Below are 54,137 nucleotides of genomic sequence, written 5' to 3'. Positions count from 1 at the left end.
AGACCTCGGCACCTCCCTGGTCAGCGGACGGCCCGTCTCCGGCTACCTGACCGGCGGCCTCGGCCCGACGGTGACACTCGCCTGCGCCACTCTCCTCGTACTGCTGCCGCTCTCGGTCGCACTGGGCGTGCTGTGCGCCCGTCGCGAGGGAGGCCCGCTGGACCGCACCCTCAGCGCACTGACCCTGGCCGTGCACTCCGTACCCGAATTCGCACTCGGTGTCCTGCTGGCCACCCTGTTCGGCGCATGGCTGAACTGGCTGCCGCCCACCGCCGTGGGCGCCGACCCGCTCGCCCAGCCGGCCGTACTGGCCCTGCCCGTCCTCGTACTCGTCTCACGCCCCGTCTGCACCATCAGCCGCCTGGTCCGCGCCGGGATGATCGACGCCATGGCCTCGCCGTACGTCGCCCAGGCCCTTCGCTACGGCATCGGCGCCGCCCGCGTCCGCTGGACGCACGCCCTGCCGGGCGCCCTCGCTCCGGCCGCGCAGCAGCTGGCCCGCACCTGCGACTGGCTGCTGAGCGGAGTGATCGTCGTCGAAGCCCTCTTCGTCGTCCCCGGCCTGGGAACCGTGCTCGTCGACGCCGTCGCCTCCAGGGACGTGCCCGTCGTCCAGGGCATGGCGGTCGTCTTCGGGGTGGTCACCGTCCTGGCCAACCTCGGGGCCGACCTCCTCGCCCGCCGGTTCGCCCCCCGAGCGGAGGTGGCCGCGTGAAGCACCCCGCGTCCAGGTACGCCCTCGCAGCGGGACTCATCGCCGTACCCCTGCTGTCGGCCGCCCTCGGACCGCTGTTCGCCGGACCGCCCGGACCCCGATCGGTGTCGTTCGCGTCGGGTGCCGGGCACTGGCTGGGGACCGACTTCTCCGGTCGCGACGTCTGGCGGCAAGTCCTGCTCGGCGGCCGCTCCGTCGTCCTCGTCGCAATCGCGGCCACCGGCCTGGCCTACCTGGTCGCGGTCCCGCTCGGACTGACCGCGGCGCTCACCCGCCGCACCTGGCTGGAGGAGGCCCTGATGCGGCCCCTGGACGTCCTGATCGCCGTCCCGTCGCTCCTGCTGGTGCTGCTGGTGGCCGCGACCCTCACCCCGGGTCCGGCCGGACTGGCCGCCCTGGTCGGACTGGCCGCCGTACCCGACGCCGCGCGCGTGGTGCACGCGGCGGCGGCCGGGATCTGCGCCCGGCCCGCCGTCGAGGCACTGCGCATGCAGGGCGAGTCCTGGCCGCGCACCGCGCTCGGCTACGTGGCCCGCTCCATGCGCCGCACCCTCGCCGCCGACGCGGGCATCAGGCTGACCGGTGCCCTCTATCTGGTGGCCACGGCCGCGTTCCTCGGCGTCGGCGTCGAACCCGACGCCGCCGATTGGGCGGTCATGGTCGACCGCAACCGCACGGGCCTGTTCCTACAGCCATGGGCCGTCGTGGTACCCGCCCTGCTCATCGCCGCCCTGTCGATGGGCACCAACCTGCTCTTCGACGCGGTCCTGCACACACCGGCTGCCAAGGCCACGAGGAAAGGAGACCGGGCATGAACCCGGTGGCGGAAGTGGAAGACCTCCGAGTGGAGGTCGCCGGCCGCGTGCTCGTCGACGGGGTGAGCCTGACGGCCCGCGCCGGACGGATCACGGCCCTCGTCGGGCCGTCGGGCAGCGGAAAGAGCACCACCGGACGGGCCCTCCTCGGCGAGTTCCCGGCGGGTTCCGTGGTCCACGGACGGATCAGGACCCCCGGACCGGGCTCCGTCGGTTACGTACCCCAGCACCCCGCCGCCGTCCTCAACCCCGCCCGCCGCGCCGGAGCACTCCTCCGCGACATCGCCGCCCGCCACGGCGGAACCCGCCGCGAGATCCTGGGCCGCGTCGAGCACGCGCTGCGCCGGGCGCAGCTGCCCGACCCCGAGATGGTGCTGCGCCGCTACCCCCACCAGCTCTCCGGCGGCCAGCAGCAGCGGGTCGTCATCGCGCAGGCCCTGCTCCTGGGGGCCGAGGTGATCGTCGCCGACGAACCCACCACCGGCCAGGACCCGGCCACCAAGCAGGGCATCGTCGAGGCGCTCGCCGACGTGGCCGGACAGGGCATCGCCCTCGTCCTGCTGAGCCACGACCGGGATGTCGTACGACAGTTGGCCGACGACGCGGTCGTACTGCGCGCCGGCCGGGTCGTGGACCGGGGCCCCGCGGACCTGGTACTGCCGGCCCCCCGGCGGCCCGCGCGCCCCGCCCGGAGGGGGGCCGCCCGCCCGGCGGGCACCAGGGTCGCGCTACGGGAACTGGCCGCACGGCACCGGACCGCCCACGGCACCGTGCCGGTGCTGCACGGCATCACCCTGTCCGTCGCGCCGGGGGAGTGCCTGGCGGTCACGGGTCGCTCCGGCAGCGGCAAGACCACCCTGGGCCGGTGCCTGGCCGGCCTGCACTCCGCGTACGACGGGGCGGTCCTGCTCGACGGGGCCCCGCTGCCGCGCAGCCTGCGCTCCCGCAGCCGTACCGAACTGGCCGCCGTTCAGTACGTGTTCCAGGACCCCAAGGCGGCCTTCGACGAGCACCGGCCGGTCCTCGACCAGGTCGCCCGCACGGCGGTCCGCCTGCGCGGCGCCGACCGGGACACCGCACGCCGGACGGCCGTACGGACCCTCGGGGAGCTGGGCCTGACCGAGGAGCTGACCCTGCGCCGACCCGGGGCGCTGTCCGGCGGCGAACTCCAACGGGCGGCCCTGGCCAGAGCCTTGCTGGCCGAGCCCGAAGTCCTGGTGTGCGACGAGATCACCGCCGGGCTCGACGCGGTCACCCGAGACGCCATCCTCACCCACCTGGCCGCACTGCAGGAACGGCGGGCTCTCAGCCTGGTGCTCATCACCCACGACGGGATGGCTGCCGAAGCCCTGGCCCACCGGACCGCGGTGCTCGACTCCGGCCGACTGGTCACATGCCGGTAGCCAAGCGGCGGTGCTGTGTCTCGGCCCGGACCTGCCCAAGAGCTGCGGAACCGGTTTCCACCGCCGGAGTCTGCCCGGCGGATTCATCCACACGGCGACGAATTACGTGGGCAGCACCTCGGAGGACAAGAGAATGACGGCCGTGTTCTTCCGGATGGCCCGGCGACCTCGCGGTATTCACCGGCCTTTCGGTCGATCCGCCGGGAATCGCGGTCCGTCCGGATGTTGAGAACAGGGGCGGCTCGGACAGTTCCAGGACCGTGTCGCCTGCTCCGAGGGGGTATTGTCGTCCGGTCACGGACGGCAATCGGATCGTCTGTTCAACCCGAGGGAAACGACATGACCGATCTGAAATCGCTGCGGGCAAGCTTCGCGTCGGGTGAGCACGAGTTCGCCGACACCTTGGCCTTCGTCGCCGCGCATTACGATTACCAGCCCCAGGCGTTCCGCAACGGGGAAGTGGAAAATGCCGCGGGCGAGAACGAGGGTTCCTGCAAGACGCTGGGACTGGCCGTGTTGGAAGGGCTGAGCGACGAGGAAGCGCTGCTGGCATTCGGTGAGCACTACCGCAGTGTGCTCGCGACGCCGGACGGCACCGACCACGCCAACATCCGCAACCTCATGGCCCACGGTCTGGCCGGCGTGAGCTTCGCGGGGCAGCCGTTGGCCCGCAAGAGCTGAACGGCGAGGCCACCGGCAGCGGGGTGGGTCCTGCCTTCTCGGCGCGCGGGCCACGGCGAGTACGTCCGACGACCGAGCCGCCGGCCGCCCGGGCGGAGGCCGGCACGGTGTGTGCGTAGGGTGGCGTCGTGACGGAAACCAAGGCCACGGGCTACGACTGTCTATCGTCTCGTCTCGTTTCGGCGAGCGAGTTGCGGGCGTTCATCTTGGACTGTTTCGAGATTTCCGAATGCCGGTTGTTCGTGGGCCACGAGGACCGCGTCGCAGAGGACCTGCGGGACATCCCGGAGGACGTGGTGTTCTCCGCGTTCTGCACGTACCGGGAGGTCTTCGGCCACTTCGAAATGAGCTTCGGCGTCGGAATCGAGGGCCGGCTGGCCGACCGGGTCGGTCGCCGGGAGTTCGCCGAACGGTTCGCCGCCCACTTCGATGCGTACGTGCTGTACGGCGGCACCGAGCCACCGGGACTGTGGACGGTGATCCTGGCGGATGGTGCGCGCCTTCGCGGGGCGATGGACGAGGAAGACGACCGGTTCGTGCTGTACGCGGCCACGGCACCGGTGCCGGGTCTGCCCGACATCCGGGTGGACGAGAGCCTGTGGGAGCTCAGGTAGGTCGGCGTACCGCTGTTCGGGCCGGCGATCTCCGGTACGAGTTCGGGACGTTGTCGTCACGATCCTGGGCTGGACCTCGCGGCCGGGAGCCGGCTGAGTATGAGAGACATCCCGGCACGTGACCGCAGGAGGGTTCGGCGTCATGAGCGATGGTAGAGGTGGGCCGGACGTGCCTCGTCCGGAGGACATGGAGGCGCCCGGGACGGGCGCACCCCACGGGACCGCCCCGGGCGTGGGCGGGGGTTTCACCGATCCGACCCCGGGCCAGGACGGCATCATCGTCCAGGGGGGTCGTACGGCGTCCGGCTTCCACGACTCGACCCGGGCGATCGGTCCGAAGCAGGACGACCCTCGTGCCATCGGTCCGAAGCAGGACGACCCTCGTGCCATCGGCCCGAAGCAGGACGACCCTCGTGCCATCGGCCCGAAGCAGGACGACCCCCGAGCCGTCCAGCACGGCATCATCGTCCAGGGTGGACGCACCGGGCATCCGGGGTCGAAGGCGCGTCAGAAGCGGGCCAAGAAGACGAAGACCATGGCCCTGATCATCGGCGGTGTCCTGGTCGCCGCCGTCGGCGGGGCGGTCGTGGGCCGGCAGTTGGGCCACGATCCGGCCACCACCCTGCCCCAGGCGGGCGCGACGCCCACCGGTGTCGTGTCGGCCGGCGCGCCCGTCCCCGTGCCCTCCTCCTCCGCCACCGGCCCGGCACCCGATCCCAGCGGTAGCGCCCCGGCCGCGGGTGCGCAGTCACCGACACCCGTCGTCTCCACCCCGCCCACCCGTAGCGCCTCTCCCGGCCGGTCGACCCCGACCGCGCAGCCGAAGCAGTCGGGCACGCCCGCTCCGGCCGCCGTGCCCGTACTGGCGCTGCGTCCGAGCAGCGTCCAGGAGTACTGCGCGAACGGCGAGTGGCCGAACACCCTGGTGGTCCGCAACAGCGGGAGCGGCAAGCTGAACTGGTCCGTCGGCAAACTGCCCCAAGGGGTCACCGTCAGCCAGGGCGAGGGCTCGCTCGGGCCGGACGGCTCACAGGTCATCACGCTCGGTGGCAGGGCCGAACAGCAGCCCGCCAACGGCAGGTTCACGATCGCCTTCTCGAGCAACGGCGGCAGCGGCCAGGTGACCGTCACCTGCGCCTGAGAAGGTGCGGTCCGCGGGATGGCGGAGCGGCCGGCGACGGTCGGCCCGCGATCTGCCCGGGTCCGGGTCACGGCCAGGGTTCGTACTCCAGGATCCGGCCGTCGACGGTGCCGATGAGCAAGTGCCCTTGCGGCGCTACAGCGAGGGACAGCGCGGTGGTCGGTGCTCCGTTGACCTCGAGGTCGGTGTGCCGGCGCACCGAGCCGTCGTCGGCGTCGAGTGCTGTCAGGGCCCCGGAGTTGTAGGCGACGTAGACGGTGTCCCCGTCGGAGTCGAGGGCGGTGGCGGGGTGATCGGTGCGGTGCTGCCACCGCACCACACCGTCGAGGGACCGCCGTACGACGTAGGCGCCACCGGATTGGAGCCCGTGCCCGTGGTGGACGGTGCCGGCGTAGACCAGGCACTGCCCGACTTCGACCGCGGGACCTCCGAAATGATGCTCCGTCGGGATCCAGGAGTGGGGGAAGAGCCGCCGCAGCGTCCCGTTGGCGCCGAGGGCGGTGACCCACTTGTTCCTGTGCGGCTTGTCCGGATCGGTGCCGACCAGGAGGCCCTCCCAGGGTGGCGGCACGTCAACGACCGCCGTTCCGGGCACGGCACGGCGGCAGCTCGTGATCCCGTCGGGCCGCGGGGTGCACCAATGGATTTCAGCCGCTGCCCGGGACGACGCCACCACTCCGCGCCGGCGAGCACGAGCTCAATCGGACGACGTGGCCGAGGAGGACCACATGCCGAACCACTGCTCGGCGCCGTAGGCCTCGAACCGCTCCACTTCGACGAAACCCAGCTTCGCCGCGAGGCGCATGGCGCGGATGTTGGCGGTCTGGGTGGCGAGCACCACCGGTTCGTCGGGAAGCGCGCCGGCGAACCAGTCGAGTGCGGCCGCGCACGCCTCGGCGGCGTACCCGTGTCCCCACACCCGCGGCAGGAACAGGTAGCCGAGCTCGACCTTTCCGGCGGCCTGACGAAGGTGCCCGGTGTCCTTGGTGAGCGTGATCTGGCCGATCATCGCTCCGTCGAGATCGACCGTGAAACGCCCGGGGCGCCGAGTGGGCGCCCCGGGCATCGCGTGTTCGATCTCCTCGCGCGGTTGAGCGCCACCGAGGTAGGTGCCCACCTCCGGCGAGGCCAGCAGTTCGATGACCGCGGCACGGTCCCGGGCCTCGGGCTCACGGAGCACGAGCCTCTCGGTCTCGATCGGGGCGGGCGGCCAGGGGATGGTTCCGAGCTCGGTCATGCCGGCCAGCCAATCAGCAGACGCGGCGGCGATCAAGATCCGCGGGAGGATCGCCGGTTTCACGGCTACGAAGCCGCCTCACCACAACCACTTGTCCAGGAACGGGATTTGCCCGGTATTCGTCCGGGAACTGACGAAGCCTCACGCGACCACGCGCACGTGCCCCCGGGTACCGGCCGGCCGCCGTGGGCACGGAACGGCGTTGTCAGTGGTCCCGCCTAGCGTTCCCGACATGACGCGAACCGCACACACCTTCGCCTACGCGGGCCCATCCGCGCTGACCACCGCGCCCGGCGCGGGACGGATGCTCGGACTGGAGACCGCGGGCGGGCTGACACCGGCCGGGGCCGAGGCCCACCCCCATTTCTTCGCCGGGTTCCTGAACAGTCCTCAGGCCGCGGCCCGCGCGCTGCTCGCCGTCGCCGACGTGGCCGCCGCCCGGTACCACCGGCGCACCCTGCGGGCCTCCCTCGACCCGGTCGTCACGGGCAACGGTGACCGGCTGCGCTTCGAGTCCTTCTCCGGGTGCTGCGGGGTGTACGCCCGCCTCGACGTGCTGCCCGAGGGACTGGGCGGCGCCGACACCGGTCACGGCACCACCAACGTCGACGTCAACAACCCGCTGCGCGAGGCACTGTCCCGGCTGACCGGAGACGACCCGCTGCACCTGCGCGTCGGCCCCGACGAACTGACCGTCACCACCCTCGACGGCCCGGTCGTCGAGAAGAAGGTGCCGCTGCCCGACCGCTGGCTCCGCGGCTTCGCCGAATCCCAGGCCATCACCACCGGCTTCGAATTGCGCGCCGAACTCACCGCCACCGAAGCCGTGCGCTTCCTGCGCTCGCTCCCGCGCACCCCCGCGGGCGGGAGCACCGCGAGCGCCGCCCAGTGGGTGGTGCCCGCGGGCCGCACGCTGCGCCCCACCACGCGCCCCGTACCCGGCGCGGTGTGCCTGCCGGGACCGGACCGGCTCGCCGCGCTCCAACGGGTCCTGCGCAATGCGACCGGCCTGCGCGTGTACGGGCCTTTGGCCGACGGTGCCGGACCCACCGCCTCCGCATGGGAGGTCGGCCTGCCCGGCATGCGGCTCACCCTCACCCTCTCCCCGGAGCCCGACCGCGGGTTCTCCGGCGAGGGCGGTGTCCTGGAGGCCCTCGCCACCGACACGGCGGCCGAGGACGCCGACCTGATCTCCGTGCTGCTGGCCTGGGAACCGCGCATCGACCCGGCCGACCTCGCCGACCAGTCCGGGCTCCCCGTGGAGCGCGTACGGGCCGCGCTCACGCACCTCGGTACGGCCGGCCGGGTCGGCTACGACCTCGCCGAAGCCGCCTACTTCCACCGCGAACTGCCCTACGACGCCCGTCGCGCGGAACGCCACAATCCACGCCTGGTCGCCGCCCGCGCGCTGCTGGCGGAGGGCGCGGTCACCCTGGACCACGGTGCCGGCTCCGCCGTCGTCGCCTCCGGGCAGCGCCGCTACCAGGTGCGGGGCACCGGCGGTGCCCTCAGCTGCACCTGCCAGTGGTGGGCCGACTACCGGGGTCGTCGAGGCCCCTGCAAGCACGCCCTCGCCACCCGCATGGCCCGACGGGCCGCCGCCTCGCACACCGACTCCCACGCCGGTACCACGAACACCACCACCCCCGCCGGAGCCGCACGATGAACGCCACCGCCCGGGAGACCACCGCTTCCGCCCCGCAGCCCGACGTCCCCGCACAGGGGATCCTCACCGCGGTGCGGGCCGGCCGCACCGCCCACCTGCCGGAACTGCTGAAGGCCCTGAACCGGGCGCAGCGCCGGGAGGTGCTCGCCGAACTGAAGGTGCTGCGAGTCGACCTGCGCTCCCAAGGCTGGGAGAACTGGCGGGAGCGGGACCTGATGAACCCGTCCCTGGTCGTCGCCGCCGCAGGATGCGCCGGCGGCGCCGCGGCCGCGGCCTCCTGGATCGCCGCCCGCGACCTGCGCCGCTGGCAGGCACTCCCGACCGGCATCCTGCTCGACGTCCTGTCCGACCGCGAGCCGATCTGGCTCGGAGACCTCGCCCACCGGCTCGCCGCGCGGGCAGCGACCGCCGAGCAGGACTACCCGCTGATCCGCGCGCTCGTCGACCTCGCCGGATGCGCGATGCCCACCACCGACGGCTGCCTCGAAGGCTGGGCCTCGTCCCTGCTCATCTCCCACGTCCCCCTCGTCGACGCCTTGCGCCGAGACCCGTACACCGCCGAACTCGTCCCGCGTCTCTTCGAGACCGCCGAGCCGTCCTCCTCGTTCGGCCGGCTGGGCGAGCCCACCGGCCCGTACCACTGGCCGACCGCGCTCGCCACCCTCGCGGAGGAGGGCCTCATCGACCGCACCGTCCTCCTCGACGCGTGCACGGCCCGTCTGCTGCGCGGCGGCACGGCCCCCCAGCTCAAGCCCTACCTCGCGTTCCTTCAGGCCCTGCGCCCGACCGCGGAGGAGGAGCGCGAGCGCGCCGCCGACTGGATCGCGCTGACCTCCGACGCCCCGTCCGCCGTCGCCGGGCACGCCCAGCAGGCCCTGATCCGGCTCGCCGCATCCGGCGACCTCACCCCCCGCCTGGTCGCCGACATGTCCCTGACCGTCCTGTTCCGCCCCGAGAAGAAGCTGGTGCGCGCCCAACTGGCGCTACTCGGAAGGGAGCTGGTCCGCGTCCCGGCCGCCGCCCCCGAGCTGCTGCCCGTACTGGGCGAGGCCTTCGGACACGGCGACACCGACATCCAGGAACGGGCCCTCAAGCTCGCCGCCGCACATCTGGTCGAGGACCCGGACGTACGCGCGGAACTCGCCGAGCGCGCACACCTGTTGAGCCCCCTGCACCGGGCGCGCGCCGTGGAGGTACTCGGCCCGGACGCCGCCGCCCCCGCCGACCACGCCCCCTACCGGGAGATCCTGCCGCCACCCCCGGCGCAGCTCCGGCTCGAACCCGCGCCGCAGAGCGTGGAGGAGACCGCGGAACTCGTCGCCGCCGTCGTCAACTCCCGCTTCGCGAACGTCGAGGAGTACGAACGCGCCCTGGACGGTCTCGTCCGGCACGCCCACCAGGACCGGGAGGCCCTCGCGGCGGCGCTGCGTCCCGCCCTGGCCGGATGCTGGTGGCTCGACCCCGTGCAGTCCCGCCACTACACCCACGACCTCCCCGGCATCGAACACGTCGCCTCCGCCGTCCTGGACGCAGGTCCGACGCACCCGCCCGTGCCCGCGCTCACCGCCTGGCGCAGCGACTGCCACCATCCCGCGTTCGGCGCCGTCGCCCACGCCCGCGTGGCAGAGGCGGCACGGCACATCACGGACCGCCCGTTGCCCTTCCTGCTCGCCTTCCCCACCCACACGGGCGGCTCCCTGGACCCGCGCACGCTGATCGAGCGCCTCGGCGCCTACGCACGGCTCGGCGAGACCCCCGGCCCGGCCGACTTCGCACAGGCCCTGCTGCGGACCCGCCGCGACCCCACCGCCATCCCCGAGGCTGCCGCCCTGGGCACACCCGAAGGGGACCGCCTCGCGGCCTGGCTCGGCGAGCACGGCCTGCCCGCCGCCGTCACCCGCCGCACCGCACCACCGCAGACGGCCCGCCACTACGACGCGTGGCCCGAGCACCTCACGATGGACACCGGGGAACGCCCCACCGTCCTGGACGGGTTCCCCGAGCCGTTCCGGGAGCTGGGGCAGGCCCGCACGGCGACCGGCCGCTGCTGGGACGGCGGCGACGACGCCAGCCTGGTCGCCACCCTCCCCGAGGACGGCGAGACGCTGGCCGCCTGGTCGCTTCCGGCCATCACGTCCTGCGCCCTCCACGAAGGCCGGGGCGGGACCGCCGTGCTGCCACTGCTCGCGTCCGCCGGAGGCGCGGCCGGACCGGCGCTCCACCTCGCCATCGCCACCGGACTCGGCGCCCGCTACCCCGAGGACCGGCTGAGGGCGGTCGACGCGCTCCTGACCCTCGCCGCCAGGGGCGAACTGGACGCCGTACGCCTTGGTTTCGACCTGGGGGAGCAGCTGGCCCTGGGTACGGTCAAGCCGGGCCGGCTCGCCGATTCCCTGCGCACCGTCGCGGCGACCGGCGCCTGCGCGACGACCTGGTCCGTCCTGGCGGCAACCCTGCCCGCCATGCTCACCGGCACTGCCGACCCGCGCGGCACCGGCGACCTCCTCGAGATCGCCGCCGACTGCGTGGAACGGTCCGAAGCGGCCTCCCCGCACCCGGCCGGCCTCGCGGCCGTCGCGGCCCGCGGCGGCCGCTCCCGCCTGGTCACGCAGGCCGCCCGCCTGGCCGAAGCCCTCGATCGCAACCAGCCGGCGGAGGCGGCCTGACCAGCCGCCCCCAGGCCGTGCCGGCTCAGTCCTGCCAGTAGAACAGCAGGGTGTGGACGTCGAGGGGCTCGCGTCCACCGAAGTGGTAGACGCACAGACCGGTGACCCGGATGCCGCCGGTGGCCCCTTCGATCCAGCGGAAACCGGCCTCCTCCAGGGGCCGCCGGGCGGGGTGGCGGTCGTCGTGGCCCGTGACGAAGCGCCCGAGGACGCTGATGTACACGTCCTCGTCGCCGCACGAGATCACGTGATAGGTGCCCTCACCCTGCTGGTGGTGGTCCCCGGCGGAGACCGGCGGGTCCGGGGCCAGACCCGCCGTGGTCAACGCGGCGATCGCCCGCGCGAGTTGGCCGTCCGGGTCCGGGCGGTCGGGCGGTTCGGTGCACAGGGCTTCCAGGAGCCACCGGGGGTCGCTCTGCCGCTCGCACCAGGGGGCGTACTCGTGGACGATCGCCCGCCGCAGTTCCTCGTCCAGCCCGTCGACCTCGGTCCGCGGGCTGCCTATCCGCTCGTCGATCCGGCGGATCTCCGCGGTGTCCTCGGTGAGCCGATGGAGGGCGCAGGCGGCCCGCACGGCGGCCTCGGGGGCGGGCGCCTCGTCCAGAAGGGCACGCAGCCGGGCCGGGTCCGCGACGAGCGACTGGGCCAAGTACGCGATGCCGCGGTCGGGGTCGGCCAGGTAGGGCGTCACGTCCCGCTCCGCGTGGTGCCACGTCCGGAGCGCGAAGCGGCGGTCCTCGGGACGGTCCTCGCCGAGTTCGGCCAGGATCGCGTCGGCGCCGTGGTGCTCCACCAGCCCGTCGAGGCCGGCTTCCCCGACCTCCCGCCAGTGCTGCCAGGGCGAGGCCGCGAGGGTGGACAGTGCGGGTGCGGCGGTGCGGTCGCCGAGCAGGCCACGGGCCTTCAGGGCAGCCTCGGCGACACCGTACGAACCGTCCCCCCGCCGTTCCTCGTCGCGCAGCCACGGCAGGAGCTCCGTCCGGCCCGCGAGGAGGTCGAGGAGCGCGATGCGCACCTCGGCCGTCTCCTCCTCGTCCTGAATCCGGTCGACGAGGCCGCGGACCCGGGCCTCGGGCACCCGGCCCGCGAGCGCCGGCGCGCAGATCCGGCGGCGCCACCAGGCGTTGCCGGTGTCCAGGACGTAGCGGGCGAGTGTGTCGGGGGTGTGGGCGTGCAGGGCAACGCGGTCCGGCTGCCCCCATTCCGGTATCAGCTTGTCGATCTTCCGCATCGGTCGATGTTACGGCGTCCGCCGCGGGTGTTCGCCGAACGCCTCAAACCCTCGCCGCGGCGTGCTCGCGCACCGCGATCCGAGCCAGCTTCGTCAGCATCATGCCGTTGCGGACCGCGACGAAGTAGTCCACGGGCAGGCCGTGCATCCGGGTGCCGGGGCCCCGGAGGGGGTGCCAATCGAGGGTGAAGAGGGTGTGCTCGCCCCAGGGGATCAACGTCATGGCGATGCGAGCCGCACCGAAAGGCCCTGCCTTCGCTTCCAGTTGCAGGCGGTGTAGTGGTTCGGAGATGCGGACGACACAGGTGTCGTCAAGGGTGAGAGGTCCGGCGCCGACACGGACCCTCAGCCGGGCGCCGACGTCCGGCCAATGCGGGTCCACGGTGAGGACTTGCCGGGTTCCCGTCACCCACTCCCCGTAGCGGTGGCCTTCGGACAACAGGCGCCAGACTTCGGACGGCGAGCTGAGGATGAGACGGCGGTTCCGGGCCATAATCACGCTCCTGGAGGATGGGCGGCATGGAGGTACCCCGGTCATGACTTCCAGCGTCATGCCGTGCGCACCGTTTGCACACCCCGAGAGATCCAGACGGGTGACGAGTCGACGGCCGGTGCCGGGCCCATCGGTGCCGTTCAGGTACCGGTGGCGCGGACCGAGCGGGCTTGGGCGCGCAAGGCAGGCAGCCGGGCGCAGTCGTCCGCCCCGGCCAGGCTTTCGCCCAGAGTCAGGAGCGAGAGGAGTCGCACCGGGCGGCCGGCGGTGGCAGCGGCCTCCAGTTTGTGGTGGCCGTCGAGGAGGAAGTGGGTCAGGCCCCAGTGCGCGGAGGGGTCATCCGCCAAGTCGAGGGAGGGTTGGCACACGTCCAGCGTGGAGATCGCCACCGCCGTGGGGACCGTTCCCCGCTCCATGAGCGCGAGGTACTCCTCGACACGTTCCCTCTCGTTCCACGTCGGCGGCACCATCGGAACGACGAACTCGTAGAGATGGGCGTCCGCGTCGACGGCGGTCTCGAAGGTCCGGTAGTACGGGGTGTGCGGGTGCTCCGGGAGGCCCCAGAACTGATCGATCCCCCACGTGGTGACCTGTTCGCCGCTGAAGTAGTCGCCTTCCCGCCCGGGGACGACCAGTCGGGGTTCCACACTCAGGAGCAGCGGAAGGTACTCGCCTTCCGGCAGCAACCCACCGAACACATCGATCACGCCGCCGTCGTCCGGATCGTCCAGCGCACCGGTGAGACGTTCCTGCATGCTCTCCAAGGACAGCTTCTGCGTCGCGGTCCTCAACCGGCGGAACAGGAGCGGGCACGTTCCGCAGTAGAAGCTGAGTTCGAAGGCGGGTTCGTCGTCGACCATGAGCAAGCGGCGCCTCGGCGCGCCGCCGATCTCCTGCAGTTCCGTGTCGAAGTGCAACCTCGCTTCGGCGGCAGGGACGCCGAGGCTGCGCGGGTCGCCCGATCTGATCATCACGTCTCGTCCACGCCCTCTCGGGGCGCCCCGAATCGCGCAAGGTAGTGCCACACCTTCTTGACCGCCTGCGGGTCATGGAGACCGGCCTGCGCGGCATCGCCGATCACGCGCGGATCGAGTTCGCGGTCGACGGCGATCTCCGTGCCCAAGTCGACGTACTCCTGACCGCGGTAGCCGGGGTGACGACTCAGTTCTTCGACTCCCAGTCGGAAACCGGGGTGCCACTCCACGGGGCAGCCGAGACGCAGGGCCGCGGCCTCGACCGCCGTGCCTCGGTAGCAGGGATCCAGGACCAGCGCCTCCACATGGCGGTGCAGCAGGACCGGTCCGTGCACTTGGGCCTCGATGTAGTCGTCAAGGTCGTCCTGGCGGTCGGCGAGGGCGATTTCGACGAGCCCCAGGCGGTCCGCGACACCGAAATCCGCCGGTTCCAGGACGCTGTCCGGGTAGCAGAACGTGGTCCGCGCCAGGGTCTGTGCCGTCAGCCGGAAGTGGGCGGAACCGAACCGAGGCGCCGCGCCGACCGGCTTGCGGCGGAAGTTCAACCCCCCGTAGACGGGCCGCTCGTGAGGAGGTGCTTCGTCGTAGGCCCCATCGAAGATCCGACTCTCCCAACGCCACCGGTCGCCGCCGGGATACGCGGTGAGTCCGCCGTTGCCGGTCCCGGTGACGAACTGCGAGCGGTAGACGCCCTCCTCGGCCATGGCGTCCAGGATCGGTCTGCCGCGCAGCAGACGGTCCGGGTGGAAATTGAGGGTCACCCGCAGCGCCGGGTCGATCGGAGGGCCCGACGCCAGTTCCGCGACATGGCGAAGGGCTCGTTCCTGCGAAGTCAGGGCGGCTGCGGCGCTCATCCGCACAGTGTTGCCCACCGTGATCGATCAGCGCACTTGGTTTGTCCACCGCAGCGCGCTCGGAGGGGCCGCCACGGTGGCCGGGCCGCCTGTTACCGTCCGCCTCAGGAGTCCGGGAGCACGGGTCGGCCATCGCGCGTTGATCATTGCAGAGGGACGACGGAGCGGCGCGCACCGCACGAGTGGAGACGAGGAGGCTTCGATGGGCGCGGCTGATGAGGGACGGCAGTGGCCGGACGAGGTCAGTACGGACAACGCGAAGACGACGCTGGTGCAGCTCCTGGCGCGGGCGGGAGTCCGCCCGGGTGACGCTTGGGAACTGATCGGGCTGGTCGAGGCGGGTGCGCTGGCCCTTGCCCACACGGAACTGAGCGGCGGCGCCCGCAGCGCGCCGGGGGACGGCGGGGGCGCGTACGGGTCGGGCTGGCTCGACGCCACGGAGGAGATCCTGAAGGACCTGGGTGCCGTTGCCGAGCGGTCCTTGGTCCGGGCCATGGAGGCGGCCGGGGATCCGGGCCCGGCCGGGGCGCGTCAGCGGGTCGGCCGCATGGAGGTGGAGAGGGCCCGGGTGGCGCTCACGCCGTTGTACCTCTCGTTCACCGAGGTCTCCGAGCTGGACCCGGAGGTGACCGAGGAGGTACTCGTCGCAGTCCTCGCCACGATGAGCCCGCGGGAGCGGGCCGGCTACCCCGGACGGTTGACGGAGTTCGCCGCGGTCCACGTCAACCGGCTGAAGCGGCTGTTCGCCGCGTTCGGACCGGGCAGCGCCATCACCGTGCACGGCCGCTATTCGCTTCTCCACTCACCCACGAGCATCGCCGTGCTGGAGCGGCTCGTCGCCACGCCGCAGGCGCTGCGGGAGAAGTGGAACGCGGCGGAGCTGCCGCCCGCGTGGCTGGACGGCCTGACGACCGCATGGGACACCCCGGCCTGACGGGCGTCTCCGCGGCACGCACCACCCCCTCCGCTTGATCGGGGGGCCGCGCGGCGGGCCGGCCCCCCGACACCGGGCAGGAGAGGCAGGGCGGTCAGGTCAGCAGTCGCAGTGAAGTCGCCGCGATGCCCAGTCGTACGCTCTGGCCCCAGGTCAGCTGCAGGGCATCGGCCTCCATGCCGTCGCCGAAGACCACGATCCGGTCAGACTCCACGGTCAGTCGTAGTCCCTGCTGCTGTTCCAGATGGCCGGAGACCCTTGAGGTTCCGGTCGCCGGCGACGGCCAGGCCTCTCGGACGAACCACAGGAGCCGGCGGTCGCAAGGAGCGGGCAGCTGTGCGGTGCTGCCGCGTTCCAGCCACAGGGAGCGCAGCCAGCCGGTGGCGCCGGTGCCGGTGCCGACGAGTACGCCGGAGGACGCCTGGGCCTCGCCCGGGTCCTTCTCGCTGTCGGGGCCCAGGCGGTAGCGGGCCGTCTGGTGGCCGGGCGGGCCCAGGTAGATCTCGTTCAGCGCGAGAAGGCGCTGGGTGTCGTCGGCGACGGCCTCGACCATGGTCAGGTCGTCCGTCCGTCCCCCGGCGGTCGCGGCACGCAGCAGGGCGGCCGTGTCCGCGCAGCGGTGACGGACCAGGATTCCGGGGTTGCGTCCCGGGTCGCCGTCGATGCCGATCACCGGCTGCCCGGAGAGGTACTTCGCGGTGTTGGCGACCAGGCCGTCCTGCCCGACCACGACCACCACGTCCTCCGGCGCGAACAGGAACCGGTCCAGGTCCGCCCGTTCCACCTGGGAGCTGCGCCAGGTGAGCGGCACCGCCGCCGTCACCTCCCGCAGCGCCTGCCGGGTCCGGTGGTGGCGGTCGACCACCTCGTCGATCGAGCGGCCCCGACTGGAGAGGAAGAACGCGGCCTGCCCGTGCGTCCCGTGCCGGTCGAGCAGTTCCTCGTACTCGGTCCTGCGGTGCACGAGCACCGCCCGAGGGGCCAGGCTCACGCGCCCGCTCCGGGGTCCGGACGCCCGAGCTTGGCGAGGAGGCCGGTGAGGACGTCGGGTGTGAGCGTGATGCTCTCGACCCGCGGCAGGTTCTCCGCCAGCCGGGTCGCCGCCAGGGCGTACAGCGTTCCCGGGCCGGTCTCGCCGTGCACCTGGAGCCAGGCGGACTGGGCCTCGGCTCGTGCAGCGCCCGTTTCGCGCGCCGCCGCGGCGTCCGCCCGGGCCAGCCGGACCTTGCGGGCCGCCTCGGCCTCGGTCCGTACGCTGTCGGCCGCCGCCTTCTCCTCCGCCTCGCGACGGGAGTTGATGCCCCGCTGCTCGACCAGCTGCTCCTCGCGCCGGGCCAGTTCGATCTGACTGGCCAGCTCGTTCTCGGCGATCGTGCGCTCGCGCTCGACGGCGACGGCCCGCCGTTCGTAAGTGGCCCGGTCCGCCTCCTGCTGGATCTGCTCGCGGGCCGGTGTGCGCAGGGCGCGCTCCACCTCGGCTTCCGGCCGGATCGCGACGACGCGCACGGCCACCACCTCGATGCCGGTGGCCGGGAGCCTGGGCTCGGCGCCGAGGCCGGCGGCGACGCTCTGCCGTACGGAGGCGACGCCGTTCACCAGGGCGTCGGCCAGCGGGGTCCGGGCCAGCACGTCCAGCGTGTGCTGCTGTGCGGTCTCGGTGAGGAGGGTGGCGATCTGCTCCAGGGGCGCGCCGCGCCAGCTGCCGGTGTCCGGGTCGACGGAGAAGTCGAGCCGGTCCGCGGCGTCGGCCGGGTTGCTGATCCGGTAGGTGACGGTGGCCTGCACGGTCACGTCCTGGAAGTCGGCCGTACGGGCGTGGAACGCCATGGCCAGCTCCCGGTCGTCGACGGGGACTTCGGACAGCGCCGCGGACAGCGACCGGTACCAGAAGCTGAGCCCCCGGCCGTCATGCACGAGCCGGCCGCGCCTGTGGTGGCGGATGTGGGTGGTGGGCGCGGATCGCAGATGACGCCAGCCGAAGCGCCGGGTGATGTCGGCCATGGAGAACCCCCTTGATTTCGTCACCATGACGATAACTGGGGGGGTTGATATCGTCAAGGGGACGAAAAGGGCGGTTCAGCTCGCGCAGCGGGCCCCGGCCGGGTCCGTGGATCCGTCGGCCGCCCGGCGGACGGAGGGCTGCGGTTCGCCGGGTGCGACGGATGGATCCGGGGCCTGCCGTCCACCGGTGCGGGTCGCGCCCATGCCGGCGATCACGACGCAGGCGATGCCCGCGGCGGGCGCCGGGCCGGGGCTCTGGCCGAGGACCAGGAGCCCGATCACGGTGGCGAAGGCGGGCTCCAGGCTCATCAGGGTGCCGAAGGCGGAGGTGGTGAGGCGCCGCAGGGCGAGGAACTCCAGGGCGAAGGGCAGGACCGGGCTCAGCAGTGCCAGGGCCAGCATGATCCACAGTGCCGACCAGGTCAGGTGGGCCGTGAGGGTGGGAGTGGCGACCAGCATCCCGAGCACGCCCGCGACCGGCATGGACACGGCCAGGCCCCCCAGCCCGGTGACGCTGTCGCCGACCCGCTGGGTCAGCAGGATGTACGCGGCCCAGCAAGCCGCGGCCGCCAGTGCGTATCCGATGCCGAGCGCGTCCAGGGACCCGTGCCAGGGCTCGGTCAGCAGTACGACGCCGAGCGCCGCGGCGGCCGTCCACACCCGGCGCCCGCGCCCGGGCCCGTACAAGGAGACCGCGAGCGGGCCGAGGAACTCCAGCGCGCTCGCGGTGCCCAGCGGCAGGCGGCTGAGGGCGAGCATGAAGAAGAGCATCATCCCCGCGGTCGCCACGCCCAGGGCGAGACAGGCCCGCAGGTCCCCGCGCCCGAAGTCGCGGCGCCGGGGACGTACGAACAAGAACAGCAACAGGCCGGCCCAGCCCAGCCGCAACCCGGCCGCGCCCTGCGCACCCAGCTGGTCGAACAGCGGCACGGTCAGGGCCGATCCGAGCTGCACGGCGGACATGGCGGCCACGGCCATGAGCACGCCGCTGTGGGCGGGGTTCGGCCGGGGCCGGAGCCGAGACGCGGGCGTCCGGGGCGATGCGGGGGTCACGGGATGCATGGGCCCAGTAGATGCTCCAGGTATCGTTCACGTCCACGTGCCAATCACGGACGATTCGTTCGGGAAAGCCGGATAATCGCAGCATGGAGACCCGACGGCTGAGCCTGCTCGTGGAACTGTCCCGCCTGGGCTCGATGCGGGCGGTCGCCGACGCGACGGGCGCCACCACCTCGACGGTTTCGCAGCAGCTCGCCGTCCTCGCGAAGGAGATGGGCGCCGCGCTGATCGAACCGGACGGGCGACGCGTGCGGCTCACCCCGGCGGGCCGCCGGCTGGCCGAGCACGCCGTGACGATCCTCGCCGCGGTGGAGACCGCCCGGCTCGACCTCGCCCCGGGGGCCGAGCCCAACGGCACCCTGCGGGTGGCCGGGTTCTCCACGGCCATCCGCGTCCACCTGCTGCCCCTGATCGCCGAGCTCGCCCGGACGGTGCCCCGCCTGCGGATCCTGGTACGCGAGCACGAGCCCGCCGAGGCCCTGCGGCTGCTGGCCGCCGACGAGACCGACCTGGCCCTGACCTACGACTACGACCTGGCGCCGGCCGATCACGATCCCGCCGTACACGCCACCGCTCTGTGGACGGCGCCCTGGGGCCTCGGCGTCCCGGCCCACGCCGAGGTGCCCGAGCGGGCCGACACCCTGGAGGTGTTCGCCCGCTTCGCCCCGCACGACTGGATCGTCAACTCCCGCAACACCGCCGACGAGACGGTGATCCGCACCCTGGCCTCGATGGCGGGGTTCACCCCCCGCATCACCCACCAGGCCGACAGCCTCGACCTGGTCCAGGGCATGATCACCGCCGGGCTCGGCGTGGGCCTGCTGCCGCTGGGCACCCGGACCTTCCCCGAGGTGCGCCTCGTGCCGCTGTCCGGCCCACCCGTCACCCTGCGAGCCCACGCCCTGGCCCACCCTGGCCGCCTCGACTGGCCCCCACTGGCCCTGGTCACAGGCTTGCTGGCCGGGCGTGCGCAAGATCCGGAAGAGACGGTCTAGCCACCCCGACCGGTGAACGGGACCTCGGGGCCCTTCCTTCCGGGCTACCTCGGGCCGACGGTGACCCGGTACGTGGTTCCGGTTCTTCCACGGGTGTTCACGGTGACGGTCTGGCCGTGGCCGTTCCACGTGGCGCCGCCACCCTGGACCGTGACGCGGTAGCCGGTCGGGTAGGTGTCCTCGGGCACGGTGATCCGGGTGGGTCCCTCGGCGCTGTCCCGGGTGCGGAACGTGAGGGAGTAGGTGCGTGTGGCCGGGTCGTAGGCGAAGCCGAGCGGGTCTCCCGCGACGGCCCGCGCGTAGGGCTGCATGAGCAACCTGGCGTTGGGCTTCGCCGCGCCCGTCTGGTCGAGGAAGCAGTAGCCGCCGCCCCGGCACCACTGCCACCACGTCCAGCCGCTGGAGAAACGGTCCATGGAGGCCGTCATGTCGGTGACGAACCGGCTCGCGTGCGCCACGTAGGGGTTGCCGCCCCACTCCCCGACGATCACCGGCATGCGGTTGCGGGTCGGATAGTCGCTGATCGCGGCTTCGTAGGCGGGGACGAAGGTGCCGTTGGGGTCGTAGTCGGCGCCGGTTTCCATCGCGGTCTCGTAGAAGTGCGGCGCGTACCCGGCGTGCGGGTCGTCGATGTGCCCGAGCCGGGTGGGGACGCCGAGACCGACGATCACGGTGGGTTCGACGAACACCCACGACTTCCGGTCGACCAGGCGTACCGCCCGCGCGAGGCGGTTCCACATCTCGGTGAGCTCGCCGGCCTCGAAGCGGGCCGCGGCGGCGGGGAGGTCTTCGCCTTCGAGGAACTTCGCGAACGGCTCGTTCATCAGGTCGTAGCCGAGCAGCGCCGGGTGCCGGCCCAGGGCGGAGGCGACCGTCATCCACATGCGGGCGTGCGCGGTGCGGAGGTCGGAGTCCTTGTACAGGTGGTCGAAGGCGGCCTGCACGGACGGCTCGAAGTACTGGGAGAACCAGTCGTCGGGTATCGGCGTGAACGGCAGTCCGTCGTCTCGGGTCGCCCAGTCGGGGATGCCACGGGCGCCGAAGTGGGGTCCGTACACGTCCTGATGGGCGTCGAGGATCACCTTGACGTGGTAGCGGTCGGCCCAGTCGAGGATGCGGCGCATCTTGGCGAGGTAACCGCGGTCGTAGTGACCGGGGGTGGGTTCGAGGTCGTCCCAGAAGAAGGCCAGGCGCGCAAGGTTGAAGCCCCGGGCGGCCATGTCCCTGAGGTCGCTCTCGTGGATGTCGGCGAACGCGTCGGCGCCCCGGCTGCTCTTGTCGGCGAGGTTGAAGCCGCGCCACTGCAGCGCGCGGCCTTGGTCGTCGGCGATGAAGGTACGGTCCCCGACCGTGACGCGGTCGGGGACCCGGTCAGGGGAGCGGGCGGGGTGGGCCTGGGCCTGCGCGGGAAGGACGCCGAGCAGGAGGGCTGCCACGGCGAGGGCGACGGGGGCGAAGCGGGAGGTCCGGCGCATGCAGGAGACCCTTTCGAGGGTGGCTTCTCGGGAGGCGTGCTACTGGCCGGTCGGATGTTACTGATGAGTGACTGAACTTCCCATCACTTCGCAGGAGTTGGTGGGACTTCCTCGTTCGGGGCCTTCTCCGACGCAGAGTTCAGGGGGCCCGCCAGACGTTGGCGAAGGCCGCGTTCTCGATGGACCTGCGCTGACGCACCGCCTCCAGCTCCATCACGGCGTCGTTGACGGCGGCCAGCACGGTCGTCACCGCATCGCCGTCCGGACCGGGAGCGTCCTCCTTCGGTCCGGGGCGGATACCGATGGCCACGGCGAGGGCCCGGAGGACGGGTTCGTCCACCTCCCGGCGCTCTTGTGCCCGCCTCCGGGCCGGTGTGTCGACGAGTTCCATCCGCTCGGCTCCGAAGGACAGGCGGCCCCGCCGCGCACGGGTCAGCAGCCCGTCTTCCTCGAACACACGCTGGTAGGAAGCGGACAGGTCCCGGCCCCTGCGCCACAGCCAGTCCTCGACGCGTTCGTACGGACCCTGCCGGACGAGCGCCGACGCCGCCGCTCCGAGCAGCGGGTCGTCCAGAGCCGGCTGCGAGCCCGGCAGGATGAGATCGTCGTTCAGCGTGACGGTCTCCGCCGCGATGAGATCGATCAGTTCGGCACCGGCGAGGGCCAGAGAGAGGTCACCCTGTCCCACGGGGCGCTCCGGCTGGGATTCCAGGGCAATGACGAACAGGTCTCGCGCCGTGTTCATGAAGGGCTCCCTCGTGATGGGCCGAACCAGCCTCGCGCCGCCTGCGCGGGTGCGGGTCAAGTATTGCCTCTGGGCACGTCGAGTGGCTTGCGCGCGCGGCGGCTGAGGCCGGGGGAGGAGGGCGGCTCGTGGCCGAAGCGCCGTACGGCTTCTCTCGGCCTCAGGAGACGGTGATGACGACCTTTCCCCGGATGTGCTTGCCGGCGAAGTCGGCTACGGCCCGCACGGCGTCGCCGAACGCGTAGCGGGCACCGATCTCGACGCGCAGACCGCCGTCCGCGGCCCGGTTCGCGAGATCTTCCAGATCGCCCGGTTCCGGGGCGAAGGAGCCGATGTAGACCGGGGTCACGCCGCGGTCCAGCTCACCGGGGCCGAACAGGGGGGACACCAGCCTGCCACCGGGCCTGGCCGCCCGTGCGCTGCCGGCCAGGCCCTCACCGCGGTTGACCAGGTCGACGACCACGTCGACTCCGCCCGGAACCAGCTTCAGCGCCTCTTCCACCGCGTCGGCCTCCCGGTACTCGACGGTCTCGGCGGCACCGAGCTCGCGGATGTAGTCCGCGTCCTGAGCGGTGGCCGTGGCGATCACGCGGGCCCCGAGCGTGTGCGCGAGCTGCACGGCGTACAGGCCGATTCCGCCGGTGGCCCCCATCACCAGCACGCTCTCAGCCCGGTTCAGGCCGACCGCCCGCAGCAGGCACACCGCGGTCATGCCGGACTCGGGGATGGCCGCCGCGTGCACGGCGTCCAGGTTCCGCGGCCGATGGGTCAGCAGGGGACCCGGCGTGGCCACGGTGTACTCCGCCACGGAACCCGCCTGGCCGACGAACCCCAGCACCGGATCGCCCGGCGCGTATCCGCTGACTCCGGCGCCGACCTGCGCCACGGTTCCCGCCATGTCCATCCCGACGATCAACGGGTGCCCGGTCGGGTAGACGTCCTTCGCGGCCCCGGTGACCAGCATGAGATCGAGCGGGTTGAGTGCGGCCGCTTCGACCTTCACCACGACCTCACCCGGTCCCGGGTCGGGCTTGGGCAGATCGGCGATGGTCAGGCGGTCAAGCGGTTGGTAGTCGGTGGCGACGAGGGCCTTCACGGGCGATTCCCTGAGCTGAGGCCGTACCGGAGCCAGAACGACGACGTCGAACGGCGCGGCCCGGAGGCGGTCACTGTCTGCCGGCGCCTCGGGGCCGGGGGCCTGGAGGCGGGAGTCCGATCCGTTTCTACGTCACCAGGCCCCTTCGAAGGGTGAGGCCGTCCGTATCGCCGCCCTGCTCGACACGTTCGGCTCAGTCCTGCGCCCGTCGCCCCGGTGGATGCCGACCCTCCACCCGCAGCACCCCCACGGGTCAGCCGCGGGTGCGGTAGCCGGGGTGGACTCCGGGAGTCAGCTCCTGTTCCGCCGCGACGCGTTCGAGCAGGCCGAGCAGGTGGGTGCGCTGCTCCGGGTCGAGGGCGGCGAGCAGGGCGTCCTCGTGTGCCGCGGCCGCGCGGGAGACCGCGCCGAGGGTGCGTCTGCCCTCCGCCGTGAGGTGGAGTTCGTAGTTGCGGCGGTCCTCGGCGCTGCGCCGCCGTTCGACGAGGTCCTTGCCCTCCAGGCCGTCGATCAGCGCGACGACACGGCTCGGTACGACGCCCAGGTCCTCGGCGAGGGCCCGCTGGCTGCGCCCCGGCTGTCCGGCGACCATGCGCAGCAGCCCGACGTCCGCAGGGGTCAGTCCCAGGTGGCCGACGCGTTCGGCGAAGCGTCCGGCGGCGTGCGCGCCGATCTGGGCGAGGAGGAACGCGGCTCCGCGCGGCCCGGGGGTCGGGGCGGAGCCCGTCGTATGCGCTTGCCGAGGGCTGTTCATCGGCCTATCGTAAGCCACGCGAAATGATTCTCCTCGGTGAACGATTAACTTGAGAGAACGGATTCTGTCGTGACCGCCATCCCAGAGACCGCTGCCCCGGAGACCGCTGCCCGTGAGACCGCCTCCAGTGGGGCAGCCGCCAGTGAGACACACCGCCGCCGCGACCCACAGGCCGGCCCGCCGCCGGGCGTCCTCGCCGTGGTCTTCACCGCGCTCTTCCTCGCCGGGCTCGTGCTCAGCACCGTCCTGGCCGGCGGGGACCCCTTTCCCTCGCCCTTCGGCTCCACCGACTCGGTGACCGCCTACTTCCGCGACCACACCGGTGCGGTCCGCGTCTCCGGGGCCCTGCAGTTCGCGTCCTCGGTGCCGCTCGCGATCTACGCCGCGACGGTCTCGGCGCGCCTGCACAAGCTCGGCGTCCGTGCCCCCGGCGCCACCATCGCCCTCGCCGGAGGTGTCCTCGCCTCGGCCTTCCTCGCCTGCTCCGGACTGGTCACCTGGGTGCTGTCCCGGCCCGAGGTCGCGGGGCACGGCGAAGTCGTACGGGCCCTGCAGTACCTGGCCTTCGGGCTCGGCGGGCCAGGCCACGTCGTCCTGCTGGGGCTGCTGGTCGCCGGGATCGCCGTACCGGGACTGCTCGCAGGCCTGCTGCCGCGCGCCCTCGCCGTGGCGGGTCTGGCCGTCGCGGCGGTCGCCGAACTGTCCACGCTGGTCCTGCTGGCCGACGGCGCCGCCCTGCTGCTGCCGGTCGCCCGGTTCACCGGTCTGCTGTGGCTGATCGCCGCCGGGTTCATGCTGCCGCGGCGCCGTGTGCGCAAGGAGGGCTGACCGTCATGACGAGCGCCACCACCGCCCCCACCCCCGCCCACGACCCGGCCGAACGGATGCTCCGCTTCCACCAACCCGAGAAGGTCCTGCGCCACCTCGGCCCCGCCCCCGACGAGGCCGCGCTCGGGGCCCTGTTCGGGCTCGCCCCGGCCGACTACCGGACGTACCTGGACCGGTTCGAGGCCCGGAACCGGGCGGCCGCCGCCGCTCTCGCGGCCGCGCCGGGGGCGGCCGCGAGCCTGGCCGGCTTGCCGTTCCGTCCGGGCGAGCACGTCGTGGCCGTCGGGGAGAGCACCACCGCCGACCGGCTGTCCTGGTTCGAGATCCTGCGGCACCTGCTTCCGGAAGGCGTGCGCTGCACCAACCTGGCCGTCTCCGGCAGTACGACGACCCAGACCCTGGCGAACCTCCCGCTGCTCGCGTTCCAACGGCCCGACTGGGTGCTGTGCATGCTGGGGGCGAACGACGTCCAGCGGCTGGACGGAGTCCCGCTGATCGCCGCCGCCGAGACCCGGCGTGCCCTGGGCGCCCTGCGGGACCTGACGGTCCGGCGGACCGGGGCCCGGTGGGTCTGGCTCACCCCGACCGGCGTCGATCCCGGGCGGGTCGCGGAGTACGTGCACTTCCGGCGGGCCGGACTCGCCTGGGCCGGGGCGGACCTCGACGCCGTCGCGGAGTTCCTGCTCGCCGAGCCCGAGACCTCGGTCGACACCCGGGCCGCCGCGCACGGCCACTGGGAGGAGGACGGCGTCCACCTCACCCCGGCCGGTCAACAGCACGTCGCGGCGGCCGTGTTGGACGCGATCGGGTCAGGGTCAGGGTCGGGGTCGGGGTCGGTGTCGTGACCGCGCTGCCAACCCCGGCCGCACGGTGTCATCGCTGACGGAACGCCCTTACGCCGGCCCCACCGCGACCGTGCGCGTGGTGGGGCCGGCGTATCCGACGTGTCAGCCCCGCAGAGTGGCGATGGCCTTCTCGATACGCCGTTGGCGCGTCTCGGGCTTCTTCGCGCTCTCGATGGCGCGCACGTGCTCGCGCTTGTGGCTGTACGCGAGGTTGTCATAGGCGGCGCGGGCGACCGGGTCGTCGTCCAGAGCCTGGGCGAAGTCCGCGGGCTCGACGACGACGCGCGGCTCGGTATCGAGCTCCAGCTCGACCTCGACCTCGTCGCCGATCGCAACACCCGCGGCCTCGCGGTTGGCATTGCTGAGGCCGAGCAAGTGGCGGCCGCGCAGGAGGGCGACCCGGCTCTGCCAGGAATGCCCGTTGACGGTGATCGTCACCGGTGGCCGCGCGCCCCCACCGAGCGCTGCCACCACCTCGGACGGAACTTCCAGGCCCCGCATGGGCTCGGGTGGCTCGACGTGGGTCCGAAACTTCATGATCCTCTCCTGTTCGTGCTGCCGGTTCACCGCGGATCCCACCGGCCCGGATCCGATGGCCGCTCCGGCTCCCGCTTCCGCTGCCCGCGCCCGGGTCGGGGTCGTCCGGGACGGCAGCGGCACGCGCCCCGCCGTCCCGGACGGCTGTGAGGGAAAGATCGCGGTTACTCCGCGTAGGGCTGGTCGGTCCCCTGGGCGCTGTAGCCGAGGCTCCAGATGTAGCCGTCCGGGTCGGCGAAGGTGCCGCCGTACCCGCCCCACGGCAGAGTGCCGGCGGGCTTGAGGATCCTGGCACCGGCCTTCTCGGCCTCCGCCATGACCTCGTCGACCCGCGTCTCGCTGCGGACGACATAGGTCAGAACCAGTCCGCTGAAGCCGCTGCCCTCGTGGTCCGTGCCCACCTGGTCGGCCAGGCCTTCGCGGCTGTAGAAGCCGACGGGGGAGGCGCCGTCCGACGCGAAGAACACCGAGATGCCGAAGTCACTCTGGATCTTCCAGCCGAGCCCCTCGGCGTAGAACCGCTTGGCGGCCTCCATGTCCCGGACGCCAAGAAGGATCGAGCTGACGTGTGCCTTCATGTCCTACTCCTTGTGCATGGGTGGTTATGTGCCCGGCCGGGCATTCGGGCAGGACTTCCGGGTATCGCACGGGCGTCGAGATCAACAGGATCCGGCCGTATGATCTTTTCTGATGCACGGTCAATCCCCCCTCGTGGCACGGCGATCCAGGCGCCCGCCCGGCCCGCGGCGGCACGGATCCATATTGCCAGGCGTGCTGAACGTGTTCAATTCATTCGGTACCGGCGAACGCGGAAAGATCAGGCCGTGGCCGGTGCGGTGCACGCCGCGGCGAGGACGGTGACGTCGTCACGGCTCCAGTCGACACCGAAGGCCTCCGCTGCGTGGTAGAGGGCCGCCACGGCGGTCACGGGCTCGGCCGGAAGGGTGGCGGCGAGGGTCGTGGCGACCCGCTGCTCTCCGAACTCCGCGGCGGTCTGAGGGTGTCGGCCCTCGGTGAGTCCGTCGGTGCACAGAACGAGGAGGTCTCCGGGCCGGAAGGGAGTGCAGCGTGTCGTCCAGGCGTCGGCTTCCGGTTCGAGGAGGGGGTGGATGAGAGGGCCGGTGGGCTGGAGGCGTTCGACACCGCCGTCGGCGCGTACGAGGAAGGGCTGCTCCTGACCGGCGTTGAGCCAGGTCAGCGTGGCGTTGCGGGGGTCGGCGACGGCGATCAGCAGTGTCGAGAACCGTTCGTCCGCGTGGGCGAGGGCCCGCCACGCGGCATGCGCCGCCACCACGGGGCCGAGCCCGGTCCGCAGGGCGGTCTGCACGGCGCATTTGAGCTGCACGGCGAGCAGTCCGGCGGGGACACCGTGCCCGGTGACGTCGCCCAGCACCAGCGCGGTGGACCCGTCGGGCAGGGCCAGGGAGTCCAGGTAGTCCCCGGCCAGGAGGCCTTCCGCGGGGATGAGGGCACCGTGCACGTCGATGCCGGGGCCCGGCCCGTTCTGAGCGGTGAGGATGCGGTGCAGGCCCGTCGCGCAGGGGCCGTTCTGCGTCAGAGCCTCGTGACTGCACCGGGCCTGCCACCGTGACTGGCTCAGGCCGGCGCGGACGCGGTCGGCTTCGTGGGCGAGGCGAGACAGCCAGCCCTGCGGGCGCGGGGCGAGCGGGTCGTCCACCGTACCCGTCGCCGCGCGCCGCAGATCGGCTTCGATGCGGGCGGCGGGCGCGAGGACGCGGGTGACGCTCAGGCGCGGGAACAGCACGATGGCGGCGGCGGTCAGCGCACACCAGGCGAGCAGGTAGAGGAGGAGGGACGTGTCGCCCGAGCCGGCTTGGCGCTCGGCGGCGGCGACGGCCCTGTCCAGGTGCCTGGAGAGCGTGTCGGCGGCCGAGTCGACAGCCGTGTAGTGGTCGGAAGGGGCGAGGAACACCGCACCGGCGGCCGCCTCCGCGCCCTGGGGGTCCCCCTCCGCCTCGCGCGGGGCCCTCGCCCCGGTCAGCCCGGCTGCGGTGCCCCCGAGCGTGGCGGCGGACCACTGGTGCGCGGCGGTCTCCAGTGCGGCGGCCGCGGTGCCCGCTTCCCCGGTGCCCCGTACGGAGGAGCGGAGCCGGAACACCGCCTCCGACAGCCGGCCATGGGCCTCGAGGCTCTGCCAGGCCGCGGCGGGGCCGCCGGTGAGGCCGGCCGCGCGAGCGTCCTGGGCGGCATGCCGGACCTCGGTCAGTTCCGCCTGGGCGGGACGCCACCGCTCCTTGATCTGGGAGACGATCCGCTCGTGCTTGTTGTGGACGAGCCAGGCGCCCGCCGAGATGCCGCCGGCCAGCGGGGCCGCCACGAGCACCGCCGCGAGGGGAATCGCACGCAAGGTGAGGGGCAGACTCCGGGAAAGCACCGGGTGCTCCTTTCTTCCCGCCCCAAGGGGACCGCCCGGGGATTCGGGCCGGTGGAGCCCCCCATCCATCGCACCACGAGGCGTACCCCCGCACATGGGGCGAAGGTCCCGGACCTCGAAGCACGGCGGGAGGTGGGGTTCGCCGGGTGCGTCCCGAGCGGATGGCGGCGCCCGGGAACCGGATCAGCCGACGGGGAACGGGAGCCGACCGGCCAGGTCGCCGAGCCGGGCCCGCTCCTCGGCCGTAGGGGGTCGGCGACCCGTGCCGATCAACAGGGCGTCGGTGTCGGAGAGCGCCGGGGGGAACGGGATGGCGGCGATCCGTTTCAGCATCTCGCGGGAGCGCGCCAGGGCCTCGGCGGGCGGCCCGGCCGCCTCGGGGACGCCGGCGGCGAGGTCGAGGTGGTGGAGGGTCCACTCCAGGACGTACGCCCCGAGGTAGTCGCGCACGGTGAGCACCTGTCCGCGGGTACCCACCCAGGCGTCGGGGTCGGCGAGCGCCGCGGCGCGCCCGGCGGCGGAGCCGACGTCGTCGAGGTGGAACCTGAGCAGCGCCGGGTCCTGGTACGCGGCGGCGAGCCGGACGGTGAGCGCGTCGAGCGGGTCGGTGCCGGTCGGCGGCTCGACGACCTCCCAGTACGTCACCGCGTCCCTGGTCGGTCTCGTGCCGGCCGGGGTCGCGAGGGTGATGAGGACGTCCTGCGCGTCGATGACCAGGTGGCAGACCAGGTCGCGGACGAGCCATCCGGCACAACCGGACGGCCGCTCGAAGTCCCGGTCCGCGAGCCCGTCGACCGCCGTGCGCAATGCCGACCACGAGAGCGAGAAGAGGTCCATCGCGGCACGCTAGCAGCGTTCGGAGCCCCGCCGGAGAACCAAGGCCGTACCCCGCCCAGTTCGACTCGGGGCTTCGGGTTCTCACGCGGGCGTGGGCCGGGAGGGCGCCGACGGGGACGTGGAGCAGGAGCCTGCCGAATGGGCCGGGCCGGGCACGGTGCCGCCCATCGCCCGGGGTGGTCGCGGGGTGATCGCCCCGGGCTCACCGCCGTACACCGCCACACTCCGCACGGAGTTGTAGGCTCGCCGGAATGGAAGCCCGTATCGCGTCCGTCCTCCTCCTGCCCGCGCCCCGTACCTCCACGGCCGAACTCATCGCCCGGGCAGCGGCCTGGCGCGGGTACGAGGTGACCGACCGGGTGGCGAGTGCCGAAGGGCGCAGGGTGCACTGGTACGGCGGTCCTCGTGCGGCCGCTCGCCTCGCCGGCCCGCTGGGCCTCGGGTTGCTCGAGCCGGCCGACGACTGGCTGACACGCGTTCCGGGCCCCCTCCTGCGCCGCCGCGTGCGGCTCACCACCCTTTCCGAGGCCCGTGCGTTGCGGGAACGGGCCTTCGTGAAGCCGCCCTCGGCCAAGATCGACCTGCTGCCCGCCGCCGTCCACGAGGACGGGACCAGCCTGCCCGGCGGGCTCGACGGCTCCACGCCGGTCCTGGTGAGCGGCGTGGTGGAGTTCGCCGCGGAGTACCGGCTGTTCGTCCTCGACGGCGAAGTCGTCACCGGCAGCCGCTACTCCGTATACGGGCGCCTCGACCCGGCGCCGTTGGACGCCGACAGCCGTGCCTTCGCCCGTACGGTCCTCGACGCCACGGCCGCCGGTCTGCCCAGCGCGGTGTGCCTGGACGTCGGCCGGCTCGCCGACGGCGGCTGGGCGGTGGTCGAGGCGAACATGGCGTGGTTCGCGAACTGTTACGCCGCCGAGCCGGAACGCGTCCTCGACACGGTGCTCCGTGCCGCCGGCCCGATCACCGCGGTCGCCGGCCGGGACCGGCCGCACCTGAGAGGGCCGGCACCCGGCCCGCACGGAACCCCTCCGCGCTCGGGACCGTGATGAGTGTCGTCCCCGCCCCGTGCCATGACCGGCGGTCCCGTCACCGGCCGGCCCCCTGGACGGTGTCCCGGGATTTCGGTTGGTCCGGATCACCGGCCGGGGCGGCGGCACGCAGCGCCGCCTCGACCCGGCGGTTGCCGGTCATGGTCGACGTGACGGCGGTCATGGCGAGGAGGAGGCCCGCGGCGGTGTAGAGCGGGGTGCGCACGTCGTAGGCGGTGGCCAGCCAGCCGCCGAGGAAGGCGCCGAACGGGGCGGCGCACATGCCGAGCATCCGGGAGGTGGAGGCGACCCGGCCCATCAGGTGGGCGGGGACGATCGCCTGGCGCAGGGAGGGGGCGAGCACCATCGTCGCGCCCATGCCCGCTCCGCAGACGGCGAGCGCGAGGCCGGCGACGTACGGGTTCGGGGTGGCGGCAAGGCCCAGGACGGCGAGTCCCTCGACCGCGGCCGTGAAGGTGAGCGCGGCGCCGGTGCCGAGTCGTCGGCCGAGGAAGGAGGCGATGCCCGCGCCGAGCAGGCCGCCGGTGGCCTCCGCCGTGAGGAGCAGGCCGAAGCCGAAGGTGTCGATGCCGAGGCGATCGTGTGCGAAGAGGGCGAGTACGGTCTCCACGGCGAGGAAGGCGATGTTCCCGACCGCAGGACGCAGTGCGAGTCCGAGCAGCAACTGATCCCGGAACACGTACGAGGCGCCGGCCAGCGCCTGCCGCAGCAGCGACTCACGGGCCTGCGGTACGGGACGCGGCGTGGCGGGCAATGACCGTACGAGCAGCGCGGAGAGCGTGAACGAAACCGCGTCGGCGAGCAGTGGAACCGCCCGCCCCAGCGCGAGCAGGGCACTGCCCGCAGGCGGCCCCGCGAAGCCGGACGCGGCGGTCTGGGCGCCGCGCAGGCGGGAGTTGGCGCGTTCCAGGAGCGCGGGGTCGCGGCCGAGCAGATCCGGCAGGTAGGCCGTGGCGGCCGTGTCGAAGAAGAGCCCGCCGACAGCGAGCAGGAACGCGACGGCCGCGAGCAGCGGAATGCTCAGCACGTCGAGCGCGGCCGCTGCCGCCGGTATCGCGAGCAGCGCCGCACGCGCCGCGTCCGCGATCCACATCGTGCGCCGACGGTCCCAGCGGTCCACCAGCGCACCGCCGAGCACCCCGAAGAGCAGCCACGGCACCGTTCCGGCGGCCGTGACGACGGCGAGCGCCATCGGGTCCCGCGTCAACGTCAACGCGAGCAGCGGCAGCGCCGCATGAGTCACCCCGTCACCGAGCGAGGACACCGTCTGGGCGGTCCACAGCCGTCCGAATCCGGTCGGCAACTTCTCTGCGTCTGAAGTCACTTGGCATCTCCTTCGGCCTGCTCGCGCCGCGCTGTCGGGTGGAACAGCGCGAAGACGAGTGACGCGTCCGGCAGCGACGGATCGGACAGCGCGCGGTACTCGTCCGCCAGGGCCTCCAGCCGCGCCCCCAGTTGTGCGAACTGCTCCTCGGTGAGCCGCAGATGCGCCATCCGCACGTGCCGCTCACCATCCGCCGGCGCGGCCTCCAGGTCCGCCACCGCGTGCCGCATCAGCAGATCCGGCCCTCCCTCGCCCGGATCCGGCAGCACGATCGACCGCGCGGCCATCGCGTAGTACCGCTCGTTGACCCCCCGCACCTTCCGCGTTCGTACCACCTTCACCAGGCCGGCCCGTTCGAGCAGCCGTACGTGGTAGCTGGAACTCCCCTTCGCGAGGCCCACCCGCTCGGCGATCTGCGTGATGGTCGCGGGCTCGAAGCGGAGCACGGCCATGATGCGGTGGCGCGTGAGGTTGGAGACGGCGCGCAGCTGCTCGTCAGTGGTGACGTGGAACGTCTCGGGAAGATCGTCGGTAGGCATGCGAGTAATGGTCAACGTTTCTTGACCATTGGGCAAGGGGATTTCGTCAGAGCTTCCGGAATCCTCTGTTCAGGTGGTCGGCGAGGGCTTCGTGGGTCAGGTGGAGTCCGGCTCGCAGCACCGCGTCGTGCCGGCCGGGGTGGGCCCTGCGGTGGGCGAGGTCGAGGGTGCGGGCCCGGTCGAGGAGTTCGGCGAAGTCGCTGCCGAACAACGCGGCGTCCAGGGCGTTGGCGGTGACCCGGAGCAGGGGTGCGAGGGCGCGCAGGGCGGGGTCGTGCGCACCGTCCGCGGCGGGTTCCGTGGGCACGGCGGAGCCGCCGCGGCGCGTCCGCTCGTACAACTCCTGGGTGAAGTACTGGAGGGTCAGCGCCGTACGGGCGGCCAGGACCAGGCGTCCGTCGAGTCCTTCCGGCGGGCGGCCGGCGCGGAGGCGCGGCAGGGACCGGCCGGCCGCCGCGCGGTCGAAGGCGTCCCGGCAGGCCTGCGGGCGCAGCCACAGGCGCGCCCGCTCCGGCAGGGCGGCCGGTGCCAGGGTCCCCACCGCCTCCGGGGCCGCGGCGCCCCGCTCCAGTCCGCCGGCGATCCCGGTCAGGAGTTCGCCCACGGCGGTCCGGTAGCCGTCCAGTCCCTCGGTCGCGGACCGGTAGGGGTCGGGGGGCCACAGCAGCGGCCCGAGGAGGACGACCACGGCGATGCCGACGAGGCTCTCCTCCAGCCGCGCCAGCGGGTACCCGGGGACCGCGGTCGCGTAGACCATGAGCGCGGTGATGAGCACCTGCTGGTTGGGCGAACCCGGCCGCCCCAGCAGGTACATCCCGGCGCAGCCGCAGAGGAGCACGAGCGGGAAGGACCACGCGGGGTCCGTCACCCAGTGGAGCAGGAGGGTGCTCAGCACCACGCCCACGACCACCCCGGCGAGGCGCTCCCACCCGAGCCGCGGCCAGGCGTAGACGTCCTCGCGAAGGATCAGCACCGCCGGCAGCGCGGCGGGGACGGGGGCCGTGCTCGTGCCCCACCACAGGCAGAGGTACCAGGACACGGCCGCGCAGAGGACCAGCCGTGCGGCGGACCGCAGCCGGCCGCCGGGGGTGGACACGTACGGAACGGCGACAAGACCGGACATGCCGGACATCCTAGTGAGGGGCTGTCCGGGAAACGGCATGACCGGTTCGGTCCCTGCCGTCGGATGCGGTCGCGCCGGTGACCTTCCGGCTTCCCGGACCGCTTCACCGGCGAGGCCGCCACCGCTGGGTGGCCATCGCTCATGACGAGCTTGAACGGGGCGGGCGCCGACAGCCAGTCACCTGACCGACTCCGTCGCGCCGAACCAGGCTGCACGACCTGCCGTGCCCACCCTCTACCGCGCCCAGCCGCACTCCCGCCGCCGGGAGTCCGCCGACCGGCAGGCCGCCCTCGCCGGGGTGCACGGCACCGTACGCAGCACCCTGTCGCCGCAACGCCCGGCCGCGGCGAGGCCTCCAGCGGCCTGGCCTTCGACCACCTGATCCCGAGCCCGAACCCCACCCCTCCGCCCCCGTCCTAGCGGCACACGCGGAGACCTGCTCAACGGGTCCGGCGGATCTCGTGGTCACTACGATGCAACGATGGAACGCTTGACCGATGTACCCGAGCACCGCGCCCGGTCCGCGGACCCGGCCCGGGTGAATGACTACGACGGTTTCGCCGAGGCGTACTCGGCGGAGACCGAGCGCAGCCTCGTGAACGCGCACTACGCGCGGCCCGCGATGCTGGACCTCGCCGGGGACGTGGCCGGCCGCCGGGTCCTGGACGCCGGTTGCGGCTCCGGCGCCCTGTCCGCAGCACTTCGCGACCGCGGCGCCGTCGTCACCGGCATCGACACCAGCGCCGAGATGCTGTCACTGGCCAGGCGACGGCTCGGCGACGACGCGGTCCTGCACCATGGCGACCTCCGTGACCACCTGCCGTTCGACGACGACGCGTTCGACGTGGTGGTCTCTTCGCTGGTCCTGCACTATCTGGAGGACTGGGGGCCGACGCTGGCCGAGTTGCGGCGCGTGCTCAGGCCCGGCGGGCGGCTCATCGCGTCGGTGGACCACCCGTTCGTGGCCTACACGATCCAGGAACCTCGGCCCGACTACTTCGCGACCACCAGCTATAGCTTCGACTGGACGTTCGGCGGGCGGGCCGTCCCGATGAAGTTCTGGCGCAAGCCGTTGCACGCGATGACCGATGCCTTCACCACTGCCGGGTTCCGCCTTTCCACCATCAGCGAGCCCCAGCCCGACCCGGCCGCCCGTGAACTCTTCCCCGACGGCTTCCACGACCTTTCGGTCAAACCCTGCTTCCTGTTCTTCGTCGTCGAAGTGCCGCCTTCGACCACCGCCTCGGGCAATCAGCCTGTTCCTTGACCTCCTGAACCTCCTGCTGTTCCGGAACAGCAGGAGGTTGCGGCGCGAAAGCCCACGACGTGACCCGCTTCGACCCGGGCCACCTACCGCGAGGCCCGCAACGCCGCCGCGATATGAACGACATCCAGGTCGACGACGACCTCCTCGCCGTCCCACAGCCCATGCGAGGAAATCGCCAGGCCGATGAAGGCCAGCTCGGCGGCGTCATCACGCAGTTCGTACTCTTCACGGCTCTCCTCGCCGACCCCACCCGTTTCCTCTCGATCCCAGGCGGCGACCGCTGCCTCGGCCACGGACCGAGGCAGCCGCACCTTGATCCGACCGATCTGGGAATCGAGGTGAGCCCCGACCGCCGCCAGCACGGTCCGGTCCTGCCGATACCTCACATACTGCTCGCGATCTTCCACGAGCCGAGAGTACTCAGGCCGGCCGGCCCCCTCGGCAGCAGGAACGGAAACCGGCTCAGCGTGGCTCATCGATGAAGTGCGGTGCAGCCCCTAGATTTGCCCCGCCCTTCCGATCTGCCTCGGCCACCGGTCGCAGTGGGCTGTTCTGATGGCAGGAGGGCTCCCACACCCGTAGATTCGGACGCACACCTCTGGGAGAGGCCATGACGACAACTCCTGGCAAGGAACCCGTACCTCCCGTCGCTCACGACCCGGCCAGCCGTCGCAGCTTCCTGAAGTACTCGGCACTGGCAGCGTCGGTACCCGCGCTGCAGTCCGTACTCGCAGATCCCGCCGCGGCCGCTGCCGCACCGGGCGCGTACGCGCCCGTTCCGCCCACCGCGATCGGCCCGCAGATCCCCGCGAAGGGCTATCTGGTCCAGGAAGTCGGCGAGCGGCTGTACTGGCTGACGGACGGCTTCTACCAGGTCATGTTCCTGGTGACGAAACGTCACCACCACAAGAACCGGCGTGTCATCGTCGTGGACGCACCCCCGACGCTGGGCGGCAACATCCTCCGCGCGATCGAGGAGGTGGCACCGGGTGCCCGTATCAGCCACCTGGTGTACACCCACTACCACGCGGACCACATCGGTGCGGCGGACAAGCTCCGCGACGCGGCCCTCCCGAAGCCGGTGATCATCGCCCACGAGCAGACCTCCCACCTGCTGAAGCAGGTACCCGAATCCAGCCGGCCGCCGCTGCCGAACCGCTCCGTCTCCAGCAGCTACCGCCTGGAGGTGGACGACCAGGTCCTGGAGCTGCACTACAAGGGCCCCAACCACACCCCGGACAACCTGTTCATCCACGCGCCGCGGCAGAGGGTCCTGCACGTCGTGGACATCGTCTACCCCGGCTGGGTTCCGTTCAGGAACCTCGTCGTGTCCACCAACATCCCGGGCTGGATCAACGCGCACGACCAGATCCTGGAGTTCGACTTCGAGACCTACATCGGCGGGCACCTGACCCGTCTGGGTACCCGGCAGGACATCGTGATCCAGCAGGAGTACCTGCGCGACCTGGAGCACCACGGCAGGAAGGCCATCACCGAGTTCGTCAACGTGGGACCCCTCTTCGCCAAGTACCCGGGCAACCCCTGGGCCGTGTTCAAGGAGTACCTCGACATCCTCACCCAGACCACGGCCGACGCCGTCACCCCGGCCTGGACCGGCCGGCTCGGCGGCGCCGACGTCTTCACCTTCGACAACGCCTGGACCATGGTCGAATCCCTGCGGCTCGACCACAAGGTCCTCGGCCCCTTCAGCACCCTCCCGTGAGCCCGAATCGGCCTTGGCCAGTGCGCTTCCGTGGGCCGGCACCTCGACGATCGCCCCGATCACCTGCGGCGGGAGCGGACCAGGGCCAGCCGGCCGAGTGCCGCGGCGATGAGCCCCAGCACCACGGCCACGGCGCCGATGACCACGCCGGTCAGCGCCACCAGCGCGGCCGTGGTGCCTACGAGCCGCCCGGAGGTCAGCTCGTAGGCATCGGCGGCGATCGGCTGGACGGACGCGTGCGCTGCCGCCGGTACGGCGAGCACGGAACGGACGGACAGGGGGTGCTCCTTCTCCTCGTACGACTTCTGTTGATCGATGTCGCCCGATCCTGACCTCCGGACCCACCGCCGGTCGTCCCGCAGGCGGACGCACTTCGCGCCGCCGCCGATGGGGTAGGCGGCGACCACGGACGCCGCAGGAGCCGCGCAGGTACCGCAGGCGCGGTAGGAGGCCGTTCCTCCGTGAGAGGGACTCGCCCGCGAAACCGTCTGGCCAACCTGCGGACATGGGCAAACGAAGGCCGCCACCGGACTGTGCGCCGTCGGCTATCAGACGGCCGGGTTCCACGTGCTGTCCGTCGCGTACCTGGTCGCGGTGCACGGAGCGGTGCGGGCCGGGCACCGCGCCCTCGCGGTGACGGCCTCCGTGACTCTGCGGCTCAACGGCGCCGGCCCTCCGCGACGGGCCCGCGGCCGAGGCCAGAGCGCACCCGCGAGGAGACGGCACGGCGCCGCGCCGACGAGTAAGCACGACGTGCCGACCGCGGTGAGCCGGACCGCCTACCGCATCGTCCAGGAATCGCTGACCAACATCGTCCGGCACTCCGCCGCCATCACGGCATCGGTCCGGATCGACTACCGGCCCGACGCCCTCACGCTGCCATCGACGATGACGGCAGGGCCACCCCGGACGCGGCCCCGGTGCCCGGCGTCGGGCTGCTCGGGAGGCGCGAACGGGTCACCGCCCTCGGCGGCAGGCTGCGGACCGAACCGCGCCGCGGGGGCGGCTTCACCGTACTGGCCGAACTGCCCGTGGAGAGAGCGTCGTGATCCGCGTCCTGCTGGTCGACGACCAGCCGCTCACCCGCAGCGGCTTCCGCGCGCTTCTCGACCTCGAAGACGACATCGAGGTGGTCGCCGAGGCCGCCGACAGCGGCGGGCGTGGAGCCGGCCCGGGCCCAACTGCCCGACATCGCCCTCGTCGACATCCAGATGCCGGTCGTCGACGGCATCGAGGCGACCAGGCGCATCGCCGCGGACCCTGCGCCGGCCGGTGTGCACGTCGTCATCCTGACCAACTACGGCCTGGACGGGTACGTCTTCGACGCGCTGCGCGCCGGCGCGGCCGGGTTCCTGGTCAAGGACATCGTGCCGGAGGACTTCCTGCACGCCGTACGCGTCGCGGCGCGCGGCGACGCCCTGCTAGCCCCCTCGATCACCGCAAGCTGATCGAAGACCGTCGCCCGGGTCGCGCGGGGCCTGTCCCCAACGATCGGATCGCCGACCTCATGGTGATCAGCCCGATGACCGTGAAAACCCACATCAACCGGGCCGTGACCAAACTCCACGCCCGTGACCGCGCCCAACTCGTCGTCCTGGCCTACGAATCCGGCCTGGTCACCCCGCGCAGCTCCTGAACCCACGTGTGATGGGCGTCGGTTGACATCGGAGTCCCGTCCGGGGCGAACGCGTGGTGGAAGGTGAAGGCGTGCGGCGCGGAGCCGTGGTCGTGGAGGTGCTCCAGCCTGGAAACCCCGTCCCGCCAGGTGGGTATCACGCCGTCGGAGACCCACCAGAACACGTAATTCGGGTGCCCTGTCCTCTCGAACCAGTCGTAACGCCTGTTCAGCGCCGCACGGTGCACACCGGTGTAGACGGCGTCGAAGGCGGGCCGCAGGTCGGTCCAGAGTGAGAGGGTCGTGGCCAGGGCGGTGGTTTCCGGCGTGCGGCCCTTGTCGTACCAGGTCGGTACGGCGAACTGTCCCCACGCGCCCCAGTCCGCCTCGAAGAGCACGCCCCGGTCACCGTCCGCCGCTTCAGCGCGAGCGAGGTATCCGGGGTGCTGACTGATGGTCCGGTAGACGGCCTCACCGATGTCGTAGAACTCGCGGGTGCGAGGTCCGGGATCGGCGAGGGGTGACTTCAGGACGCCGAATGTGTACAGAGCAAGATGGGGCATGCGTCTCTCCCTGGTTGGGGGTGCCTGACGTGGAGCCGGTTCGGTGGCCTATGCACGGGGGCGCGGGTTCGCGCGGCGTGACCGGCGCATCGCGTCGCGGCCGGACCGGTGTGGAGAAGCCCCTGTCCGACCGCGGGCGATCACAGAAGACCAGGTGAAGGTAGCTGCCTCTGAGAGCTGTGTCGAAGTTGCGTTTTCCCTGTCCACGTGGCCTCTTGCACAGGTCCTTGCGAGAACCTGGACGGTGGCGCTGCCTGCCCCTGTGAAAGTCCGCGTCAGTCGGGCAGATGCCGAGAAGCAGCATCGACGACCCCGCTCGAACCGGTGTGCCGGGGCGATGCCGGCGGAGATTTCGGCGCCGCGGAGGTTGGTGACGGAGCGACTGGATTCACCGTCGGCTGTCCCCGGCGAGGACGGTGGCGGGGTTGCGCGCGTCGGGCTCTTCGCCATCGGTGGTTCGGCCGGAGGGCGGGCGGGGCGTCGTCGAGAGCGTGATCCCGGGCCGCCTGAACGGCCCCGGTGAGGCGCGCCGACCCAGCGTTGAGGCGGCTCGGTACACCGCGGTACTGAGGCTGCCGATCGAGGAGTTCTCGATGAAGGTCCGGCGTTTCCGCCAGGGCCGCTGACGGGACCGCGAACCGATCGCCGATCGCCGATCGTCGTACCGCGCGCCTCGCGCGAGGAGGCGAAGCCGGTCACGCCGCGAGCCCGCCGGTTCCCCGGCCGTCATGACGACGGCCGGGTCGGCTACCGCATCCCCGATGGCGTCAGGCCAGGACCACCGGAAGGTCGAACACGTCGTTCTGGGTGACCACCGGCTTGTTGCGGATCTCCTCGCGGGAGACCGCGAGGCGCAGCCCCGGGAAGCGCGCGTACAGCGCCGGCAGGGCCACGCCCGCCTCCAGCCGCGACAGGGCCGCGCCCGGGCAGACGTGCGGGCCGTGCCCGAAGGAGATGTGCCGGTTCGGGGTCCGGGTGACGTCGAACGCGTCGGCGTTCTCACCGAACTGCTCCTCGTCCCGGCCGATCGCGCCGAAGGACACGATCAGGCCCTCGCCCTTGGGCAGCACCCGGTCCCCGACCTCGATGTCCTCGGTGGCGAACCGGATCAGCACGTGCGAGGTGGGCGTCGACCAGCGCAGCGTCTCCTCGATCACGTTCTCCCACGGCACCTCGCCCTTGAGGACCAGGGCCCGCTGCTCGGGGTGGGTCTCCAGGGCGACCACCGCGTTGACGATCAGGCTGATGGTGGTCTCGTGACCGGCCGCGACCATCAGCTGCAGGGTGTTCTGGATCTCCTCGGCGGTCAGCCGGTCGCCGTTCTCGGCGGCGGCCAGCAGCGCGCTGGTCAGGTCGTCGCCGGGCTCGGCGCGCCGCTGCTCGATGATGCGGCCGAACAGGACGCCGAGGTCTCCCAGTACCTGCAGAACCTCCTGGGGCGGCGTCTGCGTGGAGAAGAACTTGTCGAACAGGGCCTTCATCTGCGGTAGGTCGGCCGCGTCGACGCCCATCAGCCCGGCGATCACGTTCATCGGCAGCGGGTACGCGAACTCCGCCTTGAGGTCGACCGTGCCGCCCGCCGGGAGTTCGGCCAGCCGGTCCAGCATCCCCTCCGTCAGCGCCTCGATGTCCGACCGCAGCCGTTCCACCCGGCGGGCGGTCAGCGCCTGCGCGACCAGGGTGCGCAGGCGGCGGTGGTCCTCGCCGTCGACGGTCAGCATGGACCGGCCCGGGTTGGCCAGGCCGATCAGCGGCCAGTCGAGGGGTATCTCGCCACGCTGCCAGGCGCCCCAGACGTCGATGTCCTTGACCAGCCGGGGGTCGGTCAGCAAATTGCGGGCCTCGGCCTGCCGGGTGACGGCGTAGCAGGCGACGCCGCCGGGCAGCACCACACGGGCGAGCGGGCCGGCGGCGCGCAGCCGGGCGCTCTCGCCGTCGAGGTCGGTGACGAAGGGGTCGAGCACGATCGCCGCGTCGGCGTCGGCGTCGGTGGCGGTGTGGTCGAAGGGGCACGTCATCGGGTGGCTCCAAGGGCAGGTGTCGGGGTGTAGGTCACGGGCAGGGCGGTGAGACCGCGCAGCCACGGGGACGGGCGACGGGCGAGGTCCTGCGCGGGCACCGCGAGGTCCATGTCGGGCAGCCGGTCGAGGAGGACCTCGATCCCGGTGCGGGCGATGGTCTCGGCGATCTCCTGGGCCGGGAAGGGGCAGCGGTGCTCGCCGTGGCCGAAGGAGAAGAAGGCGTTGTTGCCGCCGGTGAGGGCGCCGCCGTCGGTCCGTACGTGCGGGTCGGCGTTGGCGGCGGCCAGGCCCAGCAGCACCAGGTCCCCGGCGGCGATGCCGCGCCCGCCGAGCCGGGTGTCGCGGGAGGTCCAGCGGCCGGCCACGTTCTGGGTCGGGGTGTCCTCCCACAGCACCTCGTTCATGGCCTCGGCGACGCTGTGCCGGCCGCCCGCCAGGGAGGCCGCGAACCGGTCGTCGGTGAGCATCAGACGCAGCGAGTTGCCGATCCAGTCGGCGGTGGGCTGGTGGCCCGCGGCCAGCATCACCATCAGGTCCTGGGCGACCTCGACGGGGGTGAAGCCCGACCGGTTGGCGAGCATCCGGGAAACCACGTCGTCACCGGGGGCCGCCGACTTGGCGGCGAGCAGCGCGCCCATGGCGGCGCCGATGTGGGCCTGCCCCTCCAGGGCCCGTTCCTGACCGTTGATCATGTCGTTCATGGCGGTGACCAGGCCAGGGCCCTGCTCGTCGGGGAAGCCGAAGATGCTGGCGAGTACCCGCAGCGGCAGGAGCATCGCGTACTCGGCGACGATGTCGCAGGAGCCCTTGCCGCACAGCCCGTCGATGAGCTCGTCGGCGAAGCGCTCGGTACGGGCCTTGAGGCCGAAGGGGTCCATGGCCTCCAGCGCGCCGGATACCACCGCGGCGCGCTGCCCGTGGCGTTCGCCGACGGTGTAGAGGATCGACGGCTGGTCGCGGCCGATCATGGGCAGCAGGGGCCAGTCCGCGGGGATGTTGTCCCACTGGTTCCAGAGTCCGGAGTCGCGGGAGAACAGCGCCGGGTCGCTGGTGACCTGGTGCAGTTCCCGGTAGCCGAGGACCAGCCAGGCCGGTATGCCGCCGTCCAGGACGACGGGGGCGACCGGGCCGTGGTCGCGGCGCATCTGCCGGTACAGGTCCTGGGGGTCGTTCTGGAACCGGGGGCCGCTCAGCGGAACGGGCTGCGGCTCGGGGGTGGTCACGGGGCGGGCTCCGGGGTCTTCTGCTGGATCGGCTGCGGGGGTCGGGCGGCGACGGTCCGCAGGTGTTCGACGAGGGAGATCAGGACCTGCTTGCTGGACTCCCTGGAGCGGGCGTCGCAGAACACCAGAGGTACGTCCTCGGCGAGGTCGAGGGCGTCGCGGACCTCTTCCGGGGTGTGCGCCGGGCCGCCGAAGTCGTTGCAGGCGACCAGGAAGGGCGTGCCGTGGTGCTCCAGGCGGTCGATGGCGTACCAGGAGTCGGCGAGCCGGCGGGTGTCGACGAGGACGACGGCGCCGAGGGTGCCGGCGAACAGCCGGTCCCACAGGAACCAGAACCGCTCCTGGCCGGGTGCTCCGAACAGGTAGAGGACGTTGTGCGCGTCGAGTGAGATCCGGCCGAAGTCGAAGGCGACGGTGGTGGTGGACTTCCCGGCGATGCCCTCGGTGCGGTCGACGGCCCGGCCGGCCTGGGTCATGGTCTCCTCGGTGTTCAGCGGGCGGATCTCGCTGACCGAGCGGACCATCGTGGTCTTGCCGACTCCGAACCCGCCCACGATGACGATCTTCAGACCGTTGTCGGCGGTGCTGTGCAGGGTCAGGCGCTGTGCGGGCTGTTCAGAGGTTGCGGAGTCCAACGAGCACCTGCTCCAGGATGTCGGGGTCGAGAAGGCTGTGGGCGGTGGCACGCGGGTGCCGGGCGCTGATCCGCCCGGTGGCGTGCAGGTCGGCGAGCAGGATCCGGACGATGGACACGGGCAGCCCGAGTTCCGCGGCGACCTCCACCACGGCCGTCGGGAAACGGCACAGGCGCAGGATCGCGGCGTGCTCGGACTGCATGCCGGGCACCGGATCGCACTCGGCGATCACCAGCGTGACCAGGTCGAACGCGTCCGAACCGGCGCTGCTGCGGCCGCCGGTGAGGGTGTAGAGCCGGTCCGGGGAGTCGTCCCGGCCCGGCCTGCCGCGGCTCATCCCCGGGGCCTCGCGACCAGGTGCTCGCCCAACTGCTCCACCAGCTCGGCCATGTTGTGGCCGACCAGTCCGGCGTCGGCCTCCTCGTCGGCGACGAGCGCGACGTGGGCGCCCTCACCGGCCTCCACGATGAAGAGGATGCCGCCGTAGAACTCGGCCATCGCGGAGCGGACGCCGCCGGTGCCGTCGCCGAACTCGACCGAGGCGCCGTGCGAGAGGCTCTGGATGCCCGCGGCGATGGCGGCGAGCTGGTCGGCCTGGTCGACCGACAGCCCCGAGGTCCGGCACAGCTTGAGCCCGTCCCGGGACAGGACCAGGGCGTGCCGGGCTCCGGGGGTGCGCTCCAGGAGGTTCTCCAGGAGCCAGCTGAGCGTCTCGTCGGTGGTGGTGCCGGTCATCGGGGATTGCCTTCCGGGTGGGGGGAGTTGGGGGACGCTGGCTCGCGCGGGGATACGGGCGGCTCGGAGCCGGGGGCTTCGGGTGCGGTCTGGCCGGTGCCGCGGACCGCCTGGCGGAAGCTGCCGAAGCGGGCCACGGATCCTGCGGCCGCCCCCGACCTCGGGGTCTCCGTGCGGGCCCGGGCGGTGGCCTCGGGCCCGTCGGGGTGGGCCGCGGCCATGGTGCGGCCCCGCTTGCGCCGGGGCAGGGCTCCGTCGCCGGGCATGCGGTCGCCTTCGCCGGGCCCGTCGTGCACGGCCTCCGGCTCGCCGCCGGACCCCGGGGCGGTCCGGGCGGCCGGGACGCGTGCGAGGGCGTGGTCGCCCGTACGGGAGGGCAGTTGACCGGGAGCCTCACCCGGCGCCGGGACCGCGCGGGCGGGCGCGGGCGGCAGGGCCACCGTGGGAGCCGCCGGCGTCACGGCCGGGGTACGGCTGATCAGGTCCTGCGGGATCAGCATCAGCGCGCCGGTACCGCCGCGGGCGGACGGCCGGAAGGACACCGTCAGGCCGTACTTGCGCGCCAGGCGGCCCACCACGGCCAGTCCGAGCCTGGTCCCGGACAGGCCGGCCAAGTCCTGCGGGTCCGAGCCGACGGCGGCCTCGGCGCGGCGCAGTTGCACGTCGCTCATCACCAGACCGCTGTCCTCCACGGTGATGATGACCCCGGCCGGGACCTCCTCCACGTACACGTGGACCTCGGCGGTCGGCGGGGAGAAGTTCGCGGCGTTGTCCATGAGTTCGGCCAGCGCGTGCATCACGCCCTCGGCGGCGTGCCCCGCGACGGCTGCCTCGCTGGTGGAGTGCAGCCGCACCCGCTGGTAGCCGCCGATCCGGCCCATCGCCCCGCGCAGCACCGACTCCATCACGATGGGCCGGGCCCACCGGCGCCCGGACCGCGCGCCGGACAGCACGGCCACGGAGTCGGCCAGCCGGCCGGCCTGGGCGGTGCGGTGGTCCAGGTGCAGCAGGTCGGCGAGGACGTCCTCGTCGGCGTGCCGGTGTTCCATGTCGCGCAGGTCGGCGAGCATGCTCGTGGCCAGCGCCTGCATGCGACCGGCGGCGTTCGCGGCCGCCGCCAGGGCGGCGGCCCGGCCCGACTCGGCGCGGCGCAGGTCGGCCTCCAGCCGAGCCGCTGAGGCCTTGCCGGAGCCGACCAGCTCGGCGGTCCGCTCCGCGTGTTCCCGCGTGAGCCGTTCGACCACCTCGGTACGGGCGGCCTCCAGCGCGGCGGTCTCGGCCGCGTGCTGCTGCTGCCGGGCGCCGGCTTCACGGCCCGCCTCGTGGGTGACGTGGGCGAGGTACGCGTCGCGGGAAGCGAGCTCCCGCGCCAGTGCCTCGGCCCGCGACCGGTGCTTGCGCGCGGTGCGGCCGTACCAGGAGACCGCGAACGCGGCGGCGGCCAGCAGCAGTACACCGAAACCGGCGAACCAGCCGAGGGGTGCCTGGACTCCGGGGGGCGCCGCGGCCACCGCCGCCGTGGCGAGCGTGCCGCCGCCGACTGCCGTCAGCAGCATGGCGATCGCGGAAGGGCGGAAGGGGGTGGGTGACGCCGGCATCAACCAGACTCTCAGTACGGGCGCAAAGGGAAGGGCACGTTCCAGCCGTTAACGAGAGGTCACTATAAGTGAGTTGTAGATCAATTAGGAATACTCTTGATCAAATGGATATCCGCGGATGCTCGTTCGGCTGCTCGGTGTGGTGAACGGCTTCTGACGGTCGAGCGGTTGCGGACCGAGACCGTTGGGCCTCATCCGGCCGCGTCTCTGGTGAGGCCGTCGAACTCGCCGAGGAGGGCACCGACCCTCGGAGTGGGCAGCACATGGACCGGCCGCTTCGATCACCGCGCCGTGGACGTGGCCGAGTGGACGGACTCCACGCGGCACCGGTGCTCAATCCCGGATGAGGACGACGATGAATCCCGCGACGACGCCCAGCGCCACCGCGAGCACGGAGTACCGGGGCCGCGACTCGCGCAGTACGGGAAGGAAGTGGTCGACGGAGAAGCGGCCCGGCCCGGTGAGCGTGACGGTGAGCGCACCGGCGAGCAGCAGCACTTCGAGTTCGACGCCCTTCGGTGGGAAGAACGCGTTGAGCCCTCGCACGTCGAGGACGTTGATGAAGACGCCGATCAGGGCCGCGCCGGCGAGCGGGGTGAGCAGGCCGAGGGCGAGACCGAGGCCGCCCAGGCACTCGGAGACACCGGCGATGACGGCCATGGCGTCGCCGGCGGGGTAGCCGGCCAGTGTGAAGCCCTTGCCGGTCGCGGAGAGCCCGGGTCCGCCGAACCATCCGAAGAGCTTCTGGGTGCCGTGGCCGACCATGGCGAGGCCGACGACGATGCGGAGGACCAGCAGGCCGACGTCGTGGGTCACGGTGGTGCGTGGGGTCGTCGCGGTGGTGAACATTGCGCGGTCCCAACGTTCTTGCACCATGGACGTCCCGTTCTTCCGGTACCGGCGAGTGCGGCCACCCTATGGTGTGCGTCCGCGATGACGTGGCCACGACGGCGGCGGATCGTGTCGACGACCCGTTCGGCCGCAGATCCACGGCGCGAAGGCTCACGGGCGGGACCGGTCTCGCGTCCCGGAGGGCGGGCATCCACGAGAGCGATTGCCGGGCCGGTCCTGCCGTCGGAGGCTCGTGTCGTGGGGCCCGGTCGTCGTGGCCGCCGGCGCTCAGGCGGACAGGGCGTCGGCCAGGCCGGCGCCGAGCAACCGGAAGGCCCGGTCGGCGGCGGCGACGGCCTCGGGGTACGCGTCGTCGGCCGGCCGGCCCGCCTGCATCTGGGCGCTGTTGCGGTCGGCGAGGGCGCGCAGGACCGTGACGATCTGCACCGCGGCGAGCCGCGCGGTGAGCTCGTCGACGCCGGTCTCCTCCAGTGCCTCGGTGAGGGCCGAGATGCTGCGCCCCGCGTACCCGAGCAGCCGCTCGCTGAGGCTCGCCGTCGTACTCAGCAGCCGGGCGAAGGCGACGGCGTCCGGGTCGGACGTGAGTCCGGTGACCGGATCCCGCCGTGCCAGTGCGTCGAGCTCGTGCGCGTGCAGGGCGGCCAAGGGGCTCATGCCGGCCGGGCGGGCACGGACGACGCGGGCGGATTCGTCCTCGTGGTCGGCGAACACGTGCAGGACCAGGTCTTCCTTGGTCGGGAAGTAGGTGAACAGCGTGCGCTTGGAGACCTCGGCCGCATCGGCGATCTCCACGATCGACACGTCGTCGAAGCCGCGGCTCAGGAAGAGCCGCAGTGCCGCTTCGAAGATCGTCTGCCGGGTGCGCTGCTTCTTGCGTTCGCGCAGTCCAAGTTGCTCAGCCATGCGCTCACGATAGCAATGCGGTACCGAGGGGAAACTTGCACCTGGTATAGTTTTCCACCAGGTGAAGGAATCTTCCTGGGAGGCTCCATGAACACGCAGGTCACCGGTGTCATCGTCGTAGGGGCCGGCGGCGCCGGACTCACGCTCGCCACCGAGCTCGCCCTCGCCGGCGTCCCCGCCGTCGTGCTCGACCGGCTGCCCGGTCGCAACCTCCAGTCCCGTGCCGGGGCGATCCAGCCCCGGACCGCCGAGATGCTCGCGCTGCGCGGCCTGCTGGAGGACGCCCTCGGACGGTCGATCGACTACCAGCTCGTCGGCGGCCACTTCGCGGGACTGCCCGTTCCGCTGGACTACACGGCGTGGGACACCCGCTACCCGCACCCCGTTCTGCTCCCGCAGGACCAGCTCGAGGCCGTGCTCGAGGACCGGCTCGCCAAGCTCGGCGGCCAGGTGCTCAGGGAGCACCGGCTGACGGGCCTCCAGCAGGATGCCGAGGGCGTCACGATCACCGTGACCACTCCGGACGGCGACCGGTCGCTGCGGGGCCGCTACCTCGTCGCGTGCGACGGCGCACACAGCAGCGTGCGCAAGCTCATCGGAGCCGATTTCCCCGGCCAGGCCGCCACCATCCGCATGGCCACGGCCGACCTGCTGCTCACCGGCGACCTCGACGACAGCCCCGGCGGACACATCAGCTCGCGGATCCACACATCACCCCAGGGCCACTTCGCCATGATCACGCCCCTGGCGAACGGCCTCCACAAGCTCATCTTCAGCGGCCCGCGGACCATGGAGGCCGAACGTGACGCCCCCGTGACCACGGAGGAGGTCCGCGAGGTGTTGCGCGCCACCCACGGCGGAGTGCTCGACGTCGCCGAGATCCGCTACTCCTCCCGGTTCAGCAACGCCAGCAGGCAGCTGGAGCACTACCGCCACGGTCAGGTGTTCTTCGCCGGAGACTCCGCCCACATCCACTCGCCGGCCGGCGGCCAGGGACTCAACCTCGGCGTGCAGGACGCGTTCAACCTCGGCTGGAAGCTCGCGGCCGTCCTGCGTGGCGAGGTGGGCGAGCGGTTGCTGGACACCTATCAGACCGAGCGGCACCCCGTCGCCGCGCGGGTGCTCGCCCTGACCCGGGCCCAGGGAGTGGTCATGGGGCCGCAGCGCGACGGCGGGCTGGGCGAGCTGCGTGACGTGCTCACCGACCTGCTCCGCCTGCCCGACGCCAACCGGTACATGGCCGGAGTGATGGCCGGGCTCGACCTCTGCCTCGCGTCCCCCGACGCCGCGGCCCATCCGTTGTTGGGCCTGCGGATGCCGGACCTGGACCTCGTCGTCGGTGCCGGGGAGCGGATCCGGTTCAGCGACCTGACGCGCACCGGACGCGGTGTCCTGCTCAACCTCACCGACGCCCCCCTCGCCGCCGCGGCCCCCTGGCACGACCGGGTCACCCACGTGCAGGCCCAGGCGGAACCCGGCGCGACCGACGCAGAGGCCATACTCGTCCGCCCGGACGGATACGTCTGCTGGGCCGGAGGCCCCGGTCTCACCGAAACGCTCACCCGCTGGTTCGGCCCGGCCGAGCTCGTGGGGGAGTCCGGGGAAGGGGCTTGACCGCTCGCGGAGCGCCGCAGGCGGCGCCTTCCGCATGGAAGAGGACAGGGTCCCGGCGCACGATCTCGATCCCGGGCCGCCCGGACAACCGCCACGCCGATGCCCCTGGTCGGCAGGAGGTCCATGGGGCGGCGAGTCTCGATCCGCCCCCCACCGACCGGATTCGTCCATCGTCCACACCGACCCGAGTGCGGCGGCAGTCTCGCGAGCTTCAGCGACGTCGCCTTGCTTCCATCAGATCATCCCACCCCATGCCTGCCTCCGCTTCCAGCCTGGTCATCACGGAAGCGCTGTCCACCTGGGTTCGTCCGCGGTGAGCGAGGCCCGGCGGTCCGGCGGTCCGGCCGGGATGGGGAGTTCAGGAGGCCGGGTGTTGTGGGGCGCTTGACCATCCGGTTTCCCTGCCGCTGAGTTCGGCGTCCAGAGTTTCCTGCGCGATGCGCATGGCCTGTGCGTATTTCGGCTGCGACAGTCGTTGCCAGGCCTGGTCGGGTGCGATGTCCTCGTTCCGACTCATCACCCACCAGATGTTGCCGAACGGGTCTCGTACCCTGCCTCCCCGGTCGCCCCACGCGCTGTCGGTGACCTCGGTGACGACCGTGGCCCCGTGCGCGACGGCGGCGGCCATGGCGGTGTCGGCGTCAGGAACGTAAATGCGCAGGAGCGCGGGCATCGTGGGCCAGCCTGGCCGGCGGTCGAAGGCCAGGACGACCGTGTCACCGACACGGATCTCGCCGTGTCCGATGCTGCCGTCCGCGACGGGCACCCGGGCGAGCTCCTCGCCCTCGAACGCCGCCGTGATGAAGTCGAGCAGCGCGCCGGTGTCGTCGGTGACGACCCACGGTGCGACGCTGGTGTAGCCCTCGGGCGCGGTGTGTTCCATGGCTACGTCCTGTCTGCCGGTTCCTGGTGACGTGCCGACACTACGACCGAACCAGGTCAGCTCTTGTCCTAGTTCCCGTGTGTCGGTCCACCGGTTCGCCACGTGCTCACAGACGGCGCGCAGCGCCCGGCCCTGCTGACGGAAGCGGTCAACGCCGCGGAGGCCCTGACGGTGTTCGCCCGTGGCGCAAGCTGATACGCGCCGCCTCCTACCGGGCAGGGGAAACCGCATGGATCATCTCACCAGGCTCGGCGTTTTCCGGGGCGAGGCGGAGGCCTTCGGCACGGCTGTACGGCGGGCGGCCGACGGGGGCCGCGAAGCTCCGCCGGTGCCGTCGTGCCCCGGGTGGTCGGTCGCCGACCTCGTCGGTCACCTCGGCAGCGTCCAGCGCTACCTCACGCACATCCTCCGGGAACGGCACACGGAGCCGCCGGACCCCACGGACCCCGCCCTCTACGCGCTCCCCGAGGACCCGGCGGTACGGGCCGCCTGGCCCCGGCACGACGCGACACCGCACCGCGGTCCCGTCCCCGAGGAGCTCTTCGACTGGTCGGCCGCCGCTGCCCGGGACCTGGCGGAGGCGTTGCGCGAGCTCGGACCGGACGTACCGGTGTGGAGCTGGTCGGCGGAGCGGACCAGCGGCTTCTGGCTGCGCGTGCAGACCATCGAACAGGCCGTCCACCGCTGGGACGCGGAATCCGTCACCGGCGACCCGGCCCCCTTCGACCCCGCCTTCGCCACGGACGCGGTCGCCCAGACCTTCGAGGTCATGGTACCCGCCCGGCGCGGCTGGAAGCCGGCACCGGCCGGGGCGGGGGAGCGCTACCGCTTCCGCCGCACCGACGGCCCCGAGTCCTGGACGCTGGAGTTCACCGACGCCGGAGTACGGCTGGACAGGGACGGCACCGGTCCGGTGAGCGTGGAGGCCGCGGGCACAGCCTCCGACCTGACACTGTTCCTCTGGCAACGGCTCCCCGCCACCAGCCTGGACGTCACCGGTGACAGGGCACTCCTAGAGCACTGGTTCACCCTGGTTCCGCCCGCCTGAAGCCTGCCGCGATCACGGGCGCGAACTCTTGGCCGACCGAAGCAGCTCACGGGCGAACCCCTTGGCCGGGTGCGGGTCGTACGCCTCGGGCTGGAAGCCGGTTTCAGAGGCGGATCACCCTCGGGGTCACTCACTCCCCAGACGGCTCAGCGCCTGCATGGCCTCGTGTTCCACACGTGCGAGGTCCGTGAGGACCGAGCCGGCCTGTTCGAGGTACTGGGCATCGCCCGATTCGCCGGCCTTCTTGATCAGTCCTGCTGCTTCGGTCCAGAGCGTGGCAGCCTCGGTGTACAGCGCGTGGCCGGTGCGCAGGCGGCCGTTGTCGAGCAGATCCGTGCATTCGGCGAGGAAGTCGCGGTAGAGGTTGCGGAACAGAGCGCCGCCGGTTCCGGCCTCCTCCATCAGCAGGGCGGCCTGTGGCAGGTCCCGCTCTGGGTTCTCGGTGCGCCGGAGCCACGTGCGCACCAGCTTGCCGGCCTTCTCGATCCCGCGGTGACCGAGGTTCGCGATGGGCGGATCGAGGAACGCGTGGGCGCAGGCGGTGATGGCGGGGACGATCCGCCCGTGCGGGGCGGGGAGGTTCTCCGGAACGGCGAGGGTGAAGGAGCGGTGCTTGGCGGTCATCGGTCCTCGCGCGGCCCTGGCCTCGGCGAGGCTGGTCAGGCTGGTGGAGACCGCTCCGCCTTGCCGGCTGGTGTCCACCAGGTAGGCGTTGTGGTCGTCGTAGCCGTACAGGGCGACGAGGTGGCCGCCGAAATGGATCTTCGAGCCGAAGTAGTCCAGGTAATGGCTGTCGAGTTGGAGACCGACGGGCCGGCCCGCGTCGATGGAGGCCGCCACGCTGTCCCATGCCTTGCGCGGGGAGGTGGTCTCCTGCACCAGGAGCTCCAGCCCGAGCCTGCCGGCCAGGTTCCTCGTGAGGTCGAACGGCTTGACCCGTCCCCCGAGGAAGGGGAAGCCCATGTTCTTGCCGTCCCAGTAGACGAAGGAGAGACCGGCGCCGAGGCCGAACAACATGGGCTCGGACAAGTCGAGTCCGCGGTGCCGCAGGAGCACCCCCAGGGCTGACGTCTCGCAGTGCTGCGTGCCGTGGGCATCGATGTCCACTACGGTGCTCATGCCGTGTTCTCCTGAACGGGGATGATCAGTCGGGTCATCAGTTCTTCTTGCGGAGCTTCCTCCGGGCCGACGAGGTACGCCTCGCGTACGGGTGCGCTCGCGGGGCGCAGCCCGCGCTCGTGGATGGCGGCGAAGAGCGCGTTGTAGGCCAACGGCAGCTGCGTGTAGGGCCCGACGTGCGTGGTCTCGGCGACGAGTCCACACGGCAGCACCTCGCATTCCAGACCGGGCACGTCGCCCCCCTGCCCGGTCTGCGCCCCGACGGCGACCTCCATCCGCTCTTCCAGGTCCAGCGGGTACAGCCCCCACAACGGCGGCCGCCATGGGACCCCCGTCTCGGCGAGCACGGGCAGCAGCCGACCCACACACTCCGCGACCTTGGTCCCGAGCTCCGCGGGAGTGCAGACCGCTCGCACCACCGTCAGCCGTCGCTCCGGCTCCCTGCCCAGCGTCACCTCATAGCCGGGCAGACCGCCCTCTGCCAGCCGCTCCAGCATCTCCAGCCGGACCTGGTCCCTGCTGATCCGCTCGGCCAGCCGATCCCGCTCGGCGCGCAGGATCCCCGCCCTCCGCTCAGGCCCGGCAGCCAGTGCCTGGGCGATGACGGCCAGGGGAAGATCCATCTCGCGCAGCAGGGCGATGGTCAGGGCGTCACGCGCTTGTTCGGGTGCGTAATAGCGGTAGCCGGAGCCGATGCCCACGCGGATGGGAGTCAGCAGCCCCATGTCGTCGTAGTGGCGTAGCTGCTTCACGCTGAGCCGGCACAGGCGGGCGAAGCGCCCGATGGTGAGAAGTTCGTCGTGCACGCCATCATGGTGGACTCTCCCACGGTGGGAGAGTCCAGAGTCGGGGCCCTGATCCGATGGACAGGCTCAAGGACACCCTGCTCGCCGCCGTCACCCTTGCCCGCGGCGGCGGCCCGAGAGGGATCGCGGGAGTCGAACGGTACGGGCCTGGTGAGCGCGGTCCGGCACACGACGTAGTCCCGTGCGGGCACGGGGCGGGGACGGCCGTGCCGACGGCTGGTAGGTCCGCCGCCGGCGCCGGCCCGCGCGGCCCCCGTAACGCGGCGCGGAGCCTCCTGGCGCGCCCCGGCGTCCCCCTCCAGGGCCGGACCGTCGCCCGTGAAGCATCGGCGCGGGCCGGGGCGCACGATTCCGTATTTCCGGTCAGGACGGCTTGTCGGCGGAGAAAGCGCTGACCGTCACCTTGTCGTCGCACTCGGCGAAGACGCCGTCGGTCATGGCGATCTGGTGCGAGCCGGCGCCGGGCACACCGATGACGAGCGTCGGGAAGGCGGCCGGAGTGGCCCCCGAGACGCAGTACCCGTCCGCCTCGCCCTGGACGTTGACGAAGGTCAGCTTCGTCCACGCGCGGGCTCCGGGAGCCAGCGTCACCGTGGACGCCGTACCGCTGTGGGCGGCGGCGAGCGGCAGGTTCTTCTCGGGTGAGCCGTTGCCCGCACCGGCCACCGTCGGGTATCCGGTGAGCGTGCAGGCGTGCTTCGAGGCGTTGGCGACCGAGAGGATCGCGGCGCCGGTCCCGGTGCCCGGCGGCCGCACCGCGGCCTGCTGGGCGTCGGAGACCTTGACCTCGCCGGCCGTGCAGGGCCGCGTACCGCCGCCGGTGGCGGACGCCGAGGGGGTGGGCGCGGTCCCGCCCGAGCCGCCGGTGGAGGAAGCGCCTCCACCGCCGGTCGGGGAGCCGCCCGTGGGCGTCGGCGCGGCCGGCACGGAGGCGGCGGGGGTGGCCGGCGGCACGCCCACCGCCCCGTCGTCGGCCGGCCCGCAGCCCGTCATCAGGACGGTGGCGGCGGCCGCCACGAGCGCCGCCGCCGAGTGGCGGATGCCTGCGGAGTACTGCATGGGATGCTCCTGGGTGTCTCCCGGCCGGCAAGCACCGGCACTTACCGGGACACGGCACCGTGGCACGCCCGGGTTCCCGCGCTGCGCCGTTGTGGCAGTCCTGTCACGTGACCATGACGTATGGCCTCCGCCTGCCCGCACCGGGGGTGCCTCGTACGGTACGCCGCCCGTGGCGGCACGAGGCCCACGCTGCGCAGGCTGATCCGCGCTCTGCCGCTCCCGTCCTCGGGCCCGGTGCGACATCCGGGCCTTGTGGGCCCCGGGCGGTGAGGGGGCGACGAGGTCGGTTGTCAGCCGCTCCGCGTGCGGTCGGCGCATGGATGATCAACGGAACCCTTCCCGGACCCCGCCAACGAACTCCTCGCCCTCTGGGACCGGCCCCCGATCATCCACACCGTCGTCCGCAGGCGTCGTTGCGAGCTTTTGGCGCGGGGGCTGAAACACGTGTGCGTGCCCCTTCGCCAAGCGTCTAGAGTCTGCGAGTTCACCAGGGAGGGAATGTATGCGGATCAGGTATGTCAGACGGCTGGCTGCGGTGGGGGTTTGCGGCGTGATCGCGGCCGCGACGGCAGGCTGCGAGCGAGGCTCGATGCCTGCCTCAGAGGGGATCGCGGCGCCCGGATCCACCCCGTACGCGGCGATCACGGAACTGCCCGAGGCGCTGTCCGCGGACGGGACGACGATCATAGTGGGGGATCCGCTCGCCAAGACGACCGTTCACCTGTACGAGGACCCGCGGTGCCCGGTCGTCGCCGAGTTCGAGGCGAGCGGCGCCAAGGTGATCCGCACCCAGACCATCAAGCGGCAGATCAGGACGGAGTACACCCTCGCGTCGTTCAAGGACGGAAGCCTCGGCGGGGACGGCTCCAAGCGGGCGGTCAACGCCCTGCGCGCGGCGTTGGACGCGCAGAAGTTCACCGAGTACCACGCCGTGCTGATGGGGAGCCAGGAAGAGGTCGAGGAGTCCGGCGGCTTCACCACCGAGCGTCTGCTGAGCCTCGCTGATCAGGTACCGGGGCTGCGGAGCGAGACGTTCGATGCCGCGGTGTCCACGATGAAGTACGGCGAGTTCGTGACCGCTTCGCTGAGGACCTACCGGCAGACGGGAGACGATCCGATCGGACCGGGCACCCCGACCGTCGCCATCAACAGCAAGTTGATCCCCGGAGAGAACAACGGAGTCCTCTTCGAGGAGGACCTGCTCACGAGCCTGCTGGCCGGGATCCAGAGGAACCCCGGAGCCTGGCAGAGCTACCGCCCCTGACGGGCTCGTGCATGCCCTGCGGCTGCCGGCATCCGCAGGGCGGGCCGTTCCCGGCATCGTGGGCCGGACGTCGCTCCGCGCCGACTCCGGTCGGGGTTGGTCAGGACGACATGATGAAGCGCAGGGCGAGGCCGGAGGCCCCTGTCCAGTACGTGACGCGGGCCCCGTCGTCGAACGGCA

The 54,137-nt window shown here is 72.3% G+C and carries 56 protein-coding genes (1 of these 56 running past the window's edge); 20 read left to right on the top strand and 36 right to left on the bottom strand.

Going from position 1 to position 54,137, the window contains the following annotated elements; all coding sequences use genetic code 11:
* The 6 genes from ACIQ5Y_RS33160 to ACIQ5Y_RS33135 form a co-directional block, all read left to right on the top strand.
* A protein-coding gene (locus tag ACIQ5Y_RS33160; protein ID WP_403889074.1) for an ABC transporter permease crosses the window boundary here: on the top strand, window positions 1-715 show its 3' portion. Its footprint begins 242 nt before the window's first position; 715 of the gene's 957 nt are visible here — the last part of the coding sequence; its start codon lies off the left edge, out of view; it ends in the stop codon at window positions 713-715.
* Complete coding sequence (locus ACIQ5Y_RS33155) at window positions 712-1,530, top strand: ABC transporter permease (protein ID WP_403888984.1); 819 nt, start codon at window positions 712-714, stop codon at window positions 1,528-1,530. Before ACIQ5Y_RS33160 ends, ACIQ5Y_RS33155 begins: the two co-directional genes overlap by 4 nt.
* Window positions 1,527-2,933: an ABC transporter ATP-binding protein gene (locus tag ACIQ5Y_RS33150; protein ID WP_403888981.1), complete on the top strand. Its 1,407-nt coding sequence runs from the start codon at window positions 1,527-1,529 to the stop codon at window positions 2,931-2,933. Before ACIQ5Y_RS33155 ends, ACIQ5Y_RS33150 begins: the two co-directional genes overlap by 4 nt.
* Before the next feature lie 339 nt (window positions 2,934-3,272).
* Window positions 3,273-3,614, top strand: coding sequence for a HopJ type III effector protein (locus ACIQ5Y_RS33145; RefSeq protein ID WP_403888978.1), 342 nt, complete (start codon window positions 3,273-3,275; stop codon window positions 3,612-3,614).
* A gap of 128 nt (window positions 3,615-3,742) precedes the next feature.
* Window positions 3,743-4,228, top strand: a complete 486-nt coding sequence (locus tag ACIQ5Y_RS33140; protein ID WP_403888975.1) for a hypothetical protein — start codon at window positions 3,743-3,745, stop codon at window positions 4,226-4,228.
* A 142-nt stretch (window positions 4,229-4,370) separates the two neighbouring features.
* Window positions 4,371-5,369: a hypothetical protein gene (locus tag ACIQ5Y_RS33135; RefSeq protein WP_403888972.1), complete on the top strand. Its 999-nt coding sequence runs from the start codon at window positions 4,371-4,373 to the stop codon at window positions 5,367-5,369.
* Window positions 5,370-5,436: 67 nt separating this feature from the next.
* Here the strand turns inward: ACIQ5Y_RS33135 and ACIQ5Y_RS33130 are convergent, their stop codons facing one another.
* Together ACIQ5Y_RS33130 and ACIQ5Y_RS33125 are read right to left on the bottom strand one after the other, a co-directional pair.
* On the bottom strand, window positions 5,437-5,940 hold the full coding sequence (locus tag ACIQ5Y_RS33130; protein WP_403888969.1) for a PQQ-binding-like beta-propeller repeat protein: 504 nt from the start codon (window positions 5,938-5,940) through the stop codon (window positions 5,437-5,439).
* A gap of 126 nt (window positions 5,941-6,066) precedes the next feature.
* Window positions 6,067-6,606 carry a GNAT family N-acetyltransferase gene (locus tag ACIQ5Y_RS33125; protein WP_403888966.1) on the bottom strand — a complete coding sequence of 180 codons (540 nt, stop codon included), beginning with the start codon at window positions 6,604-6,606 and terminating at the stop codon, window positions 6,067-6,069.
* Between the two features lie 232 nt (window positions 6,607-6,838).
* Between ACIQ5Y_RS33125 and ACIQ5Y_RS33120 the strand changes: the two genes are divergently transcribed.
* Both ACIQ5Y_RS33120 and ACIQ5Y_RS33115 read left to right on the top strand, forming a co-directional pair.
* A complete protein-coding gene (locus ACIQ5Y_RS33120) occupies window positions 6,839-8,272 on the top strand; it encodes an SWIM zinc finger family protein (RefSeq protein ID WP_403888963.1) in 1,434 nt (477 codons plus the stop codon).
* Window positions 8,269-10,938, top strand: coding sequence for a DUF6493 family protein (locus tag ACIQ5Y_RS33115; protein WP_403888960.1), 2,670 nt, complete (start codon window positions 8,269-8,271; stop codon window positions 10,936-10,938). The genes ACIQ5Y_RS33120 and ACIQ5Y_RS33115 overlap by 4 nt, the downstream gene beginning before the upstream one ends.
* 25 nt (window positions 10,939-10,963) lie before the next feature.
* Here ACIQ5Y_RS33115 and ACIQ5Y_RS33110 read toward each other — a convergent pair whose 3' ends face one another.
* From ACIQ5Y_RS33110 to ACIQ5Y_RS33095, 4 genes are all read right to left on the bottom strand, one after another.
* On the bottom strand, window positions 10,964-12,169 hold the full coding sequence (locus tag ACIQ5Y_RS33110; protein ID WP_403888957.1) for a hypothetical protein: 1,206 nt from the start codon (window positions 12,167-12,169) through the stop codon (window positions 10,964-10,966).
* Window positions 12,170-12,212: 43 nt separating this feature from the next.
* Window positions 12,213-12,662: an SRPBCC family protein gene (locus ACIQ5Y_RS33105; RefSeq protein WP_403888954.1), complete on the bottom strand. Its 450-nt coding sequence runs from the start codon at window positions 12,660-12,662 to the stop codon at window positions 12,213-12,215.
* 140 nt (window positions 12,663-12,802) lie between these two features.
* Window positions 12,803-13,633: a hypothetical protein gene (locus ACIQ5Y_RS33100; protein ID WP_403889071.1), complete on the bottom strand. Its 831-nt coding sequence runs from the start codon at window positions 13,631-13,633 to the stop codon at window positions 12,803-12,805.
* Window positions 13,633-14,490 carry a DUF3626 domain-containing protein gene (locus ACIQ5Y_RS33095; RefSeq protein ID WP_403888951.1) on the bottom strand — a complete coding sequence of 286 codons (858 nt, stop codon included), beginning with the start codon at window positions 14,488-14,490 and terminating at the stop codon, window positions 13,633-13,635. The genes ACIQ5Y_RS33100 and ACIQ5Y_RS33095 overlap by 1 nt, the downstream gene beginning before the upstream one ends.
* Window positions 14,491-14,692: 202 nt before the next feature.
* Between ACIQ5Y_RS33095 and ACIQ5Y_RS33090 the strand changes: the two genes are divergently transcribed.
* Entirely contained in the window at window positions 14,693-15,424 is a 732-nt protein-coding gene (locus ACIQ5Y_RS33090; protein ID WP_403888948.1) for a hypothetical protein, read from the top strand.
* Window positions 15,425-15,518: 94 nt separating this feature from the next.
* Here ACIQ5Y_RS33090 and ACIQ5Y_RS33085 read toward each other — a convergent pair whose 3' ends face one another.
* From ACIQ5Y_RS33085 to ACIQ5Y_RS33075, 3 genes are all read right to left on the bottom strand, one after another.
* Window positions 15,519-16,415 carry a hypothetical protein gene (locus ACIQ5Y_RS33085; protein WP_403888945.1) on the bottom strand — a complete coding sequence of 299 codons (897 nt, stop codon included), beginning with the start codon at window positions 16,413-16,415 and terminating at the stop codon, window positions 15,519-15,521.
* Window positions 16,412-17,425, bottom strand: coding sequence for an SPFH domain-containing protein (locus tag ACIQ5Y_RS33080; RefSeq protein WP_403888942.1), 1,014 nt, complete (start codon window positions 17,423-17,425; stop codon window positions 16,412-16,414). The genes ACIQ5Y_RS33085 and ACIQ5Y_RS33080 overlap by 4 nt, the downstream gene beginning before the upstream one ends.
* A 75-nt stretch (window positions 17,426-17,500) precedes the next feature.
* Window positions 17,501-18,403, bottom strand: coding sequence for an EamA family transporter (locus ACIQ5Y_RS33075; RefSeq protein WP_403888939.1), 903 nt, complete (start codon window positions 18,401-18,403; stop codon window positions 17,501-17,503).
* 167 nt (window positions 18,404-18,570) lie between these two features.
* Here ACIQ5Y_RS33075 and ACIQ5Y_RS33070 point away from each other — a divergent pair, with 167 nt between their 5' ends.
* Window positions 18,571-19,479 (top strand): LysR family transcriptional regulator, encoded by a 909-nt coding sequence (locus ACIQ5Y_RS33070; protein WP_403888936.1) that lies wholly within the window; start codon window positions 18,571-18,573, stop codon window positions 19,477-19,479.
* 44 nt (window positions 19,480-19,523) lie between these two features.
* Here the strand turns inward: ACIQ5Y_RS33070 and ACIQ5Y_RS33065 are convergent, their stop codons facing one another.
* From ACIQ5Y_RS33065 to ACIQ5Y_RS33050, 4 genes are all read right to left on the bottom strand, one after another.
* Window positions 19,524-20,954, bottom strand: a complete 1,431-nt coding sequence (locus ACIQ5Y_RS33065) for a cellulase family glycosylhydrolase (RefSeq protein ID WP_403888933.1) — start codon at window positions 20,952-20,954, stop codon at window positions 19,524-19,526.
* Between the two features lie 139 nt (window positions 20,955-21,093).
* Window positions 21,094-21,699, bottom strand: a complete 606-nt coding sequence (locus ACIQ5Y_RS33060) for a GPP34 family phosphoprotein (RefSeq protein ID WP_403888930.1) — start codon at window positions 21,697-21,699, stop codon at window positions 21,094-21,096.
* 160 nt (window positions 21,700-21,859) lie between these two features.
* Entirely contained in the window at window positions 21,860-22,795 is a 936-nt protein-coding gene (locus ACIQ5Y_RS33055) for a zinc-binding alcohol dehydrogenase family protein (RefSeq protein ID WP_403888927.1), read from the bottom strand.
* 253 nt (window positions 22,796-23,048) lie between these two features.
* A complete protein-coding gene (locus ACIQ5Y_RS33050) occupies window positions 23,049-23,549 on the bottom strand; it encodes a MarR family winged helix-turn-helix transcriptional regulator (RefSeq protein WP_403888924.1) in 501 nt (166 codons plus the stop codon).
* Window positions 23,550-23,618: 69 nt separating this feature from the next.
* Here ACIQ5Y_RS33050 and ACIQ5Y_RS33045 point away from each other — a divergent pair, with 69 nt between their 5' ends.
* Together ACIQ5Y_RS33045 and ACIQ5Y_RS33040 are read left to right on the top strand one after the other, a co-directional pair.
* Window positions 23,619-24,377, top strand: coding sequence for a hypothetical protein (locus ACIQ5Y_RS33045; protein WP_403888921.1), 759 nt, complete (start codon window positions 23,619-23,621; stop codon window positions 24,375-24,377).
* A gap of 5 nt (window positions 24,378-24,382) precedes the next feature.
* A complete protein-coding gene (locus ACIQ5Y_RS33040; protein WP_403888918.1) occupies window positions 24,383-25,222 on the top strand; it encodes an SGNH/GDSL hydrolase family protein in 840 nt (279 codons plus the stop codon).
* Window positions 25,223-25,324: 102 nt separating this feature from the next.
* Here ACIQ5Y_RS33040 and ACIQ5Y_RS33035 read toward each other — a convergent pair whose 3' ends face one another.
* The 4 genes from ACIQ5Y_RS33035 to ACIQ5Y_RS33020 all read right to left on the bottom strand — a co-directional run bounded on the left by ACIQ5Y_RS33035 (window position 25,325) and on the right by ACIQ5Y_RS33020 (window position 28,991).
* Window positions 25,325-25,759 carry a YdeI/OmpD-associated family protein gene (locus ACIQ5Y_RS33035; protein WP_403888916.1) on the bottom strand — a complete coding sequence of 145 codons (435 nt, stop codon included), beginning with the start codon at window positions 25,757-25,759 and terminating at the stop codon, window positions 25,325-25,327.
* Between the two features lie 164 nt (window positions 25,760-25,923).
* A complete protein-coding gene (locus ACIQ5Y_RS33030) occupies window positions 25,924-26,337 on the bottom strand; it encodes a VOC family protein (RefSeq protein WP_403888913.1) in 414 nt (137 codons plus the stop codon).
* Window positions 26,338-26,576: 239 nt separating this feature from the next.
* On the bottom strand, window positions 26,577-28,154 hold the full coding sequence (locus ACIQ5Y_RS33025) for a PP2C family protein-serine/threonine phosphatase (RefSeq protein ID WP_403888910.1): 1,578 nt from the start codon (window positions 28,152-28,154) through the stop codon (window positions 26,577-26,579).
* A gap of 183 nt (window positions 28,155-28,337) precedes the next feature.
* Window positions 28,338-28,991 (bottom strand): maleylpyruvate isomerase N-terminal domain-containing protein, encoded by a 654-nt coding sequence (locus ACIQ5Y_RS33020; protein WP_403888907.1) that lies wholly within the window; start codon window positions 28,989-28,991, stop codon window positions 28,338-28,340.
* Between the two features lie 251 nt (window positions 28,992-29,242).
* Here ACIQ5Y_RS33020 and ACIQ5Y_RS33015 point away from each other — a divergent pair, with 251 nt between their 5' ends.
* Complete coding sequence (locus ACIQ5Y_RS33015; protein WP_403888904.1) at window positions 29,243-30,040, top strand: ATP-grasp domain-containing protein; 798 nt, start codon at window positions 29,243-29,245, stop codon at window positions 30,038-30,040.
* A gap of 40 nt (window positions 30,041-30,080) precedes the next feature.
* Here the strand turns inward: ACIQ5Y_RS33015 and ACIQ5Y_RS33010 are convergent, their stop codons facing one another.
* The 3 genes from ACIQ5Y_RS33010 to ACIQ5Y_RS33000 are packed head-to-tail and all read right to left on the bottom strand — an operon-like array spanning window position 30,081 to window position 33,029.
* Window positions 30,081-31,367 (bottom strand): MFS transporter, encoded by a 1,287-nt coding sequence (locus ACIQ5Y_RS33010; protein ID WP_403888901.1) that lies wholly within the window; start codon window positions 31,365-31,367, stop codon window positions 30,081-30,083.
* On the bottom strand, window positions 31,364-31,906 hold the full coding sequence (locus ACIQ5Y_RS33005) for an ArsR/SmtB family transcription factor (RefSeq protein WP_403888898.1): 543 nt from the start codon (window positions 31,904-31,906) through the stop codon (window positions 31,364-31,366). The genes ACIQ5Y_RS33010 and ACIQ5Y_RS33005 overlap by 4 nt, the downstream gene beginning before the upstream one ends.
* 46 nt (window positions 31,907-31,952) lie before the next feature.
* Window positions 31,953-33,029, bottom strand: coding sequence for an FUSC family protein (locus tag ACIQ5Y_RS33000; RefSeq protein ID WP_403888895.1), 1,077 nt, complete (start codon window positions 33,027-33,029; stop codon window positions 31,953-31,955).
* A gap of 223 nt (window positions 33,030-33,252) precedes the next feature.
* On the opposite strand from ACIQ5Y_RS33000, the gene ACIQ5Y_RS32995 reads away from it, so the two are divergent.
* The gene (locus ACIQ5Y_RS32995) at window positions 33,253-33,411 is read left to right on the top strand and encodes a hypothetical protein (protein ID WP_403888892.1); all 159 of its coding nucleotides are present in this window, start codon (window positions 33,253-33,255) and stop codon (window positions 33,409-33,411) included.
* A 99-nt stretch (window positions 33,412-33,510) separates the two neighbouring features.
* Complete coding sequence (locus ACIQ5Y_RS32990; RefSeq protein WP_403888889.1) at window positions 33,511-34,296, top strand: class I SAM-dependent methyltransferase; 786 nt, start codon at window positions 33,511-33,513, stop codon at window positions 34,294-34,296.
* A gap of 83 nt (window positions 34,297-34,379) precedes the next feature.
* Here the strand turns inward: ACIQ5Y_RS32990 and ACIQ5Y_RS32985 are convergent, their stop codons facing one another.
* Window positions 34,380-34,703: a hypothetical protein gene (locus ACIQ5Y_RS32985; RefSeq protein WP_403888886.1), complete on the bottom strand. Its 324-nt coding sequence runs from the start codon at window positions 34,701-34,703 to the stop codon at window positions 34,380-34,382.
* A 203-nt stretch (window positions 34,704-34,906) separates the two neighbouring features.
* Between ACIQ5Y_RS32985 and ACIQ5Y_RS32980 the strand changes: the two genes are divergently transcribed.
* Complete coding sequence (locus ACIQ5Y_RS32980) at window positions 34,907-36,019, top strand: MBL fold metallo-hydrolase (protein WP_403888883.1); 1,113 nt, start codon at window positions 34,907-34,909, stop codon at window positions 36,017-36,019.
* 59 nt (window positions 36,020-36,078) lie between these two features.
* Here ACIQ5Y_RS32980 and ACIQ5Y_RS32975 read toward each other — a convergent pair whose 3' ends face one another.
* Window positions 36,079-36,426, bottom strand: a complete 348-nt coding sequence (locus ACIQ5Y_RS32975; protein WP_403888880.1) for a hypothetical protein — start codon at window positions 36,424-36,426, stop codon at window positions 36,079-36,081.
* Between the two features lie 464 nt (window positions 36,427-36,890).
* Window positions 36,891-37,211 carry a hypothetical protein gene (locus ACIQ5Y_RS32970; RefSeq protein WP_403889080.1) on the bottom strand — a complete coding sequence of 107 codons (321 nt, stop codon included), beginning with the start codon at window positions 37,209-37,211 and terminating at the stop codon, window positions 36,891-36,893.
* Between ACIQ5Y_RS32970 and ACIQ5Y_RS32965 the strand changes: the two genes are divergently transcribed.
* Window positions 37,149-37,655 (top strand): response regulator transcription factor, encoded by a 507-nt coding sequence (locus tag ACIQ5Y_RS32965; RefSeq protein ID WP_403889068.1) that lies wholly within the window; start codon window positions 37,149-37,151, stop codon window positions 37,653-37,655. The genes ACIQ5Y_RS32970 and ACIQ5Y_RS32965 overlap by 63 nt on opposite strands.
* Here the strand turns inward: ACIQ5Y_RS32965 and ACIQ5Y_RS32960 are convergent.
* From ACIQ5Y_RS32960 to ACIQ5Y_RS32920, 9 genes are all read right to left on the bottom strand, one after another.
* Window positions 37,619-38,197, bottom strand: a complete 579-nt coding sequence (locus tag ACIQ5Y_RS32960; RefSeq protein ID WP_403888877.1) for a DUF3291 domain-containing protein — start codon at window positions 38,195-38,197, stop codon at window positions 37,619-37,621. The two genes, ACIQ5Y_RS32965 and ACIQ5Y_RS32960, sit on opposite strands and share 37 nt — an antisense overlap.
* A 767-nt stretch (window positions 38,198-38,964) precedes the next feature.
* Window positions 38,965-40,215, bottom strand: a complete 1,251-nt coding sequence (locus tag ACIQ5Y_RS32955; RefSeq protein WP_403888874.1) for a cytochrome P450 — start codon at window positions 40,213-40,215, stop codon at window positions 38,965-38,967.
* The gene (locus ACIQ5Y_RS32950) at window positions 40,212-41,441 is read right to left on the bottom strand and encodes a cytochrome P450 (protein ID WP_403888871.1); all 1,230 of its coding nucleotides are present in this window, start codon (window positions 41,439-41,441) and stop codon (window positions 40,212-40,214) included. The genes ACIQ5Y_RS32955 and ACIQ5Y_RS32950 overlap by 4 nt, the downstream gene beginning before the upstream one ends.
* Window positions 41,438-42,076, bottom strand: coding sequence for a GTP-binding protein (locus ACIQ5Y_RS32945; RefSeq protein ID WP_403888868.1), 639 nt, complete (start codon window positions 42,074-42,076; stop codon window positions 41,438-41,440). Before ACIQ5Y_RS32945 ends, ACIQ5Y_RS32950 begins: the two co-directional genes overlap by 4 nt.
* On the bottom strand, window positions 42,057-42,413 hold the full coding sequence (locus tag ACIQ5Y_RS32940; protein ID WP_403888865.1) for a DUF742 domain-containing protein: 357 nt from the start codon (window positions 42,411-42,413) through the stop codon (window positions 42,057-42,059). Before ACIQ5Y_RS32940 ends, ACIQ5Y_RS32945 begins: the two co-directional genes overlap by 20 nt.
* Window positions 42,410-42,811 (bottom strand): roadblock/LC7 domain-containing protein, encoded by a 402-nt coding sequence (locus tag ACIQ5Y_RS32935; protein ID WP_403888862.1) that lies wholly within the window; start codon window positions 42,809-42,811, stop codon window positions 42,410-42,412. Before ACIQ5Y_RS32935 ends, ACIQ5Y_RS32940 begins: the two co-directional genes overlap by 4 nt.
* Window positions 42,808-44,409, bottom strand: a complete 1,602-nt coding sequence (locus ACIQ5Y_RS32930; RefSeq protein ID WP_403888859.1) for an ATP-binding protein — start codon at window positions 44,407-44,409, stop codon at window positions 42,808-42,810. Before ACIQ5Y_RS32930 ends, ACIQ5Y_RS32935 begins: the two co-directional genes overlap by 4 nt.
* 333 nt (window positions 44,410-44,742) lie before the next feature.
* A complete protein-coding gene (locus ACIQ5Y_RS32925) occupies window positions 44,743-45,258 on the bottom strand; it encodes a DoxX family protein (RefSeq protein ID WP_403888856.1) in 516 nt (171 codons plus the stop codon).
* A gap of 270 nt (window positions 45,259-45,528) precedes the next feature.
* The gene (locus ACIQ5Y_RS32920) at window positions 45,529-46,164 is read right to left on the bottom strand and encodes a TetR/AcrR family transcriptional regulator (protein ID WP_403888853.1); all 636 of its coding nucleotides are present in this window, start codon (window positions 46,162-46,164) and stop codon (window positions 45,529-45,531) included.
* Between the two features lie 87 nt (window positions 46,165-46,251).
* On the opposite strand from ACIQ5Y_RS32920, the gene ACIQ5Y_RS32915 reads away from it, so the two are divergent.
* Window positions 46,252-47,778 carry an FAD-dependent monooxygenase gene (locus tag ACIQ5Y_RS32915; protein ID WP_403888850.1) on the top strand — a complete coding sequence of 509 codons (1,527 nt, stop codon included), beginning with the start codon at window positions 46,252-46,254 and terminating at the stop codon, window positions 47,776-47,778.
* A 358-nt stretch (window positions 47,779-48,136) separates the two neighbouring features.
* Here the strand turns inward: ACIQ5Y_RS32915 and ACIQ5Y_RS32910 are convergent, their stop codons facing one another.
* Entirely contained in the window at window positions 48,137-48,661 is a 525-nt protein-coding gene (locus ACIQ5Y_RS32910) for a VOC family protein (protein ID WP_403888847.1), read from the bottom strand.
* Window positions 48,662-48,890: 229 nt separating this feature from the next.
* Between ACIQ5Y_RS32910 and ACIQ5Y_RS32905 the strand changes: the two genes are divergently transcribed.
* Complete coding sequence (locus ACIQ5Y_RS32905) at window positions 48,891-49,709, top strand: maleylpyruvate isomerase family mycothiol-dependent enzyme (protein WP_403888844.1); 819 nt, start codon at window positions 48,891-48,893, stop codon at window positions 49,707-49,709.
* Window positions 49,710-49,835: 126 nt separating this feature from the next.
* On the opposite strand, the gene ACIQ5Y_RS32900 is transcribed toward ACIQ5Y_RS32905, so the two are convergent.
* The 3 genes from ACIQ5Y_RS32900 to ACIQ5Y_RS32890 all read right to left on the bottom strand — a co-directional run bounded on the left by ACIQ5Y_RS32900 (window position 49,836) and on the right by ACIQ5Y_RS32890 (window position 52,693).
* Entirely contained in the window at window positions 49,836-50,828 is a 993-nt protein-coding gene (locus ACIQ5Y_RS32900) for a BtrH N-terminal domain-containing protein (protein ID WP_403888842.1), read from the bottom strand.
* Window positions 50,825-51,634, bottom strand: coding sequence for a MerR family transcriptional regulator (locus ACIQ5Y_RS32895; protein ID WP_403888839.1), 810 nt, complete (start codon window positions 51,632-51,634; stop codon window positions 50,825-50,827). The genes ACIQ5Y_RS32900 and ACIQ5Y_RS32895 overlap by 4 nt, the downstream gene beginning before the upstream one ends.
* Window positions 51,635-51,997: 363 nt before the next feature.
* Window positions 51,998-52,693, bottom strand: coding sequence for a DUF4232 domain-containing protein (locus ACIQ5Y_RS32890; protein ID WP_403888836.1), 696 nt, complete (start codon window positions 52,691-52,693; stop codon window positions 51,998-52,000).
* A gap of 589 nt (window positions 52,694-53,282) precedes the next feature.
* Here ACIQ5Y_RS32890 and ACIQ5Y_RS32885 point away from each other — a divergent pair.
* On the top strand, window positions 53,283-53,957 hold the full coding sequence (locus ACIQ5Y_RS32885; RefSeq protein ID WP_403888833.1) for a DsbA family protein: 675 nt from the start codon (window positions 53,283-53,285) through the stop codon (window positions 53,955-53,957).
* Window positions 53,958-54,137 lie beyond the last annotated feature (180 nt).

It is taken from the genome of Streptomyces sp. NPDC096339, assembly GCF_044762985.1.
Lineage (GTDB): Bacteria > Actinomycetota > Actinomycetes > Streptomycetales > Streptomycetaceae > Streptomyces.
Note: the sequence above shows the minus strand (reverse complement) of the source record. Positions and strands in the feature narration are given on the sequence as shown.

Bases quoted from the DNA above. Each gene is read 5' to 3' on its own strand.
- ACIQ5Y_RS33150 (WP_403888981.1), top strand. From the start codon at position 1,527: ATGAACCCGGTGGCGGAAGTGGAAGACCTCCGAGTGGAGGTCGCCGGC.
- ACIQ5Y_RS33145 (WP_403888978.1), top strand. From the start codon at position 3,273: ATGACCGATCTGAAATCGCTGCGGGCAAGCTTCGCGTCGGGTGAGCAC.
- ACIQ5Y_RS33135 (WP_403888972.1), top strand. From the start codon at position 4,371: ATGAGCGATGGTAGAGGTGGGCCGGACGTGCCTCGTCCGGAGGACATG.
- ACIQ5Y_RS33125 (WP_403888966.1), bottom strand. From the start codon at position 6,606: ATGACCGAGCTCGGAACCATCCCCTGGCCGCCCGCCCCGATCGAGACC.
- ACIQ5Y_RS33120 (WP_403888963.1), top strand. From the start codon at position 6,839: ATGACGCGAACCGCACACACCTTCGCCTACGCGGGCCCATCCGCGCTG.
- ACIQ5Y_RS33115 (WP_403888960.1), top strand. From the start codon at position 8,269: ATGAACGCCACCGCCCGGGAGACCACCGCTTCCGCCCCGCAGCCCGAC.
- ACIQ5Y_RS33110 (WP_403888957.1), bottom strand. From the start codon at position 12,169: ATGCGGAAGATCGACAAGCTGATACCGGAATGGGGGCAGCCGGACCGC.
- ACIQ5Y_RS33105 (WP_403888954.1), bottom strand. From the start codon at position 12,662: ATGGCCCGGAACCGCCGTCTCATCCTCAGCTCGCCGTCCGAAGTCTGG.
- ACIQ5Y_RS33100 (WP_403889071.1), bottom strand. From the start codon at position 13,633: ATGATCAGATCGGGCGACCCGCGCAGCCTCGGCGTCCCTGCCGCCGAA.
- ACIQ5Y_RS33095 (WP_403888951.1), bottom strand. From the start codon at position 14,490: ATGAGCGCCGCAGCCGCCCTGACTTCGCAGGAACGAGCCCTTCGCCAT.
- ACIQ5Y_RS33090 (WP_403888948.1), top strand. From the start codon at position 14,693: ATGGGCGCGGCTGATGAGGGACGGCAGTGGCCGGACGAGGTCAGTACG.
- ACIQ5Y_RS33080 (WP_403888942.1), bottom strand. From the start codon at position 17,425: ATGGCCGACATCACCCGGCGCTTCGGCTGGCGTCATCTGCGATCCGCG.
- ACIQ5Y_RS33075 (WP_403888939.1), bottom strand. From the start codon at position 18,403: ATGGCCGTGGCCGCCATGTCCGCCGTGCAGCTCGGATCGGCCCTGACC.
- ACIQ5Y_RS33070 (WP_403888936.1), top strand. From the start codon at position 18,571: ATGGAGACCCGACGGCTGAGCCTGCTCGTGGAACTGTCCCGCCTGGGC.
- ACIQ5Y_RS33065 (WP_403888933.1), bottom strand. From the start codon at position 20,954: ATGCGCCGGACCTCCCGCTTCGCCCCCGTCGCCCTCGCCGTGGCAGCC.
- ACIQ5Y_RS33060 (WP_403888930.1), bottom strand. From the start codon at position 21,699: ATGAACACGGCGCGAGACCTGTTCGTCATTGCCCTGGAATCCCAGCCG.
- ACIQ5Y_RS33050 (WP_403888924.1), bottom strand. From the start codon at position 23,549: ATGAACAGCCCTCGGCAAGCGCATACGACGGGCTCCGCCCCGACCCCC.
- ACIQ5Y_RS33040 (WP_403888918.1), top strand. From the start codon at position 24,383: ATGACGAGCGCCACCACCGCCCCCACCCCCGCCCACGACCCGGCCGAA.
- ACIQ5Y_RS33035 (WP_403888916.1), bottom strand. From the start codon at position 25,759: ATGAAGTTTCGGACCCACGTCGAGCCACCCGAGCCCATGCGGGGCCTG.
- ACIQ5Y_RS33030 (WP_403888913.1), bottom strand. From the start codon at position 26,337: ATGAAGGCACACGTCAGCTCGATCCTTCTTGGCGTCCGGGACATGGAG.
- ACIQ5Y_RS33020 (WP_403888907.1), bottom strand. From the start codon at position 28,991: ATGGACCTCTTCTCGCTCTCGTGGTCGGCATTGCGCACGGCGGTCGAC.
- ACIQ5Y_RS33015 (WP_403888904.1), top strand. From the start codon at position 29,243: ATGGAAGCCCGTATCGCGTCCGTCCTCCTCCTGCCCGCGCCCCGTACC.
- ACIQ5Y_RS33005 (WP_403888898.1), bottom strand. From the start codon at position 31,906: ATGCCTACCGACGATCTTCCCGAGACGTTCCACGTCACCACTGACGAG.
- ACIQ5Y_RS33000 (WP_403888895.1), bottom strand. From the start codon at position 33,029: ATGTCCGGTCTTGTCGCCGTTCCGTACGTGTCCACCCCCGGCGGCCGG.
- ACIQ5Y_RS32990 (WP_403888889.1), top strand. From the start codon at position 33,511: ATGGAACGCTTGACCGATGTACCCGAGCACCGCGCCCGGTCCGCGGAC.
- ACIQ5Y_RS32980 (WP_403888883.1), top strand. From the start codon at position 34,907: ATGACGACAACTCCTGGCAAGGAACCCGTACCTCCCGTCGCTCACGAC.
- ACIQ5Y_RS32970 (WP_403889080.1), bottom strand. From the start codon at position 37,211: ATGTCGGGCAGTTGGGCCCGGGCCGGCTCCACGCCCGCCGCTGTCGGC.
- ACIQ5Y_RS32960 (WP_403888877.1), bottom strand. From the start codon at position 38,197: ATGCCCCATCTTGCTCTGTACACATTCGGCGTCCTGAAGTCACCCCTC.
- ACIQ5Y_RS32955 (WP_403888874.1), bottom strand. From the start codon at position 40,215: ATGACGTGCCCCTTCGACCACACCGCCACCGACGCCGACGCCGACGCG.
- ACIQ5Y_RS32940 (WP_403888865.1), bottom strand. From the start codon at position 42,413: ATGAGCCGCGGCAGGCCGGGCCGGGACGACTCCCCGGACCGGCTCTAC.
- ACIQ5Y_RS32935 (WP_403888862.1), bottom strand. From the start codon at position 42,811: ATGACCGGCACCACCACCGACGAGACGCTCAGCTGGCTCCTGGAGAAC.
- ACIQ5Y_RS32930 (WP_403888859.1), bottom strand. From the start codon at position 44,409: ATGCCGGCGTCACCCACCCCCTTCCGCCCTTCCGCGATCGCCATGCTG.
- ACIQ5Y_RS32925 (WP_403888856.1), bottom strand. From the start codon at position 45,258: ATGTTCACCACCGCGACGACCCCACGCACCACCGTGACCCACGACGTC.
- ACIQ5Y_RS32920 (WP_403888853.1), bottom strand. From the start codon at position 46,164: ATGGCTGAGCAACTTGGACTGCGCGAACGCAAGAAGCAGCGCACCCGG.
- ACIQ5Y_RS32915 (WP_403888850.1), top strand. From the start codon at position 46,252: ATGAACACGCAGGTCACCGGTGTCATCGTCGTAGGGGCCGGCGGCGCC.
- ACIQ5Y_RS32910 (WP_403888847.1), bottom strand. From the start codon at position 48,661: ATGGAACACACCGCGCCCGAGGGCTACACCAGCGTCGCACCGTGGGTC.
- ACIQ5Y_RS32905 (WP_403888844.1), top strand. From the start codon at position 48,891: ATGGATCATCTCACCAGGCTCGGCGTTTTCCGGGGCGAGGCGGAGGCC.
- ACIQ5Y_RS32900 (WP_403888842.1), bottom strand. From the start codon at position 50,828: ATGAGCACCGTAGTGGACATCGATGCCCACGGCACGCAGCACTGCGAG.
- ACIQ5Y_RS32890 (WP_403888836.1), bottom strand. From the start codon at position 52,693: ATGCAGTACTCCGCAGGCATCCGCCACTCGGCGGCGGCGCTCGTGGCG.
- ACIQ5Y_RS32885 (WP_403888833.1), top strand. From the start codon at position 53,283: ATGCCTGCCTCAGAGGGGATCGCGGCGCCCGGATCCACCCCGTACGCG.